Source organism: Pseudomonas mohnii, from assembly GCF_900105115.1.
GTDB classification, from domain to species: Bacteria; Pseudomonadota; Gammaproteobacteria; order Pseudomonadales; family Pseudomonadaceae; genus Aquipseudomonas; species Aquipseudomonas mohnii.
Genome location: NZ_FNRV01000001.1, coordinates 6,203,359 through 6,261,029, shown reverse-complemented (window position 1 = coordinate 6,261,029; position 57,671 = coordinate 6,203,359). Strand labels below are relative to the sequence as shown.

49 protein-coding genes and 1 pseudogene (2 of these 50 only partly in view) are annotated in these 57,671 nt (G+C 60.7%); 24 read left to right on the top strand and 26 right to left on the bottom strand.

All coding sequences use genetic code 11. The annotated features are described in order from the left end of the window. The 5 genes from pdxR to BLV61_RS31200 all read left to right on the top strand — a co-directional run. Positions 1–421, top strand: partial view of a MocR-like pyridoxine biosynthesis transcription factor PdxR gene (gene pdxR, locus BLV61_RS29180; protein ID WP_090469319.1) — the 3' portion only. The gene continues 1,013 nt to the left of window position 1, outside the view; 421 of the gene's 1,434 nt are visible here — the last part of the coding sequence; its start codon lies off the left edge, out of view; the stop codon is at positions 419–421. Between the two features lie 123 nt (positions 422–544). After that, positions 545–838, top strand: coding sequence for an antibiotic biosynthesis monooxygenase family protein (locus BLV61_RS29175; protein WP_047528434.1), 294 nt, complete (start codon positions 545–547; stop codon positions 836–838). 197 nt (positions 839–1,035) lie between these two features. Next, positions 1,036–1,455 (top strand): cupin domain-containing protein, encoded by a 420-nt coding sequence (locus BLV61_RS29170; protein ID WP_047528432.1) that lies wholly within the window; start codon positions 1,036–1,038, stop codon positions 1,453–1,455. A 227-nt stretch (positions 1,456–1,682) separates the two neighbouring features. Next, complete coding sequence (locus BLV61_RS29165; RefSeq protein WP_090469316.1) at positions 1,683–2,393, top strand: ATPase; 711 nt, start codon at positions 1,683–1,685, stop codon at positions 2,391–2,393. A 148-nt stretch (positions 2,394–2,541) separates the two neighbouring features. After that, positions 2,542–3,117: a hypothetical protein gene (locus BLV61_RS31200; RefSeq protein ID WP_139213664.1), complete on the top strand. Its 576-nt coding sequence runs from the start codon at positions 2,542–2,544 to the stop codon at positions 3,115–3,117. A gap of 89 nt (positions 3,118–3,206) precedes the next feature. On the opposite strand, the gene BLV61_RS29155 is transcribed toward BLV61_RS31200, so the two are convergent. Further along, complete coding sequence (locus tag BLV61_RS29155) at positions 3,207–8,102, bottom strand: NAD-glutamate dehydrogenase (RefSeq protein ID WP_090469310.1); 4,896 nt, start codon at positions 8,100–8,102, stop codon at positions 3,207–3,209. Positions 8,103–8,609: 507 nt separating this feature from the next. On the opposite strand from BLV61_RS29155, the gene BLV61_RS29150 reads away from it, so the two are divergent. The 10 genes from BLV61_RS29150 (at position 8,610) to BLV61_RS29105 (ending at position 21,847) form a co-directional block, all read left to right on the top strand. Next, positions 8,610–8,963, top strand: coding sequence for a hypothetical protein (locus tag BLV61_RS29150; RefSeq protein WP_090469307.1), 354 nt, complete (start codon positions 8,610–8,612; stop codon positions 8,961–8,963). Between the two features lie 290 nt (positions 8,964–9,253). Continuing rightward, positions 9,254–10,213: an AAA family ATPase gene (locus BLV61_RS29145; protein ID WP_003218556.1), complete on the top strand. Its 960-nt coding sequence runs from the start codon at positions 9,254–9,256 to the stop codon at positions 10,211–10,213. A gap of 5 nt (positions 10,214–10,218) precedes the next feature. Beyond that, positions 10,219–11,163 (top strand): DUF58 domain-containing protein, encoded by a 945-nt coding sequence (locus BLV61_RS29140; protein WP_090469304.1) that lies wholly within the window; start codon positions 10,219–10,221, stop codon positions 11,161–11,163. Beyond that, positions 11,160–11,654, top strand: a complete 495-nt coding sequence (locus BLV61_RS29135; protein WP_090469301.1) for a DUF4381 domain-containing protein — start codon at positions 11,160–11,162, stop codon at positions 11,652–11,654. Before BLV61_RS29140 ends, BLV61_RS29135 begins: the two co-directional genes overlap by 4 nt. After that, positions 11,647–12,726, top strand: coding sequence for a vWA domain-containing protein (locus BLV61_RS29130; protein ID WP_090469298.1), 1,080 nt, complete (start codon positions 11,647–11,649; stop codon positions 12,724–12,726). The genes BLV61_RS29135 and BLV61_RS29130 overlap by 8 nt, the downstream gene beginning before the upstream one ends. Continuing rightward, entirely contained in the window at positions 12,723–14,462 is a 1,740-nt protein-coding gene (locus BLV61_RS29125; RefSeq protein ID WP_090469295.1) for a tetratricopeptide repeat protein, read from the top strand. The genes BLV61_RS29130 and BLV61_RS29125 overlap by 4 nt, the downstream gene beginning before the upstream one ends. After that, a complete protein-coding gene (locus BLV61_RS29120) occupies positions 14,459–16,111 on the top strand; it encodes a BatD family protein (protein ID WP_090469292.1) in 1,653 nt (550 codons plus the stop codon). The genes BLV61_RS29125 and BLV61_RS29120 overlap by 4 nt, the downstream gene beginning before the upstream one ends. 260 nt (positions 16,112–16,371) lie before the next feature. Next, entirely contained in the window at positions 16,372–17,616 is a 1,245-nt protein-coding gene (locus BLV61_RS29115; protein WP_090469289.1) for an exonuclease SbcCD subunit D C-terminal domain-containing protein, read from the top strand. Beyond that, the gene (locus BLV61_RS29110) at positions 17,613–21,254 is read left to right on the top strand and encodes an AAA family ATPase (protein ID WP_090469286.1); all 3,642 of its coding nucleotides are present in this window, start codon (positions 17,613–17,615) and stop codon (positions 21,252–21,254) included. The genes BLV61_RS29115 and BLV61_RS29110 overlap by 4 nt, the downstream gene beginning before the upstream one ends. Next, positions 21,251–21,847 carry a glutathione S-transferase gene (locus BLV61_RS29105; RefSeq protein WP_090469282.1) on the top strand — a complete coding sequence of 199 codons (597 nt, stop codon included), beginning with the start codon at positions 21,251–21,253 and terminating at the stop codon, positions 21,845–21,847. Before BLV61_RS29110 ends, BLV61_RS29105 begins: the two co-directional genes overlap by 4 nt. Before the next feature lie 11 nt (positions 21,848–21,858). On the opposite strand, the pseudogene BLV61_RS31745 reads toward BLV61_RS29105, so the two are convergent. From BLV61_RS31745 to BLV61_RS29060, 10 genes and pseudogenes are all read right to left on the bottom strand, one after another. Then, positions 21,859–21,936, bottom strand: a pseudogene (locus BLV61_RS31745) (outer membrane lipoprotein carrier protein LolA); the annotation flags it as partial. A 44-nt stretch (positions 21,937–21,980) separates the two neighbouring features. Next, positions 21,981–22,238 (bottom strand): hypothetical protein, encoded by a 258-nt coding sequence (locus BLV61_RS29095; RefSeq protein WP_047528375.1) that lies wholly within the window; start codon positions 22,236–22,238, stop codon positions 21,981–21,983. Then, complete coding sequence (locus BLV61_RS29090; protein WP_047528372.1) at positions 22,235–22,447, bottom strand: hypothetical protein; 213 nt, start codon at positions 22,445–22,447, stop codon at positions 22,235–22,237. Before BLV61_RS29090 ends, BLV61_RS29095 begins: the two co-directional genes overlap by 4 nt. Before the next feature lie 115 nt (positions 22,448–22,562). Continuing rightward, the gene (locus BLV61_RS31920; RefSeq protein ID WP_269082042.1) at positions 22,563–22,688 is read right to left on the bottom strand and encodes a hypothetical protein; all 126 of its coding nucleotides are present in this window, start codon (positions 22,686–22,688) and stop codon (positions 22,563–22,565) included. A 208-nt stretch (positions 22,689–22,896) separates the two neighbouring features. Further along, on the bottom strand, positions 22,897–23,076 hold the full coding sequence (locus BLV61_RS29085; RefSeq protein WP_090320901.1) for a hypothetical protein: 180 nt from the start codon (positions 23,074–23,076) through the stop codon (positions 22,897–22,899). Positions 23,077–23,232: 156 nt separating this feature from the next. Next, complete coding sequence (locus BLV61_RS29080; RefSeq protein WP_090469275.1) at positions 23,233–24,402, bottom strand: lactonase family protein; 1,170 nt, start codon at positions 24,400–24,402, stop codon at positions 23,233–23,235. Then, entirely contained in the window at positions 24,395–24,703 is a 309-nt protein-coding gene (locus BLV61_RS29075; RefSeq protein ID WP_090469272.1) for a DUF5629 family protein, read from the bottom strand. Before BLV61_RS29075 ends, BLV61_RS29080 begins: the two co-directional genes overlap by 8 nt. A 175-nt stretch (positions 24,704–24,878) precedes the next feature. Further along, on the bottom strand, positions 24,879–26,459 hold the full coding sequence (locus tag BLV61_RS29070) for an aldehyde dehydrogenase (NADP(+)) (protein ID WP_090469268.1): 1,581 nt from the start codon (positions 26,457–26,459) through the stop codon (positions 24,879–24,881). A 10-nt stretch (positions 26,460–26,469) separates the two neighbouring features. Then, positions 26,470–27,462: an AraD1 family protein gene (araD1, locus tag BLV61_RS29065; protein ID WP_047528362.1), complete on the bottom strand. Its 993-nt coding sequence runs from the start codon at positions 27,460–27,462 to the stop codon at positions 26,470–26,472. Between the two features lie 160 nt (positions 27,463–27,622). Then, complete coding sequence (locus BLV61_RS29060) at positions 27,623–28,945, bottom strand: MFS transporter (protein WP_090469265.1); 1,323 nt, start codon at positions 28,943–28,945, stop codon at positions 27,623–27,625. A 193-nt stretch (positions 28,946–29,138) separates the two neighbouring features. Here BLV61_RS29060 and BLV61_RS29055 point away from each other — a divergent pair, with 193 nt between their 5' ends. Together BLV61_RS29055 and BLV61_RS29050 are read left to right on the top strand one after the other, a co-directional pair. Further along, the gene (locus BLV61_RS29055; protein ID WP_011334608.1) at positions 29,139–30,875 is read left to right on the top strand and encodes an IlvD/Edd family dehydratase; all 1,737 of its coding nucleotides are present in this window, start codon (positions 29,139–29,141) and stop codon (positions 30,873–30,875) included. A 197-nt stretch (positions 30,876–31,072) separates the two neighbouring features. Further along, positions 31,073–31,792 (top strand): FadR/GntR family transcriptional regulator, encoded by a 720-nt coding sequence (locus BLV61_RS29050; protein WP_047528355.1) that lies wholly within the window; start codon positions 31,073–31,075, stop codon positions 31,790–31,792. A gap of 86 nt (positions 31,793–31,878) precedes the next feature. On the opposite strand, the gene BLV61_RS29045 is transcribed toward BLV61_RS29050, so the two are convergent. The 8 genes from BLV61_RS29045 to BLV61_RS29010 form a co-directional block, all read right to left on the bottom strand. Then, positions 31,879–34,263, bottom strand: coding sequence for an efflux RND transporter permease subunit (locus BLV61_RS29045; protein ID WP_047528353.1), 2,385 nt, complete (start codon positions 34,261–34,263; stop codon positions 31,879–31,881). Positions 34,264–34,291: 28 nt separating this feature from the next. Beyond that, positions 34,292–35,344 carry a WD40/YVTN/BNR-like repeat-containing protein gene (locus tag BLV61_RS29040; protein WP_047528352.1) on the bottom strand — a complete coding sequence of 351 codons (1,053 nt, stop codon included), beginning with the start codon at positions 35,342–35,344 and terminating at the stop codon, positions 34,292–34,294. A 606-nt stretch (positions 35,345–35,950) separates the two neighbouring features. Next, complete coding sequence (gene pepN / locus BLV61_RS29035; RefSeq protein ID WP_090469262.1) at positions 35,951–38,608, bottom strand: aminopeptidase N; 2,658 nt, start codon at positions 38,606–38,608, stop codon at positions 35,951–35,953. Positions 38,609–38,618: 10 nt separating this feature from the next. Continuing rightward, positions 38,619–39,449: a DUF2797 domain-containing protein gene (locus BLV61_RS29030; RefSeq protein WP_090469259.1), complete on the bottom strand. Its 831-nt coding sequence runs from the start codon at positions 39,447–39,449 to the stop codon at positions 38,619–38,621. After that, on the bottom strand, positions 39,446–39,706 hold the full coding sequence (locus BLV61_RS29025) for a YeaC family protein (protein WP_020799300.1): 261 nt from the start codon (positions 39,704–39,706) through the stop codon (positions 39,446–39,448). The genes BLV61_RS29030 and BLV61_RS29025 overlap by 4 nt, the downstream gene beginning before the upstream one ends. Before the next feature lie 33 nt (positions 39,707–39,739). Further along, positions 39,740–40,609 (bottom strand): rhomboid family intramembrane serine protease, encoded by an 870-nt coding sequence (locus tag BLV61_RS29020; RefSeq protein WP_090469256.1) that lies wholly within the window; start codon positions 40,607–40,609, stop codon positions 39,740–39,742. Next, positions 40,606–41,577: a metallophosphoesterase gene (locus BLV61_RS29015; protein ID WP_047528345.1), complete on the bottom strand. Its 972-nt coding sequence runs from the start codon at positions 41,575–41,577 to the stop codon at positions 40,606–40,608. The genes BLV61_RS29020 and BLV61_RS29015 overlap by 4 nt, the downstream gene beginning before the upstream one ends. Continuing rightward, positions 41,577–42,467: an NAD(+) kinase gene (locus tag BLV61_RS29010; RefSeq protein ID WP_047528343.1), complete on the bottom strand. Its 891-nt coding sequence runs from the start codon at positions 42,465–42,467 to the stop codon at positions 41,577–41,579. Before BLV61_RS29010 ends, BLV61_RS29015 begins: the two co-directional genes overlap by 1 nt. Positions 42,468–42,582: 115 nt before the next feature. Here BLV61_RS29010 and BLV61_RS29005 point away from each other — a divergent pair, with 115 nt between their 5' ends. Next, the gene (locus tag BLV61_RS29005; RefSeq protein ID WP_090469252.1) at positions 42,583–43,533 is read left to right on the top strand and encodes a DUF1853 family protein; all 951 of its coding nucleotides are present in this window, start codon (positions 42,583–42,585) and stop codon (positions 43,531–43,533) included. A 64-nt stretch (positions 43,534–43,597) separates the two neighbouring features. Here the strand turns inward: BLV61_RS29005 and BLV61_RS29000 are convergent, their stop codons facing one another. Then, positions 43,598–44,881, bottom strand: coding sequence for an arsenic transporter (locus tag BLV61_RS29000; RefSeq protein WP_090469249.1), 1,284 nt, complete (start codon positions 44,879–44,881; stop codon positions 43,598–43,600). Positions 44,882–45,056: 175 nt separating this feature from the next. Then, the gene (locus tag BLV61_RS28995) at positions 45,057–45,617 is read right to left on the bottom strand and encodes an NADPH-dependent FMN reductase (RefSeq protein ID WP_047528337.1); all 561 of its coding nucleotides are present in this window, start codon (positions 45,615–45,617) and stop codon (positions 45,057–45,059) included. A gap of 182 nt (positions 45,618–45,799) precedes the next feature. Between BLV61_RS28995 and BLV61_RS28990 the strand changes: the two genes are divergently transcribed. Both BLV61_RS28990 and BLV61_RS28985 read left to right on the top strand, forming a co-directional pair. Further along, positions 45,800–46,036, top strand: a complete 237-nt coding sequence (locus BLV61_RS28990) for a hypothetical protein (protein WP_047528335.1) — start codon at positions 45,800–45,802, stop codon at positions 46,034–46,036. 89 nt (positions 46,037–46,125) lie between these two features. Next, the gene (locus tag BLV61_RS28985; RefSeq protein ID WP_090469246.1) at positions 46,126–47,019 is read left to right on the top strand and encodes a LysR substrate-binding domain-containing protein; all 894 of its coding nucleotides are present in this window, start codon (positions 46,126–46,128) and stop codon (positions 47,017–47,019) included. Here BLV61_RS28985 and BLV61_RS28980 read toward each other — a convergent pair. The 5 genes from BLV61_RS28980 to BLV61_RS28960 form a co-directional block, all read right to left on the bottom strand. Next, a complete protein-coding gene (locus BLV61_RS28980; RefSeq protein WP_047528331.1) occupies positions 46,985–47,599 on the bottom strand; it encodes a GNAT family N-acetyltransferase in 615 nt (204 codons plus the stop codon). The genes BLV61_RS28985 and BLV61_RS28980 overlap by 35 nt on opposite strands. A 14-nt stretch (positions 47,600–47,613) precedes the next feature. Beyond that, positions 47,614–49,869, bottom strand: coding sequence for an Orn/Lys/Arg family decarboxylase (locus BLV61_RS28975; RefSeq protein ID WP_090469243.1), 2,256 nt, complete (start codon positions 49,867–49,869; stop codon positions 47,614–47,616). Between the two features lie 117 nt (positions 49,870–49,986). After that, positions 49,987–50,745: a DNA polymerase III subunit epsilon gene (dnaQ, locus tag BLV61_RS28970; protein ID WP_047528327.1), complete on the bottom strand. Its 759-nt coding sequence runs from the start codon at positions 50,743–50,745 to the stop codon at positions 49,987–49,989. A gap of 147 nt (positions 50,746–50,892) precedes the next feature. Further along, the gene (rnhA, locus tag BLV61_RS28965; protein ID WP_047528325.1) at positions 50,893–51,345 is read right to left on the bottom strand and encodes a ribonuclease HI; all 453 of its coding nucleotides are present in this window, start codon (positions 51,343–51,345) and stop codon (positions 50,893–50,895) included. A 92-nt stretch (positions 51,346–51,437) separates the two neighbouring features. After that, positions 51,438–52,196, bottom strand: coding sequence for a class I SAM-dependent methyltransferase (locus BLV61_RS28960; RefSeq protein WP_047528323.1), 759 nt, complete (start codon positions 52,194–52,196; stop codon positions 51,438–51,440). Positions 52,197–52,261: 65 nt separating this feature from the next. On the opposite strand from BLV61_RS28960, the gene gloB reads away from it, so the two are divergent. The 4 genes from gloB to BLV61_RS28940 all read left to right on the top strand — a co-directional run. Further along, positions 52,262–53,029 carry a hydroxyacylglutathione hydrolase gene (gene gloB / locus BLV61_RS28955; protein WP_047528321.1) on the top strand — a complete coding sequence of 256 codons (768 nt, stop codon included), beginning with the start codon at positions 52,262–52,264 and terminating at the stop codon, positions 53,027–53,029. A 99-nt stretch (positions 53,030–53,128) separates the two neighbouring features. Next, positions 53,129–54,577: a transglycosylase SLT domain-containing protein gene (locus tag BLV61_RS28950; protein WP_090469239.1), complete on the top strand. Its 1,449-nt coding sequence runs from the start codon at positions 53,129–53,131 to the stop codon at positions 54,575–54,577. Between the two features lie 248 nt (positions 54,578–54,825). Further along, positions 54,826–56,658, top strand: a complete 1,833-nt coding sequence (locus BLV61_RS28945; protein WP_047528318.1) for an extracellular solute-binding protein — start codon at positions 54,826–54,828, stop codon at positions 56,656–56,658. After that, positions 56,655–57,671: the 5' portion of an extracellular solute-binding protein gene (locus BLV61_RS28940; protein ID WP_047528316.1), read on the top strand. It continues 825 nt past the right edge of the window; only the first 1,017 of its 1,842 coding nucleotides appear in the window; its start codon is at positions 56,655–56,657; its stop codon lies off the right edge, out of view. Before BLV61_RS28945 ends, BLV61_RS28940 begins: the two co-directional genes overlap by 4 nt.

The window sequence follows — 57,671 nt, the reverse complement described above, 5'->3', positions numbered from 1 at the left end:
CGATGCGGTGGTACGCGCCAAGCAACTGACTGACCTTCACACCTCTACCCTGCCGCAATGGGCGCTGGCCAAGTTCATCGCCGAAGGCTGCCTGCTCAAGCACATTCGCCGTTGTCACAGCATCTACGCCGGTCGACGGGAACGGATACTGGCGCGCATCGCCACTGACCTCTCGCCATGGCTGGAAGCGGTGCCGACCACGGCCGGTTTCCACATGGTGGTGTTGTGCAAAGTACCGATCGATGTGCCACTGGTGATCGAACTGGCGAAAAAAGTCGAAGTCGGGCTCTACCCCATCAACAGTTTTTTCTACCAGCAAGCGCCGCTGGCCGGGCTTTTCCTCGGCTTTGGCGCCATTGATACCCTGGACATCGACACCGCTCTGGATCGCCTGCGCGACATCTTGCAGCAAGTCACCTGACGGATTGGTCTGCGACTTTATCCGGCGATTGGCTATTGGTGGTCCGGGGGTGCGGGCCTATCCTGCATAGGCGTTATCTCTCAATGAGCAGGATTCGTCCGGCCTGATTCAGGAGCGTGAGCAATGCCCAACCAAATGATCAATACCCTCAAGGTGAAAGCCGTCTCCGGCCGCTCGGACGAGCTGGGTAAGCAACTGCAAAAGATTGTCGAGACGCTGCGCGATCTACCGGGCTGTGAGTCCTATATGGTCGACCGTTGCCCCGACGACAGTAATCGCTGGACCGTCAGCTCCCATTGGCAATCCGAAGCGGCCATGCAATCGCATTTCAACAGCCCTCAAGTGCAGGGATTTATCGACCTGATCGATTGCCAACTGGCCAACGCCGTCGACTTCAACAGCTTTCCGATTCGTTAAGAACGCGATTAAAGATCGCAGCTTTCGCCAGTTCCTGCAGGGCATGGGTACCTCTGTAGAAGCTGCCGGAGGCTGCGATCTTTTTTGTCCGCACACTGACATTGGTCCCCTGGACTTCCCGAATATTGGCTGTTTGTTTGTTATGGGTGGCGGACTAGATTGGTTCCGGACAACTCACCCATTACAGGTAATGAACCATGAACGTTTTGCGCTTCTGTACTGCCCCTTTTGTTGCCCTGGCCCTGGTCGTTTCCGCCTCGGCGTTCGCCCATGAAGCCGGTGGTCCTTCGGAAAAGGTCACGGTGTTGCAAGATCAAATGCTGCAAAACGCGCCTGGCAAAAAAGCCATGATGATCGAAGTCGACTACAAGCCAGGGCAATCCTCCATTGCACACAAACATGAGGGCACTGCCATGGCCTACGTGTTATCCGGGGCCGTCACTTCTCAGGTGAAGGGCGAAAAAGAGCGGACCTATAAGGCCGGTGAGTATTGGTACGAACCGGCCGGTTCCGAGCACCTTGTGTCGAAAAACGCCAGCAAAACGAAGCCTGCAAAGCTATTGGTGTTCATGGTGCTCTCACCGGACGAGAAAGTGCTGATCCCGTTGGAAAACTGATGACTGAACGTACAGCCATAAACAAAAAGGCCCGAATCATTGATTTGGGCTTTTTTATATCTGCCGGCAATTAACCGAAAAGTTTTAAATCAAACAAAACTATTAGCCGGCGGATAACTACGGATATTGGCTACTGCATGGGAGTCAAGCGGTTTAGTCTGGAATGACGGCCGCTTAAAACCGGCCATTTAACTTTCCGACTGATGTTGTTTCACTGGAGAAACACCATGAAACTCGCGCTTGTCAGTACCTTGACAATGACCGTCCTAATAGCCGGCTGCTCCATACCCACCGCTCCTTCGGCGGTTTCTTCTCTGGACGGCATATTCACGCAGCCGGTCGGACGCAGCAATGCCACGAGCATTCCCAACGCCCACAATGTTTCGCTGGGCATCGTCTACAGCCGCAACACCCAGGCCAACCGCGCCTACCTGCAGGATTACCAGGCCAATGCCGGTACCGGTTTCGGCCAGAGCCTGCTGGTGCAGCCGATTCACGATGCCTACGTAGCCACCTCCCAACCCGACCTGGCCGTGGATTGGGTCAAGGCCTCGTTGCAACGCCAGTTCGGCTCGGTCACGGTGTACCCGGACATGCAAAGCCTGAAGGCGGCCAAACCGGACGTGGTCGGCATCGTCGACAGCCGCAGCCAGTTGATGACATCGCGCAGCTCGGACATCGAGGCGAAAGTCAGTGTGGACTTCTACGACAAAAACCTGGGCTACATCGGTACGGCGCAAGGGCATGACGCCAAGGCGATGAGTCCAGTGTGGGCGGACTACAAGCGCAGTGAAGAAATCGTCGCGGATATTAACGAACAGCAAAACGTGCAAGTAAGAGCGCTGCAAAAGTTTGACCAGTCGCTCAGTAATTTATTGTCCAATCCGACAAGTAATGTCTCGATGATCGACAAAACGACAGAGCAAATACTGTATTAAGGCTGCGACAACCATGGCGAGCAAACCTCGACTGGGAGAGGAAGGGTTTGCTCACATTTAATCAACGCCGTGACTTTTAAATAGCGATATATTCAGTTCCGCGCGACAGCGTCAACTACCACCATCTTCTACAGACAAGGACGTCTTCATGACTAAAGACCAGGAAAGATCCTTCATCGCCCGCATCACTTGCGCTGGAATCAACATGACATTTTTTGACGAGTTGTTGAGCCCGGGGCATTTCCAATTCAACGGACGCAGTTCTCCAATACCTCCAAATGTAGTGTCGACATTTGAAGCCTACGATCCAGTCACCCAAACAATGCGCCGTGTAGGCCGTAGAAAAATGAAGACCATGGTCGTCCACTTCAAGTGCTATGACGACTACTACAACATTCAGATTGTGAGCGAAGCCTACTATCAGAAATATTTCAGCAAGGGCGAGCAAGGCGTGCTGGGTGCCTATCCGGCCGCCGGGGGTGATACCACCTCCTTCAATTTACTGAACGGCAATCATCAAATCATCACTCTGGATGATTTGAAGAGCTCCCAACCGGCCCTTCACTTGAAAGCGCGTAACGCCGGCATCATCAAAAAGGAAATCTGGCGCGACCCGGCGTACAGCACTTGTTTCACCGATAAATCCGGAGACATCGCCACGTTCGAGCCGGATATTCTGGAAAGGCACGTCTCTACACCCGAACGCTCTACCCCCTACACCTGAGGGATCGATCCCTGGGCCGACGTGTTGTCCGCCCTCAAACAAAAAAGCCCCGCATCTTTCGATGCGGGGCTTTTTCATTCAACGCCTGATCAGACCGCCGGTTCCAGCTCGGCGACCGCAGCGGCAGGAACTGCCGCTTGACCGCTCAATGCCAGGTCCAGCAGTTCGCGGTTAGCCACCGCGTACATGGCATAGTCAGTGCCGCTGGCGGCACGGATTTCCACCAGCATGGCGCGCCAGCGCTCGATCATGCCCTCGTTCTGCTGCATCCACAGCTCCAGACGTGTTTCCACGTCCAGGGTGCCGTCACCCTGCTGCAGGACCGAGATGGTGATCGCACGTTGCTGCCAGTCGACGTCATCGCGGAACGCTTCACGGGCCAGGGCCTGCCAGTTGTTTTCAACCGGCAGAGCGCTGATCTGTTGCAGGTACCAGGTAATGTCCAGCGCACTGCCCACGGCGAAGTAGGCCTTGGCCACCTCGGCCGGATCCTGGCCAGTCACGTCGGAAGCCTCGATGATCGGCAGCAGGGTGTACAGGTGCGAAGTACCAGCCACCATACGCGCCAGCAACTCCGGCACACCGGCTTCGACATACGCCTGATAACGGGTTTGCCAGGTTTCGCGGATCTCGCCACTGAGCAACTCGTCCAGCTTGAGACCCAACTCCTTCAGGTGGGGACCGAAGTGTGCGACGTCACGGGCAGCGTTCTGCTCGTTGCGTCGGGCGCGCAGGAACCAGCGCGTGGCGCGACGGCCCAGGCGCATCAGCTCGTCCATCAGTTCCAGTTGTACGTCGGCGGAGACCTGGTAGTCCAGGGCTTCGATCTGACGGAACCAGTGCGGGAGGTGGAAAATATCGCGCACGATCACATAAGCGCCCGCCACGTTCGCCGGGCTCATGCCAGTCGACTCTTTGAGTCGTTGAACGAAGGTAATGCCCATGTGGTTGACCAGATCGTTGGCGATCTGGGTGCTGACGATTTCGCGCTTGAGGCGGTGACGGCGCATGGCTTCGGAGAACTTGCTCACCAGGGTCGGCGGGAAAGCGGTTTCCATGTCGCGGGTCAGGTAGTCATCGTCCGGCACCAGGGAGCCCAGCAACTGCTCCTTGAGGTCGATCTTGCTGTAGGAAATCAGTACCGACAGCTCGGCACGGGTCAGGCCATGGCCTGCCGCGATGCGTTCGTTGAGCTGGTCTTCCGACGGCAGGAACTCGATGGCGCGATCGAGTTTGCCGCGACCTTCCAGATCGTTCATCAGGCGCTTGTACTCGGCAATCCGCGGCAAGGCGCGACGGGCCGCCAGGGACAAGGCCTGGGTCTGCTTGTAGTTGTTGCCCAGCACCAGACCACCGACTTCGTCGGTCATGCTCGCCAGCAACTGATTACGTTGCTTGTCGGTCATGTCGCCGGCCTGAACCACTTCGTTCAGCAGGATCTTGATGTTCACTTCGTGGTCGGAGCAGTCCACGCCACCGGCGTTGTCGATGAAGTCGGTGTTGGAGCCGCCGCCATTGAGGCCGAATTCCACACGACCCAGTTGGGTCATGCCCAGGTTACCGCCCTCGCCCACCACTTTGCAGCGCAGTTCGTTGCCGTTCACGCGCAGCGCATCGTTGGCCTTGTCGCCGACATCGGCGTGGCTTTCGCTGCTGGCTTTGACGTACGTACCGATACCGCCGTTCCACAACAGGTCCACCGGCGCCTTGAGCAAGGCATTGAGCAGTTCGGTCGGGGTCAGCTTGTCAGCCTTGATGTCGAAGCGTTCCTGCATCTGCGGGGAAATCGCGATGCTTTTCGCGCTGCGCGAGAAGATCCCGCCGCCTTCGGACATGAGGCTGGTGTCGTAATCCGACCAGGCCGAACGCGGCAGGTCGAACAGGCGCTGACGCTCGACGAAGCTGGTGGCCGGATTCGGATTCGGGTCGATGAAGATGTGCAGGTGGTTGAACGCAGCGACCAGTTGCAGCTTGTCGGACATCAACAAGCCGTTACCGAACACGTCACCGGCCATGTCGCCGACACCGACCACGGTGATGCTGTCTTTCTGGACGTTGATGCCGCGCTCGCGGAAGTGGCGTTGTACGCCGACCCACGCGCCCTTGGCGGTGATGCCCATTTTCTTGTGGTCGTAACCGGCCGAACCACCGGACGCAAACGCGTCGCCCAGCCAGAAGCCGTAGTCGATGGCGATGCCGTTGGCGATGTCGGAGAAGGTTGCAGTGCCCTTGTCCGCCGCCACGACCAGGTACGGGTCATCGTCGTCATGACGCACGACGTTGGCCGGCGGCACCAGAGCGCCGTCTTTCAGGTTGTCGGTGATGTCCAACAGGCCCGAAATGAAGATGCGGTAGCAGGCGATACCCTCGGCCGCGATCTCGTCACGGCTGCCGCCCAATGGCAGGCGACGCGGCAGGAAGCCACCCTTCGCACCCACCGGCACGATCACCGAGTTCTTCACTTGCTGGGCTTTTACCAGGCCCAGGACTTCGGTGCGGAAGTCTTCTTCACGGTCGGACCAGCGCAGACCACCGCGAGCGACGTTGCCGAAGCGCAGGTGCACGCCTTCGACGCGCGGCGAGTAAACGAAGATTTCGAACTTCGGTACTGGCTTTGGCAGCTCTGGAATCAGGTGCGGGTTGAACTTGAAGCTGAAGTAGGACTTGTTATGACCGGTGGCGTCGGTCTGGTAGAAGTTGGTGCGCAGGGTCGCCTTGATCAGGTCCAGGTAGCGACGCAGGATGCGGTCTTCGTTCAACACCTGAACGTCATCCAGTGCGCTCAGGATCGCTTGTTCCAGACGTTGCTGCTTGTCTTCCAGGTCATCGCTGGTGAGCTTGCGCGCCAGGTAGAAACGGGTTTTGAACAACCGGGTCAACTCGCGAGCGATGTCAGTGTGGTTGTTCAGGGTGCTGGCGATGTAACCCAGATCGAAGCCCAGGCGGATCTGCTTCAGGTAACGGGCGTAGGCACGCAGCAGCGCCACGTCACGCCATGGCAGGCCGGCGGTCAGCACCAGACGGTTGAACGCATCGTTCTCGGCATCGCCGCGCACGATGTGGACGAACGCGTCCTGCAGGGTGTCATTGAGTTGCTGGATGTCCAGCTCCAGGCCTTCAGCGGCGGTGAACGCGAAGTCGTGAATCCAGAACTCGCGGCCATTGGTGTGACGCAGGCGATACGGGAACTCACCCAGCACGCGCAGACCGAGGTTTTCCAGGATCGGCAGCACGTCGGACAGCGCCAGCGGGGTATCGGCGTGGTACAGCTTGCAATGCAGCTCACGCTGGCCGGAGACCTGGCCCAGCGGCTGATAGAAGCTCATCACCAGCGGATTTTTTTCGCTCAGGCTCAGCAGGTGTTGCATGTCGACCACCGCCGAATGGGCGGCGAAACGCTCGCGGTAACCGGCCGGGAAACCTTTCGGGAAATCAGCCAGCACGTTGGTGCCATGGGCTTCGCCGAAGCTTTCGACCACCAGGCTGGCGTAGTCGTCCTGCCAGCTGCGGCAGGCCTGCACCACTTCTTTTTCCAGCAACAGCGGGTCGATGTCGATGCGGTTTTTCGGGTCGACGCGCAGGATCAGTTGCACGCGGGCCAGCACGGACTCGGAGAAGAAGGTCCAGAACTCGCAATCGGAGGCTTTCAGGCGATCCATCAGCACTTGCTGGATCTTCTGGCGCACTTCGGTGGAGTAGATATCACGCGGCACGTAGGCCAGGCAGTAGCAGAAGCGGCCGTACGGGTCTTTGCGCAGGAACACGCGAATCTTGTTGCGTTCCTGGATCTGCACGATCGACATCACGGTGCTGAACAGCTCGTCCACCGGGGTCTGGAACAGATCGTCGCGCGGCAGCACTTCAACCACCTGCGCCAGTTCCTTGCCCAGGTGAGCCTTGGCCTGGAAGCCGGAACGGCGTTCGATTTCCTCGACCTTGCGACGGATGTACGGGATGACCCGCACGCTCTCGCCATACACCGACGAGGTGTACAGGCCCATGAAGCGGCATTCCTTGATGACGTTGCCGTTGGCGTCGATTTCACGGATAGACACGTAATCCGGGTAAGCCGGACGGTGTACGCGGCTCGGGTGCGCGGCCTTGGCGAACGACAACAGGGTCGGTTCGCGCAGGTAGTTCACCGCGTAGTCCTCGATGCGCAGGTCATCGTAGGTCAGGCCGGTACGCAGCAATTTGGTCAGGCCGAGGAAGGAATTCTGGTCGTAGACGATGTGACCGCCATCGGCCTCATCGCGCACCACGAACTCTTCATAGCCCAGGAACGTGAAGTGATTGCCCACCAGCCATTCCAGAAAGCTCTTGATCTCGGCCTTTTCGCCGGCATCGACCGCGAACTGGCTGTTGTCCAGGCCGGTAAGGATTTCCTGGACCTTGGCTTTCATCGGTTCGAAGTCAGCCACCGCAACGCGTACTTCACCGAGCACTTGCTCCAGCTCTTTGGCCAGTACGTTCAATTCGGCGGTGTTGGCGCAACGGTCGATTTCCAGGTACATCAACGACTCTTGCAGGATGCCGTCGCCCTGGGTGCCTTTCGGCAGGATTTCCAGCAACTCGCCCTTGCTGCCGCGACGCACGCTCAGCACGGTGGTTTGCAGGGTATGGATGCTGTAGCCGCGACGGTTCAGCTCGGTACGCACCGAGTCCACCAGGAACGGCAGGTCATGGTGCAACACTTCGACCGCGGTGTGGGTCGACTGCCAGCCATGACGCTCGTAATCAGGGTTGTAGACGCGCACTTGCGGTTGCGCGTGATCGAAGCGCTCAAGCAGGCGCCACGCAGAAAGGGTACAGCCAGCGAGGTCGGACAACCGACGCTGGGTCAGTTCATCCAGGGAAATGATGCCGAAGAATTGTTCAGCAAACAGCGCCACTTGTGGCAGTGCCTGTTCACTGATGTGCTGCGCCAGTGCCGCTTGCAGTTGGTGCTGGAAGTCGGCTTTGCTGGCTGCGGTGAAGAACGCCATCTGTGGTACTCCGCTTGGGCTTGTTATTGATGGAAGCGTCGCGTGCAAAACCCCTGTTCGGGGCAATCCGTCACCCTGTTCCTGATTCTCGGGCAGAGGAAACAGGACGACAGGTGGGTGAAGCTGGACGAGACACTCAGGTCACATTCACCTTCCATGAATGGGCATCTGCAAAAACGACTGGGCTGCGTGCAGCTCAATGCCTTTACAGGTGCTCATCCGTTGCGCAGCTTAACGAGTGCGGCAAGGCCCGTGCTTGCGGTGCTGCGACATATTCGGTCAACGGTACGCTGCTTGGTGGCGACGCCATCGAACAACACTAGCAGCCGTATGGGATTTTGGGCGTTTTATGCCCGGATTGACGGCACATCCGTACCAGAAATGACCAGCAACACTTCGGTCGTTCACGACTCACTCGCTGACACTTGAACGAGCATAAACAGGCGAGGACTGGCAGAATCGTCCTTTGTTCGCCTTCACAACGCTCGCCGAGCCAGGAATCCCCCCATGCAAATGACCACCGCCCTCTTGATCGTCAACCCTTGCGATGAAGAAGAAGAGAACATGGCCATGCTCTGCTGCCACAGCGACGAGGGCGAAATGTTCCTGATGAGTCGCTACCCGGACGAGGACGAGCTTGAGATCACTCTCGATGGCGAACCCTCGACCCTGGACGGGGTGAAAGTCACCCTGAGCCCTACCCTGCTGAAAATCGAAATTGCTGCAACGGATGCCGATGCGTTGAATGGGGATGATGTGCTGGAGATCACTCACAGCACTGATGCGAGTGATCTGGCGGAAGTTGAGGAAACCTTGAAGAACATTCTCGAGGGGACCGGGACTTACATCAGCAACATTTGACGGTGCCTGAGCAGGCTTCATCGCGGGCAAGCCCGCTCCCACAAGGTCTGGATGTGCAGCACAGATAGTGAGCACACCGCAGATAACTGTGGGAGCGGGCTTGCCCGCGATAGCGTCGTGAAGCCCCAACCTGCCTCCCTGCCTGTCTAGGTTACGGCGCCTCTCCAATCATTTCCCCCACTTTGCGCAAAATGCCGTTAGTCGCCGCCCCCCGCGATGGATTAAAGTAACGCCCCCAGCCCTGGCGTTATTCGAACGTCTTCGGTCACCCTTTCCAGGAACAGTCATCGATGGAACATCGTGAAGCGCTGCTAGCGCTGCGAACCTTTCTTTCAACGCAGATTCTCGGCCAGGAAAAACTCATCGAGCGCTTGCTCATCGCCCTGCTTGCCGACGGCCACATGCTGGTCGAAGGCGCTCCTGGCCTGGCCAAAACCAAGGCCATCAAAGAACTGGCAGAAGGCATCGAAGCCCAGTTCCATCGCATTCAGTTCACCCCCGACCTGTTGCCCGCCGACATCACCGGCACGGAAATCTATCGCCCGGAAACCGGCAGCTTCGTGTTCCAGCAAGGTCCGATCTTCCACAACCTGGTGCTGGCGGACGAAATCAACCGGGCCCCGGCCAAGGTTCAGTCGGCCTTGCTCGAAGCCATGGCCGAGCGCCAGGTCAGTGTCGGGCGCAGCACTTATGAGCTGTCTCCGCTGTTTTTGGTGATGGCCACGCAAAACCCCATCGAGCAGGAAGGCACCTACCCGCTGCCCGAGGCCCAGCTCGACCGTTTCCTGATGCACGTGAAAATCGGTTTCCCCGATGCCGCCGTCGAACGGCGGATCCTGCAGCAGGCTCGCGGCGAAGCACTGAACGGCGAGACCAAGCCCGAGCGCCGGGTCAGCCAGCAGGCCATCTTTGCCGCGCGCAAGGAAATCCTCGGCTTATACATGGCCGACGCCGTGGAGGAATACCTGGTGCAACTGGTCATGGCTACGCGGACACCGGCCAAATTCGACCCGGAGATGGCCGAATGGATTGCGTACGGCGCCAGTCCTCGCGGTTCGATTGCCCTCGACCGTTGCGCCCGCGCCCACGCCTGGCTCGCCGGACGCGACTTCGTCAGCCCGGAAGACATCCAGGCCGTGTTGTTCGATGTGCTGCGCCACCGCATCATTCTCTCCTTTGAAGCCGAAGCCGCAGGGATCGACCAGGATCGGGTGGTCCAGCGGATTCTCGACGTCGTAGCCGTCGCTTGACCCCGATGAACGTCCCCCTGCCGTCCCAACCGGGTATCCGCGTCACGCTCGCCGAGCTGATCGAGATGCGCCATCGCGTACGTGAAGTGCAGTTATTCTCCACGCCGAGCCAGCGCAGCCCGCTGATCGGCCTGCACCACTCCAAGCTGCGCGGACGGGGCGTGGATTTCGATCAGGTGCGGGTCTACCAGGCCGGTGACGACGTACGCACCATCGACTGGCGCGTCACCGCGCGAACTCAAGAACCGCACACCAAGCTGTTCCATGAAGAGCGCGAGCGGCCGATCTTCATCATGGTCGAGCAAAGCCGGCGGCTGTTTTTCGGCTCCGGGCTGATGTTCAAGTCGGTGCTCGCCGCCCAGGCCGCGAGCCTGATCGGTTGGGCGGCGCTGGGTCATAACGATCGGGTCGGCGGGCTGGTGTTCGGCGACAACGAGCATTACGAAATCAAACCCCGGCGCAGCAAGCAGAGCCTGCTGCAATTGCTCAACCGACTGGTGCGCGTCAACCAGTCCCTGAACACCGAAAGCGAGCCGTCCCGCGATGCCTTCGGCATTGCCTTGCGCCGCGCCCGGGAAGTGTTGCGCCCGGGCAGCCTGGTGATCGTGATCTGCGACGAGCGGGCCCTGTCCGAAAGCGCCGAACAGCAGTTGAGTTTGTTGTCGCGCCATTGCGACCTGTTGCTGCTGCCACTGTCCGACCCGCTGGATCATGCCCTGCCCGCCGCCGGGCTGTTGCGCTTTGCCGAACGTGGCGCACAACTCGAACTCGACACGCTGAACTTCGATCTGCGCCAGACCTACCGTGCCCAGGCCGAAGTGCGCATTGCCCGCTGGGAGTTGCTCGCGCAAAAGCTGCGCGTGTTGTTGATGCCGTTGAGCACCCAAAGCGAGATGGTCGAACAATTGCGCGAATACCTGAACCCACAGAAACCGGGGAAAGGTCGATGAACGGTCTCGATCAACTGCAACCGCTGATTACCCCGCCGGCCATCGGGTTCTGGCCACCGGCGCCGGGCTGGTGGTCACTGCTGTTACTGCTGCCTTTGATCGGTTTCGGCCTGTGGAAGCTGCGACGCTTGATTCCCGACAAACGCCCGATCGTGCGCGCCGAACAACCGCTGGACCCGGTGCGCCTCGCCGCACTGGCGGAACTGGCGATGATGCCCAAGCCCTACGACGGCGCACCGGCAGGCGCCTGGCTGCAACAGCTCAACGGCCTGCTCAAGCGCCTGTGCCGCAACCACTATCCCTACAGCCAGAGCCACACCCTCAACGGGCGCAAATGGCTGGCATTTCTGGACAACCGCTGCCCGGCGGCCGGCCTGACCCGCTGGATGGTGCTGGTCGAAGGGGCCTACAAGCCCGAATGCAAACTCGACGACAAGGCCATCGCCGGCCTGACCCAAGCCGTCGAAATCTGGATTCGCAAACATGTTTGAGTTCGCCTGGCCATGGATCTTCGTCCTGCTGCCGCTGCCGTGGCTGATGCGCATCCTGTTGCCGGTGGCCGACAGCGGCGAGCCGGCGCTCAAAGTCAGCTTCCTCAGTGACCTCGAAGGGCTGGCTCGCCGCCGTGCTCGCGCGAACCTGCCGGCCTGGCGCCAACAGGCACCGTTCATGCTGCTGTGGTTGATGCTGCTGATCGCCGCCGCGCGTCCGCAATGGCTGGGCGAGCCGCTGCCGATTGCCGCCAGCGGCCGTGATCTGCTGGTGGCGGTGGACGTGTCCGGCTCCATGGACTTCCCCGACATGCAATGGGAGGACGATGACGTCAGCCGCCTTGCGCTGGTCCAGCATCTGCTCGGCGACTTCCTCGAAAGCCGCGAAGGTGATCGGGTCGGCTTGATCCTGTTTGGCAGCCAGGCGTACCTGCAAGCGCCACTGACGTTCGACCGCCATACCGTGCGTATCTGGCTCGACGAGGCGCGCATCGGCATCGCCGGCAAGAACACCGCCATCGGCGACGCCATTGGTCTGGCCATCAAGCGCTTGCGCCAGCGTCCGGCGCAAAGTCGCGTATTGATACTGGTGACGGACGGCGCCAATAACGGCGGCCAGATCGACCCGCTGACCGCTGCGCGTCTGGCGGCCAAGGAAGGGGTGAAAATCTACCCGATCGGCATCGGCGCCGACCCGGAGCAAAGTGGCACCCTGGGATTCCTCGGGATCAACCCGAGCCTGGACCTGGACGAACCCTCCCTCAAAGCCATCGCCGAAACCACGGGCGGCCAGTACTTCCGGGCCCGTGACGGCAAGGAACTGCAAGCGATCAAGGACACCCTCGACCAACTGGAGCCGGTGGCACAGCAACCGACCCAGGCCCGCCCGGCCGAGACCCTGTATCAGTGGCCTTTGGCGCTGGCACTGTTGTTGAGCATGCTGTTGGTGGCCCGCGAGCTCTGGCCGGATAACCCGCTGCACCGTTTGTTTACCAAGGATCTGTTTTTGCAAACGCAACTGCCCGACTGGCGAGAGCGGCTCAAGCGCCTGCGCCTGCGGAGGCGTCGATGAGCGCACTCTGGCCCTACTGGTTCCGCCCCTGGTGGCTGTTATTGCTGCCACTGCTTGGCTGGCTGCTCTGGCAACTCTGGCATCGGCAGAAGCGTGCCGGGCGCTGGCAGATGATTCTGCCCCCGGCCTTCCATGCGGCATTGCTCAGTGGCGGTAACGGACGCGACAGCAAACTGCCATGGATAGCCCTCGGCGTGGCCTGGCTACTGACCGTATTCGCACTGTTGGGACCGAGCTGGGAACGTGTCGAGCAACTGAGCCAGAAACCCGCCGACCCGTTGGTGGTGCTTCTGGAGTTGACCCCGGAGATGCTCGCCACCGACGTTCAGCCCAACCGGCTGGAACAGGCCCGGCGCAAGCTCTTCGACCTGCTGCAAAATCGCAGTGATGCGCAGACGGCCATCGTCGTATACGCCGGCAGTGCCCATACCCTGGTGCCCCTGTCGGACGATTTGGCCACCAGCCGCAATCTGCTCGATGCACTCAAGCCGTCGCTGATGCCCGAAGCCGGCCATCGCGCCGACCTCGCGGTGGTCAAGGCACTGACGTTGCTGCAACAGGCCGCGCTCGGCGATGGCCGGATCCTGTTGATCGGCTCGTCCCTCACGGAACAGGAACGCCTGGAGATTCGCCGTGCGCTGAGCGGCAAGTCAACGCAGTTTCTGATGCTCGGCATCGGCACCGCCGAAGGGGCGCCGATCACTCAGGACGATGGCAGTTTTCTCAAGGACGAACAGGGCGCGATTCTGGTGCCGCGTCTGGACGACGCCGGCCTCAAAGCCTTCGCCAGTGACCTGGATGGACATTATCGCCACGCGCGCCTTGACGATGCCGATCTGCGTGAGCTCGGCCTGCTCGACGGCCCGCGAAACCTGCGCAACGACGGCCAGACCCTGCGCCTGGACACCTGGGCCGATCAGGGTTACTGGTTGCTGCTGCCCTTGTTGCTGCTGGCGGCCTGCGCCGGCCGTCGCGGCTGGCTGTTCTGCCTGCCGCTGTTGCTGGCGCTGCCACAACCGAGCTATGCCTTCGACTTCCAGGACCTGTGGCTGCGCCCCGACCAACAGGGTCAACACTTGCTCAAGCAGAAACGCCCGGCAGAAGCGGCACAGCATTTCGAAGATCACCAATGGCAAGGCGTGGCCCTTTACGAGGCTGGCGACTACACCGGCGCCGCCCAGCGGTTCGCCGAAGGCAATGACGCCCACGCCCACTACAATCGTGGCAATGCCCTGGCCAAGAGTGGTGAACTGGAAGCGGCGCTGGATGCTTACGACCAGGCACTGGAACGCCAACCGGACTTGCGCCCGGCCCTGACCAACAAGGCGCTGGTGGAAAACCTGCTCAAGCAAAAGCAGACCCCGCCTGCCGCCGAGCCGGACAAGGCCTCCAGTGAAGAGCCGCAGACGCCTCCACAAGAATCACCGTCCAGCGCCACGACGCAACCGTCGAACACTGGCGAAGCGAAAACCGAGGGCGAAGACGAAAAAACCACCGCCGAACAACCGCCCTCTACCCCCCCGCGCCCCGGCAGCAATGAAGTACCGGGCAGCGAACTGGGGGATGAACAGCACACCACGCCACCCATGCGTCCGGCCAACGACAGCATCGAGGGCGAACAACAGCAGGCGCTGGAGCAATGGCTTCGGCAGATCCCGGATGACCCCGGCGAATTGCTCAGACGCAAATTCTGGTACGAACAGCAACAACATCAGGATCAGGGAAAAACTCGATGACCCGCTTCACCGCCTACATGCTCGCCTCGATGCCGGCCTTGCTGATCTGCACCGTTCAGACCCAGGCAGCCGAGCTGGTCGCCAGCGTCGATCGCACGCGTCTGAGCTCCGGAGAGACGATCGAACTGACCCTGGAGTCCTCCGACGTGACGCAGTTCGGCAAGCCGGACCTGGCGCCGCTGGAGCCGCTGTTCGACGTGCGCGGCACACGCCAGGTCAACCAGTTGAACACCCTCAGTGGCGACAACCGCGCCACGACCCGCTGGATCGTCACGCTGCTGCCGAAACAAACGGGCAGCGTGGTGATTCCGCCGCTGAAACTGGGTGAGGTCGAGAGCCAGCCGATCACCGTACAAGTGGTAGAAAGCGAAACCCAGGACAACCCGAACAAACAGGCCCCGGTCTTCATCGACGCCAGCCTCGATCAGAGCAGCGTGTACGTGCAGGCTCAGGCGATCCTGACGTTGCGCATCTACCACTCGGTGTCGCTGTACGACGACAGCAGCCTGCCGCCGTTGCAGATTCCCGATGCACGCATCGAGCAGCTCGGCGAGTCGCGCACCTACGAGAAAGACATCAACGGCGTGCGCCACGGCGTGATCGAAATGCGCTATGCGATCTACCCGCAGCACAGTGGCGAATTGATCATCCCGGCGCAGATCTTCAATGCCGCCCTGGTGGATGCACAACCCGCCCCGGACGCCACGCCGCAGTCGCCGAAATCCGGCAAACTGATGCGCGTCAGCTCCAGTGAACGGCTGCTGACGGTCAAGGCCAAACCCATCACCTACCCCGCCGACCTGCCTTGGCTGCCGGCACGTAGCCTGACCCTGAGCGAGAACTGGAACCCGGAGCCCGATCATGTCCAGGTCGGTGATTCGCTGACCCGCAGCCTGATCGTCAAGGCCGAAGGCCTTGGCAGTTCGCAACTTCCACCGCTGCCCGGCACCGAGGCCAGCGGTCTGCGTCGTTATCCGGATCAACCGGTGCTCGGCAACCAGAACAGCGACCGTGGCCTGGTCGGCAGTCGCGAAGACCGCGAGGCGCTGGTGCCGGCCCGTAGCGGCCCGATCGAATTGCCGTCGGTCGAAGTGGTCTGGTGGAACACCTTTGAAGACCATCTGGAACACAGCAGCCTGCCTGCCAGAACCCTGCAGGTCTCGGTCAATCCGAGCCTGATGGTCGACACGCCGGCCGGCAATTCTCCGACCAACGCCACGGTCGACAGCGAGACCCTGTGGCGCTGGAAACTCAGCACCCTGATCCTCGCTTGCACCACTTTGCTGGGCTTCGGCCTGTGGTGGCGCGCGCGCTGGCAACCGGCGATCGCGCGAGCCGCACAAACCGGCCCGAGCCCGCGTACCGTGCTCGACGACCTCAAGCGCGCCTGCCAGGCCAACGACCCCCACGCCACGCGCCAGGCCCTCGACGCCTGGGCCCGGCAGCAACCGGAAACCCTGGCCGACATGGCCGCCCGCTTCGTCCCCCTGTCCGACGCCCTCGACGGCCTCAACGGCGCGCTCTACAGCGAAACCGGCCAACACTGGCAAGGCGAAGAGCTGTGGCGGGCGATCCGCACCATCCCGATTGCCGAGCGGGTCCAGGACCCGGTGGGTGACAGTGGTTTGCCGCCGCTGTATCCCAAATAAACAACTGCATTGATTGCAAAGACCTTTTGTGGCGAGGGCACTCGCTCCCGCTCGGTTGCGAAGCAATCGTAAACAGCTTGACGCGTTATCATTGAAAACCGTGGGCGTGCGAATTTTGGGCCGCTTCGCAGCCCAGCGGGAGCGAGCTCCTTCGCCACAGGTTCGCGGTGCGATCGTGCTTTTTTGCCAGTAAACTCTCTCCCCTTTCGCCGCTGTCATTTGTCCCTGCGGCCATCACCTTTTATCTAGCGGAGTTGCCCTTGCGTCTGTTCCACACCTCCGACTGGCACCTCGGGCAGAACCTGCACGGCCAGGATCGCGATTTCGAGCACGGTTGTTTTCTCGACTGGCTGCTGCGTCAGCTCAAGCTGGATCAGCCCGATGTGCTGCTGATCGCCGGCGACATCTTCGACACGGTCAATCCGCCGGTCAAAGCCCAGGAGCGCCTCTACGACTTCATTGTCAGCGCCCACGAGCAGCAGCCGTTGCTGACCATCGTGATGATTGCCGGCAACCACGATTCCGGGTCGCGGATCGAACTGCCGGCGCCGTTGATGCGTCGCTTGCGCACCCATGCCCTGGGGCGCGTGCTGTGGCTGGATGATGGGCAACTGGACGCCGAACGCCTGCTGTTGCCATTGCCGGACGCCAACGGCGACATCGCCGGCTGGTGCCTGGCGCTGCCGTTTCTGCGCCCGGCGGAAGTGACCGGCGCGCATCTGGGCGACAACTACTTGCGCGGTATTGGCCAGGTCCATGAATGGCTGATCGAAGCGGCCAATGCCAAACGCCAGCCGGGCCAGGCGCTGATCGCCATCAGCCATGCGCACATGGCCGGTGGTTCGGTGTCGGAAGACTCCGAGCGCAGCCTGATCATCGGCAACGCCGAAGCCCTGCCCGCCAGCCTGTTCGGGCCGAGCATCAGCTACGTGGCCCTCGGTCACTTGCACAAGCCGCAGAAGGTCAACGGCGAGGAGCGCATTCGCTACAGCGGCTCGCCGATTCCGTTGTCGTTCTCCGAAATCGGCTACCAGCATCAGATTCTCGACATCACCCTCGACGGCGAAACCCTGGTCAGCGTCGAACCCAAGCTCATCCCCCGCGCGGTGAACCTGCAGCGCCTCGGCCCGGCGCCGCTGGCGGAGATCCTGTTGCAATTGGCCGACCTGCCAAACATCGACCTGCTCGCCGACTTGCAGCGTCAGCCCTGGCTGGAAGTCCGCGTACGCCTTGACGAACCGCAACCTGACTTGCGCCATCAGGTGGAAAGCGCCCTGCAAGGCAAGGCTGTGCGCCTGGTGCGCATCGCCGCCGAGTACGCCGGCAATGGCAGTCGTGACGGCGCCGAGGACGGTGCGGCGTTGATCGAACTGGACCAGCTCACGCCTCAGGAACTGTTCAGTCGTGCCTGGCAGGACAACTACGGCAGCGAAGTCGACGAGCAAACCCTCAAGGACTTTGCCGAGCTGCTGCAAGACGTGCAGATGGAGAGCGAACAGCCATGAAGATCCTCGCGATCCGCCTGAAAAACCTCGCCTCCCTGGCGGGGCCGTTTGAAATCGACTTCACCGCCGAACCCTTGGCCAGTGCCGGGCTGTTCGCCATCACCGGCCCGACCGGCGCCGGCAAAAGCACGTTGCTTGATGCCCTGTGTCTGGCGCTGTTCGGCGCGGTTCCACGCCTGAACAACACCGGCCGCGACGCCAAGGTGCCGGACGCCGATGGCGAAATCGGCACCGGTGACCCGCGCACCCTGCTGCGTCGCGGCACCGGTGAAGGCTATGCCGAAGTGGATTTCGTCGGCGTCGACGGCCGCCGCTATCGCGCACGCTGGGAAGCCAACCGCGCCCGGGAAAAGGCCAGTGGCAAGTTGCAAGCCAGTCGCCAGAGCCTGCGTGACATCGATCAGGATCAACTGCTGGCCAGCCAGAAAGGCGAATACAAGACCCAACTCGAAGCCGCCCTGGGCCTGAATTTCGAACAGTTCACCCGCGCCGTGCTGCTGGCCCAAAGCGAGTTCAGCGCCTTTCTCAAGGCCGATGACAACGACCGCAGCGAACTGCTGGAAAAACTCACCGACACCGCGCTCTACACCCGCCTCGGCCGTCGCGCCTTCGACAAGACCAAAGAGGCACGCGAAGCGCACAAACTGCTGCAGGACCAGGCCAGCGGTGTCACCCCGTTGTCGCCCGAAGCCCGTGCGGAGCTGGATGAACGCTTCAACGAAGCGCAGCAACAGCTGAAGTTGCAGCAGGCGCAACTCAAGCAGCTTGAGCAGCAACACACCTGGCTCAAGGATCTTCGTCAGTTGCAGGACGCGCAGCACGCAGCGACCGAGCAACTGCACAGCGCCCAACAGCAGTGGGAAGGTTTGGCCGACGAGCGCCTGAAGCTGACCCGGCTGGAACATCTCGCTCCACAGCGGCACCAGTTCGCCCGCAAAACCGAACTCGATGCACTGTTGACGCCACTGGCCGCGCAGATTGCTGCCCATAGCCGGCAACAGCATGAGCTGACTGAGCGTCAGACGGTGCTGGAGCACAATCTCACGGCCACGCAAACCGCCCTGAGCGAAGCCCAACAACGGCAAACCGAAAGTGCTCCACGACTGCGTCAGGCCTTCGAAGAGCAAAGCACCCTCGCCCGCCTGGCCAAGGAAGCCGCCCTCAGCGCCGACGCGAAGCACACTGCAGAACAGGCCTGTCTCCAAGGCCAAAGCGCCATTCAAAGCTTGCTGGAAAAGCAGACCCAGGTTGCCGAGCGTTTGCAGCGCATCGCCACCGAGCTGGAACGCAGCGGCCATCTGGCATCGCTTGGCGATGCCTGGAATGCTTATAGAGACCGCCTGCAACAGTTGATGCTGATCGGCAACCGTCTAAACAAAGGCCAGGCCGAACTCGCGACCCTCGAACACAACGCCACCCGCAGCGCCGAGGAGTTCGCTACACAAAAGCAGCAACTTGAAGTGCTGTTTAAAGAGGCCGGTGCCGAGCCGGACGCGGTGGCCGAGCAGATCGGCATCCTCGGCAACCTGTTGCAGGACAACCGGAAACAGCTGCGCACCGTCGAAGACCTGATGCGACTGTGGGCCAGCCAGCAGGAACTGGACAGGCGCGGCACCGAACTGCAACAACGCCAGCACGCCGCGCAACAGGAACGTGACCGGCTGACTCAGGACGGGGTAAAAACCAAGGCCGAACTGACGGTGGCCGAACAAACCTTCAACGTCACCCGAGAACTGCTGGAGCGCCAGCGTCTGGCCCGCAGCGCCAGTGTCGAAGAGTTGCGCGCGCAGTTGCAGGACGACCAGCCGTGCCCGGTCTGCGGCAGTCAAGAGCATCCTTACCATCAGCCCGAAGCACTGTTGCAAAGCCTCGGTCGCCACGACGAAAGCGAACAGGCCAGCGCGCAACAAACCGTCGACCAGCTCAAGGAAAAGCTCACCGAATTGCGCGCCGAGGTGGTGGGCGTCATCGCCCAGCAAAAGGAATTGCTGCAACAACAGGAGCAACTGAACGCCCAGCAACAAGCCTTGGCCCCAAGCCTCAGCGCCCACCCTCTGGCCGCACAACTGCTGGATCAGGACGCCGCACAGCGAGACGCCTGGCTGACCCGCCACAACGATCAGTTGAACCAGAGCATCGCTCAGGACGAACAGCGTCAGCGCGCCCTGCTCACCTTGCAGCAAGACGCCGCGCGTTTGACCCAGCAATTGCGCCAAGCCGAAACAGCGTACCAACAAGCGGCCCAGCACCTGAGTAACCAGCAGCGCGAATTGAGCAGTGACCGTCAACGACTCGACGAGGAACTCACCGCGTTCGGCAGTCTGTTGCCGGCCGAAACCCTCGAAGCGCTACGGATGGAACCTGCTGCGACGTTCATGCAGCTGGATCGGCAGATCACCGAACGGCTCGCACAACTCGATCAGCAGAAAGAAGAGCTGGCCGAGCAGCAACAGCGTCAACAGACGCTTGAGAAAGAACAAGATCGCCAGCAAACCCGCGTGCAACAACTGCAAACCGCCGAGCAGCAGTTCAGTGCGCTGGCCGAGCAGCAACAGGCTTGCCAGCTCCAGCTTGCGCACTTGCTGGGCGAGCACAGCAGCGCCGAGCAGTTTCAGCAAGGGCTGGAAAACGCCGTAGAGCAAGCACGCAGTGCCGAAACAACAACGGCGCAGGAACTGCAAAACGTCCGTACGCAACGCGTGCAGATCGCCGCCGAACTCAAGGCGCAGCAAGAGCGTCTGCAGGCGCTGGACATCGAAGATCGCGATCTCACCGACAAAATCGCCGACTGGCGCGGCCGTCATCCCGAGCTGGATGACGGCGGTCTCGAAGACCTGCTGCGGGTCGATGACACGCACGTGAGCGAGCTTCGCCAGCGTTTGCAGAACAGCGAAAAGGCCATCGAACAGGCCAAAGTGCTGCTGCAAGAGCGCGACCAGCGCCTGCTCGCTCATCAGGCGCAGCACAACGGTAACCTCGACGCCGAGCAACTCGCCACAGCGCTGGCAGAACTGCAAAACCAGTTCAGCGTCAGCGAACAGCGCTGCGCCGAATTGCGTGCCGAGCAGGCAGAAGATCAGCGCCGGCAAAACGCCAATCAGGCCCTGGCGCAACAGATTGCCGATGCTTATGCCGAATTCCAGCGCTGGGCGCGTTTGAATGCGTTGATCGGCTCGGCCACCGGCGACACCTTCCGCAAGATCGCCCAGGCCTACAACCTCGACTTGCTGGTCCATCACGCCAACGTACAATTGCGCCAATTGGTGCGCCGCTATCGCCTCAAGCGCGGTGGCAGCATGCTGGGGTTGCTGGTGATGGACACCGAGATGGGCGACGAACTGCGCTCGGTGCATTCGTTGTCGGGTGGCGAGACCTTCCTGGTATCGCTGGCGCTGGCATTGGGCCTGGCATCGATGGCGTCGAGCACGCTGAAAATCGAATCGCTGTTCATCGACGAAGGCTTCGGCAGCCTCGATCCGGAATCCCTGCAACTGGCCATGGACGCCCTCGACGGCCTGCAGGCCCAGGGCCGCAAGGTCGCGGTCATTTCCCATGTGCAGGAAATGCATGAACGGATCCCGGTGCAGATTCAGGTCCGCCGCCAGGGTAATGGCCTCAGCACCCTGGAGGTGAAATGACCACGCTCTATTCCTTTCGCCGCTGCCCGTACGCCATGCGAGCGCGCATGGCCCTGCGCTACTCAGGGGTTGAATTGAGCATTGTCGAAGTCAGTCTGAAGGCCAAACCCGCCGAAATGCTCGCGCTGTCGAGCAAAGGCACGGTGCCGGTGCTGAACGTGGACGGCCGGGTCATCGATGAAAGCCTGGAGATCATGCGCTGGGCGTTGGCGCAGAACGATCCGCAGGATTGGTTGCTCAAGGATGATCCGCAGGGACAGCTGACGATTGCCGCGCTGATCGAGGCAAACGACCAGTCGTTCAAGGTGCATCTCAATCGCTACAAATACGCCGAACGTTACCCCGAACACGCGATGGCGTTTTACCGCGCCGAGGGTGAGGTGTTCTTGCGCAAGCTCGACGAGATGCTCGACGGTCACGCCTGCTTGCTGGCCGATCATCCCACCCTCGCCGATGTAGCGCTGATGCCGTTCATACGGCAGTTCGCCCATGTCGATCGTGAGTGGTTCGCGCAGACGCCTTATCGGCGGTTACAGGCCTGGTTGCAGCGGTTTATCGAGTCGCAGTTGTTTACGTCGATCATGGCGAAGTAAACGCGATTCCCTGTAGGAGCGAGCCTGCTCGCGAAAAACCTGAGAGCGCCGCGCGGTGCCAGGTTCTCAGCGTCATCGTTCACGACCATCGCGAGCAGGCTCGCTCCCACAGGGAGCGTGGTGATTCAGTGATTCAGGCCAGTACTTCGCACATGCCGATGGCCGAGCAATCAACCTGGAACGGCCCGAAAAAACCGCTTTCAGGCTTGATCGGCGGGTTGCCGGCCAGCAGGCCCAATGCCTTGGCGGTTTCGATGTTACGGGCGATGTTGTGGTTGGCCTCTATGGACCGGGCCACCGAGCCCGCCGAGCCCTGGCCGATCCCCAACAGCGACGCGCCATTGGTCATGAACGCCAGGAAGGCAATGACCCAAAGTCTGTGACCTTTCATGCGCCGCCGACTCCAGCAAGATCCGCCTGGTCGACCATCGCGTTGTGCGCGCGGTGCTCAAACTGGATGCCAGGATGTGCGACTTGAATAGGCGCTTCGAAGGATCGTTGCGACTGCGGCGAAAGGCTGACAACCAACACCATGACCAGGTAAAGACCGATAGCCACATAGGCGCCATGTTTGGCAGAAGTAATGATTGCGCGGGCCATGATGTTCTCCGTGGACATGTTTCAGAGTCCACAGAATCGATCAAAAAAGCGCGGATAACCAACGAGTACCGTCTATAGCAACTATCAGCTTCGTTGATCATTGAAGCGGACTATGTCAGTCCTCGATAAAACTCATCAAGCGTTCGCGGGCAGCGTCAGGCTCGCCAGAAAGAGGCTCTGCGGCGGATAAAATCGGAGTGGAATAGAGGAATAGCAGCACCACAGCCAGACGCATCGCCATCTTGTCGATCCTTTTCTTGAGAAGGAGTCAAAAAATCAGCGTCAAATTTAAACGCATGGCTGAATGATATCAAGCAGAAGATTAGTGGCTATTTGATGCTGTCGTAAATGCGTTATGCAGGAGCGACCTCACTTCAGCGCCTTTCGATCGGTGACCGGTCGATTGGCAAGTGACTTCGCTCCTGCATAAAGGGTGCAGGGAGGCGCTTTCAGTGTTGGGCTTTGTGGTCCAGCGCAGCGTAGAAGTTGGCGCTCTGTTGCAGGTATTTCTGGGTGTAGCTCTGGGTGTGGGATTTTTTCTCGCTGATTTCAACGTTGGCACTGGCTGGCAGGGCAACGGAAGCAGAGATGGCGGAAGCGGCGATTACGGAGAAGAGATTGAAGTTCATGGCGGTATTCCTCGAAGTCAGTTGGCTTGCTTGCCCGGTGGGGCCGTGAAGCAAACTTAACCTTCAAGGGTCGATGCCTTGAAATGCTTTGCAGAAGTACCAGATATCAGCGTCATTGATAGAACGACGCAGGCCCCCTGGACCGGGGCCTGCGGCCTATTGTCGCAGCAAAAACTTGAGATCGCTCGGGGCGTCCATCGGCAACTTCTGCACGGTTTTGCCCAGCAAACCGGTCTTGGCATCGCGCTCGACGACGACAATCCCGTTGCTTTTCTGGTTGGCGATCAACACAAATTTGCCACTGGGATCGAGGCTGAACTCACGCGGGTGGTCACCCTCTACGGAGCGACGCTGCAGTTCCTTGAGGTGGCCGGTTGCAGGGTCGATGGCGAATACAAGCAATTGATTGGCCGTGCCACGGTTGCTGACGTAAAGGAATTTGCCGTCCGCCGAGGCATGCAGCGCGGCGGCAGCCTTGTCCGACACCGGTTGGCCGGCCGCCAGATCGACAATCTGCGTCTGCTCAAGCGAGCCGTCCCGGTAATCGAACACCGCCACCTGCGCACTCATCTCCATGGTCAGCCACGCGTGTTTGCCATCGGCGCTGAACAGCAGATGCCGTGGCCCGCTGCCGGCAGGCAACTGGACGAATGCAGGGTTGGCCGGGGTCAAGGGCAGGTCGGGGTTGGCCTTGGGATCGAAGCGATAGGCAAAGACCCTGTCCGCGCCCAGGTCATTGGAGAACACGTAACGGCTGTCCGGCGACGAGGCCGTCGAATGCACATGCGACGACATTTGCCGCTCGGGATTGACCCGACTGGCCGGATGACTGCTCATCTGCACCACCGGCTTGAGCGCACCGTCAGCACTGACTGGCAACACCGCCAGGGTGCCACCCGGATCTTCGGCCACCGAGTAATTGCTGACAAACAGATGGCTGGCGTCAGCGCTGAGACTCGAATGCGTCGGCTCGTTGCCCAGGCTCTGCACCTGATTGATCAGGCTCAGCTCATGGGTCTTGGGGTCGATCGCGTAGCTGCTGACACGCCCCACCGGATCGCTCTGGCCGGGGCCGTTTTCGTTGACCGCAAACAAATAGCGCTGATCCTTTGACAGAGTCAGCCAGGAGGGATTGTCGCTCTTGATCACTTGCAGGGGTTTGGCGTCGATCTGTCCGGTGGCGCTGTCGAAGTTCAGGCGATAAATGCCCTGGCTCTGGCCAGCGGTGTAGGAGCCTACAAGCAGTTGATACTCGTCGGCAATGGCCGCCTGAACGCCCATCGCGCCCAGGCTGCCGGCCATTAACAAGGGCCAGAAGTTACGCATCCTCATTTTCATCGTCTTCGTCATCGTCGTCGTTGTCACCGCCGAAGACGTCACCGAGGCATACCAAGCGATGTTCGCCAGAATCACCGGTGATCAGCCAGCTTTGCAATGTGCTGTCGAAGGTCGCGGCCTGGATTTGCGCCGGGGTGAACGCCCAGTGCTTGGCCGCTCGACCGTCCATGCATTCGATATGCAGGTTGTCGTCTTCATCGAGGGAGAATTCAAAGGCGTGCAGCCCGTCGATTTCCACCATACCGCAGTGCAAGAGGGTATTGAGCAGGGTGTCGGTTACGGCAGTCATGGCAATCAATCTTTGGAAGGGAAAGACGCAATGATAGCTTATGCATTTGATGACTGTTGCACACAAACCGTGGGGGCGGGCTTGCCCGCGATGGCGTCGTCACAGTCAACATTTCAGTCAACTGACACAGCGCAATCGCGGGCAAGCCCGCTCCCACAGAGACTGTAACCAGCGGTTAGATTGCGTCCCGTGACGGCTTGCCATCCACCAGCCGTTGAATGCCCAGCGGATTGGCGTTTTTCAACGCGTCCGGCAGCAGGCTGTCCGGGTAATTCTGGAAGCACACCGGACGCAAGAAGCGGTCGATGGCCAGGGTCCCGACCGACGTGCCGCGAGCGTCCGAAGTCGCCGGATACGGCCCGCCATGCACCATCGATTCACACACCTCGACACCGGTCGGATAGCCGTTGAGCAGGATTCGTCCGACCTTCTGCTCCAGCAAGTCCGTGAGCTCACCGAACTGCTCAAAGTCCGCCTGTTCGCCCATGATGGTCGCGGTCAACTGACCGTGCAGCCCATTCAAGGCCGCGTGCAGTTGTGCCTGATCAGCCACTTCCACCACCACAGTGGTCGGGCCAAACACTTCCTCTTGCAGCACCTCGTCGCCATTGATCAGCAAGCTGACATCGGCCTTGAACAATTGCGGCTGCGCCTGGCGTCCTTGCTGCGCACTCCCCGCCAGATGCTCGATGCCCGGATGACCTAAAAGCTTCTGCAGGCCCTTGCCGTAGCTGCCCAGGGTTCCGGCGTTGAGCATGGTTTGCGCCGGTTGATCGGCCATCAAGTCCGTCAGCAATTGCAGGAACACCGTGAACTGCGGCGAACGAATGCCAATCACCAGGCCCGGGTTGGTGCAGAACTGGCCGCAACCCTGCACCACCGAAGACGTCAGGCCACGGGCGATGGCTTCCGTGCGCACGTGCAACGCCTGTGGCAGCACGATCACCGGGTTGATGCTCGACATTTCAGCGAACACCGGTATCGGTTGTGGACGCGCCGCCGCCATGTCGCACAGCGCCCTGCCCCCCTTGAGCGAACCGGTGAAGCCCACCGCCTGAATCGCCGGATGCTTGACCAGTGCCTCGCCGACGCCACCGCCATAGATCATGTTGAACACACCGGCCGGCATCGCGGTTTTTTCCGCCGCGCGGATGATTGCATCGGCCACCTGCTCGGCCGTGGCCATGTGTCCACTGTGGGCCTTGAACACCACCGGACAACCGGCGGCCAGTGCCGAGGCGGTATCGCCACCAGCCGTGGAAAACGCCAGGGGAAAATTGCTGGCACCGAACACCGCCACCGGCCCCAGGCCGATACGGTACTGGCGCAGATCAGGGCGCGGCAACGGCTGGCGTTCAGGCAGCGCCTGGTCGATGCGCGCACCGTAGAAGTCGCCGCGCCGCAGCACCTTGGCGAACAATCGCATCTGGCCGCTGGTGCGGCCACGCTCGCCGATAATCCGTGCTGCTGGCAGCGCGGTTTCACGGCAAACCACCGTCACGAACTCGTCACCCAGGGCATCGAGCTCATCGGCGATGGCCTCGAGAAACTGTGCGCGACGCTCGGCGCTCAAGCGGCGATAAGCCGGGTATGCCGCTGCCGCCGCCTTGGCGGCAGCCTCGACTTCTGCCGGTGTGGCCTGGAAGAAATCGTGGGGCAATGCCTCGCCCGTTTCGGCATCGACACTCTGCAGTTTGACGGTGCCCAACGCGCTGCGCTGGCCGCCGATGTAGTTGTGGCCAAGAATCCGGGTCATGGGTAACTCCTCACAATGTGCCGACGGAGCCGGGTTCGAATGCCGCTTCGACCGGCGTGATGCCATTGATCAATGGCGCGCCGAATTCGGCCTGACTGATTTCGAACACATCACCGGGACGGGTGCGCACGCCATCGGCGAACGACAGGGTCGCGGTGCCGAAAAAGTGAATGTGCACGTCCCCCGGGCGCAGGAACTGGCTGTACTTGAAATGGTGGAACTCCAGGTTGGCCAGGCTGTGGCACATGTTCGCCTCGCCACTGAGGAACTCGTTCTGCCACAGCACTTCACCGTCGCGCAGGATGCGGCTGGTGCCAGCCAGATGCTGCGGCAGATCGCCGACTCGCAGTTCCGGCCCGTAACTGCAACTGCGCAATTTCGAGTGGGCCAGGTACAGGTAGTTCTTGCGCTCCATCACGTGGTCGGAGAACTCGTTGCCCACGGCAAAACCAAGGCGATAGGGTTTGCCATCGTGACCGATGACGTACAGGCCGCTGATTTCAGGTTCTTCACCGGCATCTTCGGCGAACGGCGGCAACGGGAACGGCTGGCCCGGACGCACGACGATGCTGCCGTCGCCCTTGTAGAACCATTCAGGCTGTACGCCGGCCTGACCCGCCGCGGGCTGACCGCCCTCCACGCCCCATTTGAAGATGCGCATGGTGTCGGTCATCGACGCTTCGTCACCGGCTTGCTGGTGCATTTTGTCCCGGGCCGAAGCGCTGCCCAGGTGCGTCAGACCGGTGCCGCTGACCAGCATGTGCGCCGGGTCCGGATGATCCAGCGGCGGCAGGATACGCAATTGTGCCAGCAGTTCGGCGTAGTCATGGCTGATCCCCAGCCCGAGGCTTTTCACTTGCTGCTCAAGGTTGACCCCGGCTTCGATCGCCGCCAGTGCCAGGTCACGAACCGTGTGCGCATCCTGCACCTCGTGTACCAGCCCTTGTTCGACCACGCCAACCCGGCGCTCGCCGTTTCTCAATTCGAATTGAACCAAACGCATGAACTTTCTCCTGTAAACACAGAACTTGGGCACACCTGACTCCCTGTGGGAGCGGGCTTGCCCGCGATGACGGCAGCACATTCAATATTCATGTGCCAGATAGATTGCTATCGCGGGCAAGCCCGCTCCCACAGGGATAGTGGTGATTTGCATTTATGGGTCAGGTGCGGGTTGCCCCACGCGCACTGGCGGCAAATTCGTCGGCCGGCAGTACATGCTTGCGTTCCAGCAGGCGATAGACCACGCCGGTCAGCACCAGGCCGAACAGCATGACGCCGGACAGGAAGTACAAACCCGAGGCCAGGTTGCCGGTGTATTCCTTGAGCGCCCCGATCACGAACGGGCCGATGTAGCCGCCGAGGTTGCCCACCGAGTTGATCAAGGCAATCCCCGCCGCCGCGCTGGCACCGGCAAAGAAACGGCCCGGCAAGGTCCAGAAAATCGCCGTGCAGGAAAACAGCGCAAATGCCACCAGGCAAAGCGCCGCCAACTGCAACACCGGTACCGACAGCCAGGCGCTGAAGAACAAGCCGATGGCACCCAATACGTAAAGCACCGCGAGGTGGCCGTAGCGATCGTTCAGACGGTCGGAACTGCGCGGGATGATCAGCAAGCCGATGATCCCGAAGATGTAGGGCACCGAGGACACGAAACCGGTCACCAGGTCACTGCCGCCAAACTGCTTGATCAGCGTCGGCAGCCACAGGCCCAGGCCATAAATGCTCAGCGTTACCGGCAGGTAGAACAGCGCCAGCAGCAACACGCGCTTGTCCTTGAGGGCGTGCAACGGGTTGCCATGGCGGGTCTGGCCGTACTGTTCCAGGTCTTTTTCCAGCTCGCCGGTCAGCCAGGCCTTCTCGGCCGGGTCCATCCATTTCACCTGTTGCGGGCCGTCAGGCAGATAACGCAGCACCGGCCAAGTCAGCAGGATCGCCGGGGTGCCAATGACGATGAACAGCCATTGCCAGCCATGCAGTCCGAGCACGCCGTCCATGCCGAGCAAACCGCCGGACACCGGGCCGGTGATCATCATCGCGATGGGTTGGGACAGGATGAACAGCCCGAGGATCTTGCCGCGATGGCGAACCGGGAACCACTGGGTGATGTAGTAGAGAACGCCCGGAAAGAACCCGGCTTCGGCCGCACCGAGCAGGAAACGCATCACATAGAAGCTGTTCGGCCCCTGGACGAAGGCCATGCCGATGGTGATGGCGCCCCAAGTGATCATGATCCGCGCGAACCAGCGCCGAGCACCGAAGCGGTCGAGCATCAGGTTGCTGGGGATTTCCAGCAGGAAGTAACCAATGAAGAACAGCCCGGCGCCCATTCCGTAAGCCGCATCGCCAAGGCCGATGTCGGCGCCCATGTGCAATTTGGCGAAGCCCACGGCAGAGCGATCCACATAGGCGATCAGGTACAGCAGGATCAGGAAGGGAATCAGTTTCAGCGTGATGCGGCGAATAAGCCGCAGTTCCTGGCTCATGAGATCGGTCTCCGATTGTTGTTTTTATAGAAACTCGGGAGACGCCTCTCACGGAAAACCGTCAGGGCCATCCCTCCGTTGAAATCGACTATATAGTAATACTATTTACTCAACAACACTTCCAAACACGGCAATTTGAGCTTATGTTAGGCACAAGCTTGAACAATATAGTCATACAATAAGAGAATCGATCATGTCTGATAAGAAACCCACCCTGCGCTCCGCCCAATGGTTTGGCACGGCCGACAAGAACGGCTTCATGTACCGCAGCTGGATGAAGAATCAGGGCATCGCCGACCACCAGTTCCATGGCAAGCCGATCATCGGCATCTGCAACACCTGGTCGGAACTGACTCCTTGTAACGCGCATTTCCGCCAGATTGCCGAGCACGTCAAACGCGGAGTGATCGAGGCCGGTGGCTTCCCCGTGGAATTCCCGGTGTTCTCCAACGGCGAATCGAACCTGCGCCCAACCGCCATGCTCACCCGCAACCTGGCGAGCATGGACGTGGAAGAAGCCATTCGTGGCAACCCGATTGACGGCGTGGTGCTGCTGACCGGCTGCGACAAAACCACCCCGGCGCTGTTGATGGGCGCGGCCAGTTGCGACGTGCCGGCCATCGTCGTCACGGGCGGGCCGATGCTCAACGGCAAGCACAAGGGCAAAGACATTGGCTCGGGCACCGTGGTCTGGCAGCTCAGCGAACAGGTCAAGGCCGGCACCATCACCATCGACGATTTCCTCGCGGCCGAGGGTGGCATGTCCCGCTCGGCCGGCACCTGCAACACCATGGGCACCGCCTCGACCATGGCCTGCATGGCGGAAGCACTCGGCACTTCCCTGCCCCACAACGCGGCGATTCCAGCGGTGGATGCGCGTCGTTATGTCCTGGCACACATGTCCGGCATGCGCGCCGTGGAAATGGTCCGCGAAGACCTGAAACTGTCGAAAATCCTGACCAAGGAAGCCTTCGAAAACGCCATTCGCGTCAACGCCGCCATTGGCGGTTCGACCAACGCCGTGATTCACCTCAAAGCCATTGCCGGCCGCATCGGCGTGGAACTGGATCTCGACGACTGGACCCGCATCGGGCGCGGCATGCCGACCATCGTTGACCTGCAGCCCTCCGGGCGCTTCCTGATGGAAGAGTTCTACTACGCCGGTGGTTTGCCGGCGGTGCTGCGCCGTCTCGGCGAGGCCAATCTGATCCCGAACCCGAATGCCTTGACCGTCAACGGCAAGTCCATCGGCGAGAACACCAAGGACGCGCCGATCTACGGTGAAGATGAGGTGATCCGCACCCTCGACAACCCGATTCGGGCCGACGGCGGCATCTGCGTGTTGCGCGGCAATCTGGCGCCCCTCGGCGCGGTCCTCAAGCCTTCTGCGGCCACACCGGAATTGATGCAACATCGCGGACGCGCGGTGGTGTTCGAGAACTTCGACATGTACAAGGCGCGGATCAACGACCCGGAGCTGGACGTCGACGCCAACTCGATCCTGGTCATGAAAAACTGCGGCCCCAAGGGTTATCCAGGCATGGCCGAAGTCGGCAACATGGGCCTGCCGGCCAAACTGCTGGCCCAGGGCGTGACCGATATGGTGCGTATTTCCGATGCACGCATGAGCGGCACCGCGTATGGCACCGTTGTCCTGCACGTAGCGCCGGAAGCGGCTGCGGGCGGCCCCCTGGCGGCGGTGAAGGAAGGCGACTGGATCGAACTCGATTGCGCCAGCGGCCGCCTGCACCTGGACATTCCGGACGCCGAACTGGCGGCGCGCATGGCGGATCTGCAACCGCCGCAGCAACTGTTGGTGGGTGGTTATCGCCAGCTGTACATCGACCATGTCTTGCAGGCGGATCAGGGTTGCGACTTCGATTTCCTGGTCGGCTGCCGTGGGGCTGAAGTGCCACGTCACTCCCACTAACCCCGCCCCCTGCAGGAGCGAGCCTGCTCGCGATGAACTGGAAGGCGACGCGTGCTTTCAGACAGCACGCGTGATCGTTCACGTCCATCGCGAGCAGGCTCGCTCCTACAGTCGCTATACGCCACTCTAGCGACCGTCACCCACCGCGCCTGCTATCATGCCCGGCATCTCCATCGCACAGGACCGCGCCGTTCCCCATGGACTACCGCAAACCCTCCGACCGCAAAAGCATGCATTCGCGCATCGTCCAGGAACTGGGCATGCAGATCGTCTCCGGACGCTTCAAGCCCGATGACAAACTGCCCGCCGAAGCTCTGTTGTGTGAGGAATATGCCGTCAGCCGGCCGGTGTTGCGCGAAGCCACTCGGGTGCTGGTCGCCAAAGGCCTGGTGTATTCCCGTCCACGGGTCGGCACCGTGGTCAAACCGCGCAAAGACTGGCACATGCTTGATCCGGACGTGCTGCATTGGCTGATGCAAAGCAGTCCACAGAACCAGTTCTTCGATCTGCTGACCAGCGTGCGCAGCATCATCGAACCGGCCGCCGCCGCACTGGCCGCGCAATTCGCCACGGAGGCCGATATCGCGTCCATCGGTGAGGCCTACCAACGCATGGAAGCCGCGCCGACGCCGGAAGCGCTGTTGCAACCGGACCTGGACTTCCACAGCCGCATCGCCGACGCAACCCACAACGACTTGCTGGCCAACCTGTGCAACATGCTCTCGGTGGCCATTGCCGAAGCGCTGAAGCACTCGAACCAGCGGCCCAACCTGCATGAACTGGCGCTGCCACGGCACAAGGCGATTTTGACCGCCATCGAAAATCGCGATGCGCTGGGTGCACGACATGCGACCCTGGTACAACTCGACGATGCGCGTAACGCATTGAATGTGGTGCTGGGCAGCGATCCTGCCTGATCACCGAAGAACCCTGTGGGGGCTGGTGTGAATGTGAGAAATAAAAAAGCCGCAACCAGGGTTGCGGCTTTTTCATTTCAACTGGATCAGTGAGCAAACAGCGAATTGCCCTTCTGCCCCGCCAGTTTCTCAGGCTTGATCAGGAAGCGTGCCAGCGCTGGCAGCAGCCAGAGTGCACCGAACATGTTCCAGAGCAGCATGAAGGTCAGCATCAGCCCCATGTCGGCCTGGAACTTGATGGCCGAGAAGATCCAGGTGCACACGCCGATGGCCAGGCACAGACCGGTGAACAGTACGGCCTTACCGGTGGACTTTAGCGTCTGGTAGTACGCCTCTTGCAGCGGCAGGCCGGCACGCAGGAAGCTTTCCAGGCGACTGTAGATGTAGATGCCGTAGTCCACGCCAATCCCCACCCCGAGCGCCACGACCGGCAGGGTCGCGACTTTCACGCCGATGCCCATGAAGGCCATCAGGGCGTTACCAAGCACCGATGTCAGCACCAGCGGCAGCACGATACACAAGGTCGCCGCCCAGGAACGGAAGGTGATCATGCACATGGTCGCCACGCAGATGTAGACCAGGATCAGGATGGTCAGCTCGGATTCCTTGATCACCTCGTTGGTGGCCGCCTCGATACCGGCGTTACCGGCGGCGAGGATGAATTCCAGACCCTCCTTGTTGTTTGCCTTGGCGAACTCCTGCACCGCATGCACGGCGCGATTCAGGGTTTCGGCCTTGTGATCGTTGAGGAACACCAGTACCGGCGCCAGGGAACAACTGTTGTTGTACAGACCATCGGCCCGGGCAATGGAGTTGTTCAGCACGTCCGGGTTACGCGACAGGGTTTCCCACTTCAGGTTGCCCTCGTTCATGCCCTTGATCATTTGCTTGGACACAGTCACCAGGGAAATCGCCGACTGCACGCCCTCGGTGTTCTGCATCTTCCACATCAGTTCGTCGATCGGTGCCATGGCTTCGTAGCGCGAGCAGCCTTCGGCCTTGGTCTTGACCATCACCACCAACACATCGGAGCTGGTGGAGTAGTTGCTGATGATGAAGTTGTTGTCCTTGTTGTAACGCGAGTCCGGACGCAGCTCCGGCGCCCCTTGGTCGAGGTCACCGATTTTCAGGTTCTGGCTGTACCAGAGGCCGCCACCGAAGGCGATCAGTGCCAGCAGGACGGACACCGGCGCGACTTTGGCGCTGGCAAAATTGGCCAGCAGACGCCAGAACGGGTGTTCGCGGTGAGCATCCTTCTTGCTGCGTTCCACGGCGCGCTTGCTGATGCCGACGTAGGAGATCGCCACCGGCAGCAGGATCAGGTTGGTGAACACGATCACCGCCACGCCGATCGACGCGCCAATGGCCAGCTCGCGGATCACGCCGATGTCGATGATCAGCAACGTGATGAACCCCACCGCATCCGCGAGGATCGCGATCATCCCCGGCAGGAACAGTTGGCGGAAGGTGCGGCGCGCAGCAGTCAGGGCGTTGTCCGCATCGCTGGATTGCAGGGCAATGCCGTTGATCTTCTGTACGCCATGGGAAATACCAATGGCGAAGATCAGGAACGGCACCAGCATCGAGTAGGGATCAAGCCCGAAGCCGAAGAAGTGCATCAACCCGAGCTGCCAGACCACCGCCACCAGCGTCGTACTCAACACGGCCACCGTACTGCGCATGCAGTTGGTGAACCAGTACAGCAGGATCAGCGTGATGACGAAGGCGATGCCGAAGAACATCACCACCATCACCAGGCCATCGATCAGGTCGCCCACTTTCTTGGCGAAGCCGACGATGTGGATCTTGATGTTGGGGTTCTGCGCCTCGAACTTGTTACGGATCTTGTCTTCGAGTTCGTGGGAAAACTTGCGGTAGTCCAGCGCCAGCAACTTGCCCTGGTCCTGCGGGTCCGGGTAGGCCTCCAGCAGCGGGATGTCGACGATGCTCGACTTGAAATCGTTGGACACCAGGCGCCCGACCTGTCCGGACTTGAGCACGTTGTTGCGCAGCAAGTCGAGGCTGGCCTGGGAGCCGTTATAACTCTGCGGAATCACCTCACCACCGGCGAAGCCCTCCTCGGTCACTTCGGTCCAGCGCACGCTCGGGCTCCACAGCGACTTCAGGCCGGAACGGTCGACGCCGGAGATGTAGAACACCTCGTCGTTGATCTGACGCAGGGTCTCCATGTATTCCTTGGAGAAGATGTCACCGTCGGTGGCTTCCACGGAAATCCGCACGGTGTTGCCCAGGTTCGCCAGATCGTTGCGGTGCTCCATCATCTTTTGAATGAACGGATGCTCGAGCGGGATCATTTTCTCGAAGCTGGTGGATGGCCGGATCAGCGTCGCCTGCCAGAACAGGAAGATGCTGACCAGCAGGCAGATCGTGATCACTGCCGGGCGGTTGTTGAAGATCAGGCGCTCAAGAAACGTCGCCTTGTCCTGATGATGAGTGCTCAAGGAAGTCATAGCCCCGCCTTCTTATTATTAACCCGGCTCATTTGCCCAGCTCGGCGCCGTTTGGCGAAGTGGCGTGAACGCCGCCCTGTCCGGTCAGAATCAGATTGCCATTCCCGGCGGCAGCGACCGACGAGAGGGAAATGCGATCCCGACGATTGAATACGCTGAAAGTCTCGCCGTTGTCGCTGCTGCTGATCACCGAACCGCCGTTGCCGACGATCACGATCGAACCGTCATCGAGCAGCGTGCCGCCGGACAGACCGAATTCCAGGTCTCCGCGTTCAGCCTTGAGTTCGATTTGCTGCCAGGTGCTGCCGAAATCGGTGGAGCGATAGAGATTGCCGCGCAGCCCGTAAGCCAGCAGCGTATTGGCCTGTGCGGTGCCGAGCACTCCAAACAGCGAGCCCTGGTACGGGCCTTCGAGTTTTTCCCAGGTCTGGCCCCCATCGGCGGAGCGGAACATGCTGCCCTGCTCGCCAACGATGAACAGCCCGGCATCCTTGACCGCCGTGATGGCGTTGAGATGGTACTGGTCTTCGTTGTCCAGGCGATCGCTGGCGTCTTCCCAGTGTTTGCCGCCGTCGGTGGTTTCCATCAACGCCCCATAGGCGCCCACAGCAAAGCCACTGTTGACGTCCTTGAACCAGACATCGAGCAGCGGCGATTCGCGTTTGAGATCTTCGAATTGCTTGGTCCAGGTGACGCCACCGTCCTCGCTGGCGAGGATCTGCGCGTCATGACCGACGGCCCAACCGTGCTTGTCATCGACAAAAAACACCGATGTCAGCAGTTGCCGGGTGGGCACCTTGGCCTGAAGCCAGGTCGTACCTTTGTCGTCGGAATACAGGATGTGCCCGCGATCCCCGACCGCCACCAGGCGCGGGCCGGCGTGCACGACATCGAGTATCAGGCTTTTACTGGCCTTGGCCGATTCAACGGAATAAACAACGTCGGATGCCGGCGCGTCTGCGGCCAGCACGGGTGCCGACGCCACGGCACAGCCAAACAGCGAGAGCGCTGTGGCCAGCAACGCGAATTTGCGTAATGCCGGCGGGCGGCAAATACCCACACCCATGACAGGCTCACTCATAGACCATCCCCCATTATTATTGTTAGGTCATTCAACCTTTCAGGGCGCCGACAGGGTGCTCGTTGTGATTGGCTATTTCGGAGCATAGTCCCGAAACCCGCAATCCAGAGCCCCTTCGGAAGCTGGCTTATCCTATCGGTGTTTTTGAAGGGCTGACAATCGACGGCACGTTATGTTTTGTTAACTGCAGGGCTAACGGGTGCAGGTGAATGAGGGGGTATCAGGAAGGATGATGATGCCTGGGCCGACATCATCGCGAGCTGCATCCTGCAGGGTGATGTGACGCCATACCTGTAGGAGCGAGGCTTCTCGTGATGGACTCAAGTGCGCCGCGTTTATCCAGGTTACACGCGTTATCGTTGACGACCATCGCCAGCAGGCTGGCTCCTACAGGGGGATGTAACGCCATACCTGTAGAGCGAGCCGGCTCCGGGCGGCGTTCCGACGATGGACTCAAGTGCGTCGCGTTTATCCAGGCCGCAGGCGTTATCGTTGACGACCATCGCCAGCAGGCTGGCTCCCACAAGGATCAGGCTGAACCCTGTGGAAGCGAGCTTGCTGGCAATCAAGGCATCGCGGAGTACATGGCACTCCGCGCAAAAGGCATCACGCCAGGCTTTTGCTGACCACTTCAAACACATCGCTGGACAGTTGACCCGAAGCACGGATGCGCTCCAGTTCGCCTTTCATCAACGCCTGACGGGCGCTGTCGTATTTGCGCCAGCGGGTCAACGGTGCCAGTTGGCGAGACGCGATCTGCGGATTGAAGCCGTTCAACTCGATCACCAGGTCTGCCAGGAAGCGATACCCGGAACCGTCGGCCGCATGGAAGTTGATGAGGTTTTGCCCCGCGAATGCGCCCACCAGTGCCCGCACCTTGTTCGGGTTCTTGATGTTGAACGCCGGATGCTGCATCAACGCCTTGACCCGCGCCAGGCCGCCCGGCAACACACTGCCGGCCTGGACACTGAACCACTGATCCATGACCAGCGGGTTGTCCTTGAAGTGCTCGGCAAAACTGGCCAGTGCCTTGGCCTTCTGCTCTTCGAACGGCGAGTTGACCAACACCGCGAGTGCGGTCAGGCGCTCGGTCATGTTGTCGCAGGTGTCGAACTGCTCCAGGGTCGCCGCCAGGACTTCAGGCTTGCCGCTGAGCATCAGGTACGACAACGCAATGTTTTGCAGCGCACGGCGAGCGAAATGCTCGGCTTCGGCCACATACGGGGTTTGCTTCGACAGCTCGCGGTTAGCCTGATAACGCAGCCACAGGCCTTCGAACAACGCTTCGGCCAGTTGCTTGCGGGCAAACTCGCGGGCGATGTGAATGGCCTCGACGTCGGCCACTTCACTGATTTCGGTCAGGTAGGCTTCGCTTGGCAGCGAGAGCATTTCCGCGACCATCGCTTGATCCAGTGACTCGTCGGACAGCACGGTGCGCAAGGCCGAAACCAGACGCTGATCGAGCACCAGCGCTTCGCCCTTCTGCTGCTGGGCAATCAGTTCCTGCAGCACTTGTACCGACAATTGCTGGCCGGCATCCCAACGATTGAACCCGTCGCTGTCGTGCTGCATCAGGAACATCAACTGGTCGCGGTTGTACGGGAAGCTCAGCTTCACCGGCGCCGAGAAGCCACGCAGCAGCGAAGGCAGCGGCTGTTCTGCGATGTCGACGAAGGTGAAGGTCTGCTCGGCTTCGGTCACGGAAAGGACACGGGTAGCGCCCTGGGCGCTGGCTTCGCCCTGTAGGCGCAAGGCCATTTCGTTGCCCTGGCTGTCCAGCAGGCCCAGTTCGACCGGGATCACGAACGGCAGCTTCTCGACCTTGTCCGGGGTTTCCGGGCAGCTCTGGCGGAAGGTCAGGCTGTAGGTCCGGGCCGCTGCGTCGTAGGACTCGCTCACCGCCAGACGTGGGGTGCCCGCCTGGCTGTACCAGCGCTTGAACTGGGTCAGGTCGACGCCGTTGGCATCTTCCATGGCCTTGATGAAGTCGTCGCAGGTCACGGCCTGACCGTCGTGGCGTTCGAAGTACAGGTCGCTGCCTTTACGGAAACCTTCGGCACCGAGCAAGGTATGGATCATCCCGACCACTTCCGAACCCTTTTCGTACACGGTCAGGGTGTAGAAGTTGGAAATCTCGATGAAGCTGTCCGGGCGCACCGCGTGGGCCATGGGGCCGGCGTCTTCGGCGAACTGGTGCGTGCGCAGGTACGCCACGTCCTGGATGCGCTTGACCGTGGCCGAGTTCATGTCGGCGGAGAAATGCGAATCGCGGAAAACCGTGAAACCTTCCTTGAGCGACAACTGGAACCAGTCGCGGCAGGTCACGCGGTTGCCCGACCAGTTGTGGAAGTATTCGTGCGCAACGATCGCCTCGACCCGCTGGTGCGCGGCGTCGGTGGCGGTTTCGGCCCGGGCCAGCACGGCGCTGGAGTTGAAGATATTGAGGCCCTTGTTCTCCATGGCGCCCATGTTGAAGTCGTTCACGGCGACGATCATGAAGATGTCCAGATCGTATTCGCGACCGTAGACCTCTTCATCCCAACGCATGGATTTCTTCAGGCTGTTCATGGCGTGCTGGCATTTGTCGATGTTTTCCGGCTCGACGTAAATGCGCAGCGCCACGTTGCGCTTGGTCATGGTGGTGAAGGTGTCTTCGACACACCACAGATCACCGGCCACCAGCGCAAACAGGTACGCCGGTTTCTTGAACGGGTCCTCCCAGGTCGCCCAGTGCCGGCCATCTTCGCCGGGCCCCGAGGCAATCGGGTTGCCGTTGGACAGCAGCACCGGATAGCTGTGCTGCTCGGCGACCACGGTGGTGGTGAACGTGCTCATGACGTCCGGACGGTCGAGGTAATAGGTGATCTTGCGGAAACCTTCGGCCTCGCACTGGGTGCAGAACATCGTGCCGGATTTGTACAGGCCTTCCAGCGCGGTGTTGGTTTCCGGGTGGATCCTGACGCTGGTATCGACCGTGAAGGTGGTACTGGTCGGGTGCAGGGTCAGATGATTCTCGGTCAACTGGTAATCGGCGATGCCCAGCTCGCGATCGGCCAGCGTCACCGACAGCAGTTCCAGTTGTTGACCGTCCAGCACCAACGGCGGCAGGCCCGGACCACGCTCGGGGTTACGGCGCATCACCAGTTGCGCATGGACCAGGCTGTGGTCCTCGAACAACTCGAAGGTCAGGTGCGTTTCGTCGATCAGGTACTCGGGAGCCTGATAGTCCTTGAGGTAGATCATCTTCGGTTGTTCGGTGCGCATGCTGGAGTCCTTACTGATGCACGGCGAGCTGATAAGCCGTGTATTTACGAATGTTGATCACGCCGGTGTCGAAGATCAGGTACTGGCCCTTGATCCCCATCAGCGTGCCTTCGGCAATGGGCTGCTTGTCCAGGTTGAAGCTGACGATCTTGGCCGGATACTGCTCGACCGGGTAGCGGATTTCGAGCGGTTCGACATCGGCGACGGTCTGAATCGCCTGCAGGCCGAACCGTTGCTGCAAGCCTTGCAGCCCCTCGGCGCAGCTGTCGAACAACTGGTCGCGAACTTCTGCCAGGTTCACCGGCACCGCATCACCCTTGAGCAGCGCGCGCCAGTTGGTCTTGTCCGCCACCTGACTGCGGAACAGGTCCTCGACAAAGCCTGATTGCTGGCGGGTCGACACGCGCATGATCGGCAAGGCCTGGCTGGCGCCCTGGTCGATCCAGCGGGTCGGCAGCTGGGTGGCACGGGTGATCCCGACTTTCACTCCGGAAGAGTTCGACAGGTAGACGATGTGATCGGTCATGCAGAACTGCTCGCCCCACTGCGGCTCACGGCAAGTGCCGGCGTCGTAATGGCAGCGCTCCGGGCTCATGATGCACACGTCACACTGGGCCAGCTTGGTCATGCAGGGGTAGCAGTAGCCCTGGCTGAAACTGGTTTTGGTCTTGCGTCCGCAATGGGTGCAGTGGATCGCCCCCAGGTATTCCAGGCGAACCGTGGTGCCAATCAAGGGGTTGACCGGTACCTCGACGTCGCCCAGACGAAATGCGTATTGCACGTTCGGCCCGTCCAGGCGCGCCGACATTTTACTGATTGCACCGCGGCCAATCTCGATCAATGGATGGCATCCGACTTGAACAGGATATTGGGCACTTGAATCGATTTGGAGCTGCACTCCTGCGGCCCCATGTAGCCAGTACGCTCTTCTTCGGGCAGGTTCTTGATTTCCCAGGCGATCATCGCTTGCAGCGACAGCTCGCGCTGCTCGGCGGTGAGCTTGCCACCGTCGGACCATTTACCGATTTCCACCGCCAGTTTCAGGCTCTGGTAGATGTCCGGGGTGATGTTTTTGATCATTTCGTTAAAAGAGGACATTGGGTCTCCGCGCTCTCTATGTACATAACTGTTTCAGGCGGCCAGTTTACGGCGGTTGTACAAACCACCCAACAAACCGGTCAGGCATCCGACGAGCAACCCGCCGACGTGGGCCGCGTTGGCGATTTCACCGAAGCCGATCATCGAGACCAGCCCGGACAGGCACAGCAGCAGCCACACCAGCATCATCACCAGTACCCCACGGGGCAGGCGATAAGCGGCGTTCGGCGACAATATCTGGAAAATCCAGCAATGCCCGAGCAGGCCGTACAGCACCCCGGACAAGCCGCCAAACAGGGTCGGGCCGCCGAATACGAACTGGGAAAAATTGGACACGAGGCTGAACAGCAAGGTCAGCCCGATCAAATTGACAGTGCCCTGACGCGATTCGATGCGCCGCCCCAGCTCCCAGTACCACATGCCATTCATGGCCAGGTGCAGGATGCCGAAATGGATCAGCATCGGCGTCACCAGGCGCCACCACTGCCCCGCCGCCAGGCTGTCGGCCAATGGCACGAAGTGGATGTACTCACCGACGACGTGATAATCGAGGAAGGTCAGCCAGCGCATGGTGGCAAGGTTATCGCCCAGCAAGGTCACGACACCGACGAGCAGGCTGAGCAGCAGTATCAGCGCCGTGCCTTTTGCATGCCGAAGCTGCGAGGCGAAGCTCGGCCGGCGAACCGTTCGGGCCACCGGGATGGCCAGTTGCTCATCGGGGTCACCCGCCGGATAGCGTTCGTACAACACCCGGACGTCTTCACTGATGTTCGCCGGCACCCACAACACCTGCTCGCCCGACTCCTCACTGACCCGATGCGGTACCTGCATGCGTTGCAGCAACTTGACGAACCCGCTCAAATCCACCGCCAGCGGCAGTCGCAATACAGCGACATTCGTCATTGCAGTACCTCCGGGCGCTCGACGTCGACCCAGACGAACTTATGCGGATCGAGGCGAGTTTCCTGGTCCAGGCGATAGGCGACGAGTTTGCCGTAGAGCACGGCGCTGTAATCCAGGCACGCGAGGTTCGGACGAATCGGTGCCGGTTTGCCGCTGCGCCAGTAATGACCGACGAACAGCAACGGTTCGTCGATGCCATAGCGCAGCAAGTTGTTTTTCTCGGTTGACGTCAGTGGCGTGCGGGCCACCGGGTCGGGCAAGGCGTCAGGCTGGAACACGATGTCTCCGTAGGTTTGCGGATCGTCTTCCCAGAACTTGGTACGGAAGAACGAGCGTGTCAGGCCATCGCCGCTGGTCATGGTCAGACCATGGGGCAAACGCATGTCGGTGCCGCGCAGCAATCGGTCGAACACGGTGCAGGCGAAGCTGCCCGGCATGGCCGACGCCTGAAGGAAGTGCTCATCGACGCAACCATTGGGGAACAGCGCCCGCAACGGTTCGATCAAACTCGCATCCCAACAGGCATGCACCACCCGGAAACGCCCGGCATCGACGAACAACGGCAGTTCATAGAACCATTGCTGAAAGTCATGCCAGTCCGCCGGATGATGCTCGAACTGGGTCAGGGTTTCCTGGAGCAACCGGGCATGGCGCGGGGTGTGTTCGCGCACGAACTGCTTGCCGCTGCCAGGGAGTGCCGGCGTGCACCAGCCCAACGCGTTGAACTCGTGGTTGCCCATGATGCACAGCGCCTGGCCGGCCTCGACCATGTCGTGGACGATGTGCAGCGCCTCGCGAATCCGCGGGCCGCGGTCGATGATGTCACCGACGAACACCGCCATGCGCGAAGCGTGGCGCCAGACGCCGGCTTGTTTGTGATAACCCAGTCGGTCGAGCAAGTGCTCCAGGGTCAGAGTGCAACCATGCACGTCACCGATCAGGTCGTAGCTACGCGCGGGATCGAGCATCAGTCGCCTCCACCCCCCAACTTGCTGCCCCAGCCGAGTTTGGTTCGGCAGACTTCATAATAGTTGTGGTCGAGCGGGTGAATCAGCCGCAGCTTCTGGGCTTTCTTGCTGACGGTGATGGTGTCGCCGGGCGCACAGGTAAAGTGGTTCTGCCCGTCGCACGAGACTTGCGGGTAAATCTGCATATCCTTGGACACGACGATTTTCAGCTCACTGTTGCCATCGACCACGATTGGCCTGCCTGACAGGGTATGGGGGTACATCGGCACAATCACTATAGCGTCGAGCTTGGGATGCATGATCGGGCCACCCGCGGAAAGCGCATAGGCCGTCGACCCCGTCGGCGTCGCGACGATCAGGCCGTCGGCCTTCTGGCTGCAGACGAACTGGCCATCGATGTACAGCTCGAATTCGATCATCCGTGTGGATTTGCCGGGGTGCAGCACCACGTCATTGAGCGCGTCGCCCTGACCGATGGCCTCGGCGTGGCGCCGGACTTCGGCTTGTAACAGAAAGCGGTTTTCCACCAGATAGTGGCCGTCGAGCACTTCGGCGACCTTGATTTCCAGCTCATCGGGGCGAATGTCAGTCAGGAAACCCAGGCTGCCCCGGTTGATGCCCAGTACCGGAATATTGTGCCTGGCCAGCGCACGGGCCGCGCCCAGCAGGCTGCCATCCCCACCCACCACAATCACCATGTCACAGACTTCGCCGAGCATCTTGCGCGACGAGGTCTGCAGGCCATGGCCCGGCAGGACTTCGGCGATGGTGTCTTCGAGAATCACGTGCAGGTGACGATCGAGCAGAAAGCGTTTCAGTCGGCGGACGGTATCCAGCACCTGAGAACTGCCCAGGCGACCGATGATGCCGATATTGCGAAATTGCTCCATGGGGCTCCTAAGGAAGGGCAGCGACGGCGAAAAGCACGATTATGGGCGAAAGCCGCGGATAGACAAAATCCTTTCAGCCTCAAGGTAGCTTCCGGTTTCGGGCTATGCTCGCAAGATGATCCTATTTCCAGATTTATTGCAGTTACCCCATCAGTTGCGCCACCCCGAAGTGCGCGACCTGGCGTGGGTCATCCTGGCACCGCCGATGCTCAGCGACACCCCGTGGCCGCAGCGCCACCCGCTGGCCGGCAGTGACTGGGTACAGGCGCCGGAACGCCTGCAACACTGGCTGCGACAACTGGACCGGGACAGTTATGACTTGCTGCATTGGCTGGCCCAGGCTCGCACCCGGCGCCTGGGCCTGTACTACGAGCGTCTCTGGCAATATGCCGTGCAGCACGCGCCCGGCATCGAGTTGATTGCCGCCAACATGCCGATTCGTCGCGAAGGCCACACCCTCGGCGAGCTGGACATGCTGCTGCGTGATCGCGACGGCGTGCATCACCTGGAGCTGGCAATCAAGCTGTACCTGGGGCCGCAAAACGGCGACGGCCACGATGCCGCGCAATGGCTCGGCCCCGGCTGCCATGATCGACTGGACCGCAAACTGGCGCACCTTTGCCAGCATCAGTTGCCGATTTCCGCGCGCCCGGAAAGCCGCGAAGTGCTGGAGGCGCTGGATATCCGCGAGTTCAGCGCTCATTTGTGGCTGGGCGGTTATTTGCTTTATCCCTGGCCAGGGAAAGCCACACCCCCCAGGGGTGCGCATCCGCAGCATTTGCGTGGTCGCTGGCTGCACCAAAAGGACTGGGCCGAATTCGCGGCCCAGAGCCCGCCTGGCCGCTGGCAACCCCTGCCCCGCCATGCATGGCTGGCGCCTGCGCACTACCCGGCCGAGCAGACGTGGAGCGCCGAGCAGTTGGACGCGTGGCTGAGCGATCTGGAGCCGCTGGCCCCGGCGCAGTTGCTGGTGCGACTGGTGGAAAATGCCCAAGGCGACTGGGAGGAAGCCGAACGATTGTTTCTGGTGGCGGATCTTTGGCCAGATGTGCCGGGACAGGGTTGATCCGGATTTTATGACAAATGTAGTGGCCCTATCGCGAGCAAGCTCGCGATTGCGGCGACGCGATTTAAACGGACAACCGCACCGCCAGCGCCGCCAAGGTCACCAGCAACACCGGCACGGTCAACACGATCCCGACCTTGAAGTAATACCCCCAGCCAATCCGGATGTTCTTGCGCTCCAGCACATGCAACCACAAAAGTGTCGCCAGACTGCCAATCGGGGTGATTTTCGGGCCCAGATCGCTGCCAATGACGTTGGCGTAGATCATCGCTTCTTTCACCACCCCCGTCGCCTGACTCGCATCAATGGACAGCAGGCCAATCAACACCGTCGGCAGGTTATTCATGATCGATGACAACAACGCCGTCAGCACCCCCGTGCCCAGCGCCGCGCCCCAGACGCCGTATCCGGCGAAAACGTCCAGCCAGCCCGCCAGATACCCGGTCAGCCCGGCGTTACGCAGGCCATAGACCACCAAATACATGCCCAGCGAAAAAATCACGATGTGCCACGGGGCTTCCTTCATGACCTTGCGCGTGGAGATCTTGTGCCCACGGGCAGCGATGGCCAGCAGCAAGGCCGCGCACACCGCCGAGATCGCACTGATCGGAATGCCCAGCGGTTCCAGTGCAAAACAACCGAGCAACAGAATCACCAGCACCGCCCAACCGGCGTAGAACGTTGCCTTGTCGTGAATGGCAGATGCCGGGTGCTCCAGTTGCTCGGGGTCGTAATCCCGGGGAATGTCGCGCCGGAAAAACCACATCAGCACCGCCAGCGTCGCGGCGACGCTGACCAGGTTGACCGGAATCATCACCGCCGCATAGCGGTTGAAACCAATCTTGAAGAAGTCCGCTGAAACGATGTTCACCAGGTTCGACACCACCAATGGCAGGCTCGCGGTATCGGCAATGAAACCGGCCCCCATGACAAACGCCAGGGTTGCCGTCGGCGAAAAGCGCAACGCCAGCAACATGGAAATCACGATGGGCGTCAGTATCAGCGCCGCACCGTCATTGGCGAACAGCGCCGAAACCAGTGCCCCGAGCAGCACCATGTAGGCAAACAACTTTCGTCCATTGCCCCGTCCCCAACGGGCTACATGCAACGCCGCCCAGGCAAACAGCCCGGCTTCGTCCAGCAACAGGCTGATGATGATCAGCGCGACAAAGGTACCAGTGGCGTTCCAGATGATCTGCCACACCAGCGGAATGTCACTCAGGTGCACCACGCCGAAAATCAGCGCCAGCACGGCACCCAGCACCGCGCTCCAGCCGACACCAAGGCCTTTGGGCTGCCAGATCACCAGGGTAATGGTCAGGAGAAAAATCAATGAAGCGGCGAGCATGCGAAACAGCCTTGAGCGAGGGGGCGGACCGGCAGGGATTCTGAAGTAGAGCCGCCGTGCATGGCAACGGCGACGATAGACTCAATACTGTTGTGCCTGCGTGACAGGGAACATGCCTGTCAAGTGAAGCCTGCCCCCTCTGCCACAGAAAAACTCCCTCAGGACACGAACGACCTCAGACTTTCTTGTGCTGCTCCACCCACTGACCATAGGCATTGATGAAGCTCTGCAGGAACGGCTTGACCGACTCCGACAGTTTGCCCGCCTCGTCGAACGCCGAACCGGCACCGCCCAGGTAGGCTTCCGGCTGCTGCATCAACGGCACGTTGAGAAACACCATGGACTGACGCAAGTGATGGTTGGCGCCGAATCCGCCGATCGCACCCGGTGAAACACTGATCACGGCCCCCGGCTTACCGCTCCAGGCACTCTTGCCATAGGGACGCGAACCGACATCGATTGCATTCTTCATCGGTGCCGGCACCGAACGGTTGTATTCCGGCGTGACGAACAGCACTGCGTCGGATGAACTCACTTGTTGTCGGAAACTACTGTAGGCTGCCGGCGGTGTAGCACCATCGATGTCTTCGTTGTAGAGCGGCAGGTCACCGATTTCGACAATGTTCAGCTTGAGATTGGCCGGCGCCAGGTCCGCCAGTGCGAGGGCGACCTTGCGGTTGATCGATTCTTTTCGCAGGCTGCCGACCACTACGGCGACGGTATAGACATTGCTCATGGAAGACTCTCGCTTATCGGTGGGAGGAACCTGAAGTTATAGTTGATCAGATGACGATTCAACCAGTGAACACAGGTATATCTGCGTTCTGATTATTTTTTATACGCAGGAAAACTTACCGTGTTCAGTGACGGTCTACTCCACCGCACATTGAGTGATTTATCTCCAGAGGTTCTAAGCAGATGGCAGCAGTACTCGTCGGTCAGTTCCATGCAAGAGACGCGGAAGGCCGCATTTATTCCGTACATGAGTTCCAGGAATCCACCCCGCCGGCAGACGGCCTGGCAAGCGCGACGCCTGTCACCACGTACAAACTGGCTATTGGCGATCGCGTGAACAAGCTGGATGAAAATGAATTTCTATTGGTGCAGTCGGGCGTCACCATTACCCGCGAGCCGGTAACCAGCACCGCTTCATAACTCGACGTTATGAGCAGGAGTCATAGGCGCAGACTTGGGTTAGGATTCAGTCACTGGCTTCCTCACCCTGCTGAACATGGACTTCACGCATGCGCTTACGCCATATCGAAGTGATCCAGGCGCTCCTGCAGACCGGTCACCTGGGCACCGCCGCCGAATGGCTGCAGTTGCCGGTGACCGAAGTCGAGCGCATATTGCGCGACGCCGAGGATCAACTGGGCTTCATGCTGTTCTCCAGTGTACGCGGGCGCCTGCAAGCCACTCGGGAGGCGCGGGAGCTTCAAGTCGAAATGGCCCGCGTCTACGATGCGCTTGAACCGGTCCAACGCCTGGCCAATAGCCTCAGGCAATACCAGGCCCCGCCCTTACGTATCATTTGTACGCCTCCCCTGGCCCAGCAATTGCTGCCCCAAAGCATTGCGGCTTTGCGCCGACACCTGCCTGACGCGCCCTGCACCCTGCTCAGCCAACCGACCCGCGACATCGTCCGAAGCCTGCTGCTGCGCGAAAGCGATCTGGGCTTGAGCCTGCATGATCCCGATCGCGCCGAGATTGAATGCCAGGTGATTGCCCAGGGCAAACTGCAACTGCTCGCCCCCCACGGCTGGCTGCAACCCAGGCAGAAGTACATTTCCCTGCAGGATCTGGCGGGTCAGGCAATGGTCGGCCTCGAAGGGCATGACCCGCTCAGCCCGGCGCTGGAAAACAAACTGCATGCGCTGCGCCCGGCTCCGGTGATCCACACGCGGGTACAGACTCACCAGATGATGCGCAGCATGGTCGAGGCCGGTGAAGGCCTGGCCATCGTCGACCCCTTCACCGCCCTCGGCGCCAAATCGGCCGGGCTCGATGTCTGTCCGCTGGCGCCTGCGGTGCCGGTCAGTCTCTACGCCTTGAGCTTGAAAAACGGCGAGCCTTCCACCGCCGTTCAGGCCCTGTTGGCGATCATCACGGAACAAGCCGCGGCGATGTTGGCGAACTGATCGGATTTTCCAGCGGATTATCGAACAATCGATACCAGAACAGCGCCACCTCGGCGGTATTGGGGTCGATGCCCCGATAGCGCAGGTGATCGATGCCGCCGATCACATAACCGCAGCGCTCATAAAGACGACAGGCCCCCAGATTGTTGTTCTGGGTTTCCAGCATGATGCCTGGCAGCTTCTTCTTGCGACTCCAGAACTGCGCCACATCCAGCAGTGCCTTGGCCACACCATGGCGCCGGGCGGGCGCATGCACCGCCAGTTCGTCGATATGGGCAAAGCCATTCCAGTTAGTGCTGACCACGATATGGCCGACCGGCTCGTCATCCAGATACGCCATGAAAATCGCACTGTCGACGGCGTCGCGATAACTGCTGAACTCCTCGGGGTCAATGCCATAGCACTTGCGATAGGGCGTGATCGGCGTGATCGCCCATTGCTCCACTGGCTGGCCTATTTCGGGGGTGCCATAGGCGGTGACTTCAAAACTGAAATCACTGCCCCAGATATAGGCGGCAAAAGCTTCGTCGGCGACTCGCACCGACAGCCCTGGGTAAATCGGGTTTATGACCGGTTGCATACTGGGAAAGGTCCTCATTCCTTGATGCAATCGACGGTGTAGTGCCGTCCATTGCCCTCATCTTCGTGTTGCAAGCCGTGCACATCGGCGACAAACCCGGGAAAGCTGCTGTCGAACGTGCGAGCAAACTTCAGGTAGTCGATGATCGAGCGGGTCGACTCGGTAAATCGCTCGCCGGGCATGATCAACGGAATCCCCGGCGGGTATGGCACCAACATCACGGCAGCGATACGCCCGTCCAGAGCATCGATCGACACCGCTTCAACTTCGCCACGCACCAATTGATCATAGGCGTCAGCCGGCTTCACGGCGATTTCCGGCAATACCGTGTACATGCGCTTGAGATGCCTGGCCGTGGCATTGCTGCGATAACAGGCGTGCAATTGATCGCACAGATCACGCAGGCCCATGCCCTGATAACGCGCAACATTCTCCTGCGCCACGCACGGCAGGCAGTGGGCCAGACTGACGTTGGCGTCGTAGCTGCGCTTGAACTCCAGTAACTCGGTGAGCAGCGTGCTCCACTTGCCCTTGGTGATGCCCATGGAAAACAACACCAGGAACGAATACAGCCCGGTCTTCTCCACCACCAGCCCGCGCTCCCAAAGGAACTTGCTGACCACCGCCGCCGGAATCCCGCGCTCACTGAGGGCGCCGCCTGCGGTCAAACCCGGCATCACCAGGGTGACCTTGATCGGATCGAGCAACACGTAATCGTCGGTCACGCCGCCAAAGCCGTGCCAGTCGTCCTCCGGTTGCAGCAGCCAGTCTTGCGTGACAACCCGGTCGATACCTTCCACCGAAGGCGGCTGCCAGATGGAAAACCACCAGTCATCGGCGGCGATATGCTGGCGCAGATTGGCCAGCGCCCGGCGAAAACTCAGGGCCTCGTCGAACATCTCCTGCAACAGCGAACGTCCGGCAGGCCCTTCCATCATGGCCGAAGCGACGTCCAGCGAAGCGATGATGCCGTACTGCGGCGACGTCGAGATGTGCATCATGAACGCTTCGTTGAAGCGATCGCGATCGAGCTGCCGCGCGCCACCGTCTTGCACATGAATCATCGATGCCTGGCTGAACGCTGCCAGCAGCTTGTGGGTGGAATGGGTGGTGAATACCAACGGGCCGTTTTCACTGCGTGAGGTGCCCATGCCGTAACGCCCGGCGAAAAACTCGTGGAAGGCCGCATAGGCGTACCAGGCCTCATCGAAATGCAGCACCTCGACGCTGGTGCCCAACTGCTGTTTGATCAGCTCCGCGTTGTAGCACAGGCCGTCATAGGTTGAATTGGTGACCACCGCGAGTTTGACCTTGGGCGCCCGCCCCTTGGTCAATGGACTGGCATCGATCTTCGCCTGGATCGATTCGCGACTGAATTCACTCAACGGAATCGGACCGATGATCCCCAGCTCATTGCGCTCCGGGCACAGGTACAGCGGGATTGCGCCCGTCATGATGATCGAATGCAGGACCGACTTGTGACAGTTGCGATCGACCAGCACCAGGTCATCGCGCGCGACCATGGAGTGCCAGACGATCTTGTTCGCGGTCGATGTCCCGTTGATGACGAAAAAAGTGTGATCGGCGCCGAAGTTGCGCGCCGCCCGGGCTTCTGCTTCTGCCAGCGGCCCGGTGTGATCCAGCAGCGACCCCAGCTCCGGCACCGACACCGACAAATCCGAACGCAAGGTATTTTCCCCGAAAAACTGGTGAAAGGCCTGCCCCACGGGACTCTTGTGGTAGGCCACGCCACCACCATGCCCAGGCGTGTGCCAGGAATAGTTGGAGTCTGCCGTGTGCTGCACCAGCGCCTTGAAAAAGGGCGGCAGCAAGCCATCGAGGTATTTGCGCGCAGCCCGCGCCACCTGACGGGCGAGAAAAGGCACGGTGTCTTCGAACAGATAAAGAATCCCGCGCAATTGATTGAGCTCGGCCATGGCGTCGGCGGGGGCGTTTTCCAGGGTGACTTGCTCGCCCAGGGCGAAGATCGGCAGGTCCGGCGCGCGCACCCGCGCCAGCCCGATCAACTCGGCCATATTCTGTAACAAATGCGAACGAGCGCTGGCGTCTTCGGCGGCGATCAACATGCACGAGAGACCGTGATGAGTCGAAGCCACCAAACGCCCTTCGGTGTAGTCCACGGCCGAGACAATGCTGAAGCCTTCCTGCTCCAGCTCCCGGGCAATGCCCCGCACGCGGTCACCGGCAACGGTGTCGGCCTTGATGTCGCGGTGGACGATCAATACCGGGAATTTCAAATCTTTATACATGGGACTCAATGTCCTGAGGCGGCAGACCAGAGCCTGCCAATAACCTCAGGTTAGAGGGTTGCAACGGATGTAGCGAGCGCGACGCCCCAAAACGGGTCACCGGCATAAAGAAACGACCTAGGCCTGAGCTTCAGCCTCGGCCAACTGCACCCACAGCGCCGGCGCACCTGCCGACTTGGCAATGGCTTCCATGCGTGCCACGTGCCGGGCCATATCGTCTTCGCTGGCGCGAATGATACGTGTCGGCTGGCGATCGGCGGGCAGACGGCGGATTTCAGTGGCGGAGTTGTCCGCGCCTTCGCCGGAGCCATTGCCATCGGACGCATTGCCGGCCAGCGACAGGCTGGTCTGGCCGCCGGTCATGGTCAGGTAAACGTCGGCGAGAATCTCGGAGTCGAGCAAGGCGCCGTGCAGTTCACGGCCGGAGTTGTCGACGCCGTAGCGTTTGCACAAGGCATCGAGGCTGTTGCGCTGCCCCGGGTGACGCTCCCGAGCCATGAGCAGGGTGTCGAGGATCGAGCAGTGCTGCGTGATGTCCGCACGGTCGTGCTGGCCCATCAGGGCGAATTCGTTGTTGATGAAGCCAACGTCGAACGCCGCGTTATGGATGATCAGCTGCGCGCCCTTGATGAATTCGAAGAATTCTTCGGCCACTTCGGCGAAACGCGGCTTGCCCACCAGAAACTCGTTGGTGATGCCGTGGACGCCGATGGCGCCTTCATCACTTTCGCGATCCGGTTGCAGGTAGACGTGGAAATGCCGACCGGTCAGGCGACGACCGATCAACTCGACACAACCGATTTCGATAATCCGGTGGCCGTCGGTCACCGGCATGCCGGTGGTTTCGGTATCGAGTACAACGGATCTGGTGGCCATCTAATGCTCAGCTCTCAATCGGTCAATCGTGCAAAAACGGCGATGGTAACACGCTCGCGAACCCGGAAAAGCATCGCGAGCAGGCTCTCTCCCCCCAAGACTTCCTGCGGGAGCGTGCCTGCTCGCAATTGGCGAAGACTCGATGGATCAGGCCTGCTTGAACCCGCGCACTTCATCCACGCCACGGTTGGCCAGTTGGTCGGCCCGCTCATTGCCATGGTGGCCGATGTGCCCGCGGACCCATTTCCAGGTGACGTTGTGACGGTTGACCTGCTCGTCGAGCATTTTCCATAGATCAGCGTTCTTGACCGGTTCTTTCGCCGCGGTTTTCCAGCCGCGTTTTTTCCAGTTGGCCATCCACTCGTTGATGCCCTTCATCACGTACTGCGAGTCGGTCACCAGCAGCACATCACAAGGACGCTTGAGCTCTTCGAGGCCACGGATCGCGCCCATCAGCTCCATGCGGTTGTTGGTGGTGTTGGTTTCGCCGCCCCAGAGTTCCTTTTCAACACCCTTGCACACCAGTAATGCGCCCCAGCCGCCAGGGCCAGGGTTGCCTTTACAGGCGCCGTCAGTGAAGAGTTCTACGCTATCGCTCATGCCAATCTATCCAGAAAATGCGGTGGCTCGCCGATCGTTGATCGACAACGCCCGAGACCGGGGGCAACCCCGGCCAGGAAATACAAGGTGAATTACGGTTCGATATGACGACGGTTGACCTTGGCCATGGGCAATGGAATCAACTTGCCCATCGGTTCGCGGCGCTCCTGACGCAAGGGTCGCAGGCCGACCACTATCTTGCGCGCCACCAATAAATAGAAGCCACCGCCAGACAACTGCCAGCGACCGGCCATGCGCTCCCAGCCGGCCAGACGGGTCTGCCAGGCGGGTGACGCGAGCGGCGGACGATAGCACCCGAAGCGGCGTTTCTCCAGCGCGAAGCCCAGCAGATTCAGCCAGTCGGCGACCCGAGACGGGGAAATGCAGCGGGCCTTGCGCAACGCATCATGAGCGAACACATGACGCAGTCCCCAACTGCTCCAGGGATTGATCCCGATGATCAACAGGTGCCCGCCAGGCCGCACGCTGCTCGCCGCTTCGCGCAGCAGTCCGTGGGGCGACAGGCAAAAGTCCAGGCCATGCTGCATGACCACCACGTCGGCGGCATGTTCGCTCAACGGCCACGCTTGCTCTTCGCAGACAATCTCAACCCCTGGCAACGGCGCGCCCAGACGGACATTGCGCTGCACCTGCGGTGCCGACGGTGGTGTCTGGGCGGATGGGCCGTAATGCACCAGATAACCGCCGAAAAAGCGACCCAGCTCTTCTTCGAGCATGCGCCGTTCTTCATCCAGCAAAAACTGCCCGATGGGGCCGGACAGCCAGTCACGGGCCGCGCTGATCAACGCCAGCCAGTCAGGATCAGCCTGAGCGAACGCTTTATCCGTCATTGCATTCTCCAACGCGCCAGGAAGTTCTAAGATGCGCCATTGCTTTCCAATTGGCGAATCCGACGATGATACAGATCACTGCCCTGCCCGCCTTTACCGACAACTACATCTGGTTGTTACAAGATCCCGACACCCGGCGCTGCGCGGTGGTCGACCCCGGCGATGCCGCCCCCGTGCAGGCCTGGCTTGCAGCCAATCCGCAATGGGTGTTGAGCGATATTCTGATCACTCATCACCATCATGACCATGTCGGCGGCGTCGAACAGCTGAAAAAAACGACGGACGCCACAGTCTACGGCCCGGCCAGTGAAAACATTCCGGCGCGGGACGTGGCCCTCAAGGACAACGACCGCATCAATGTACTGGGCCATGACTTCGACGTCATCGCCGTGCCCGGCCATACCCTGGGGCACATTGCCTATTATCATCGCGGCCTGCTGTTTTGCGGAGATACCCTGTTTGCGGCCGGTTGCGGACGCCTGTTCGAGGGGACGCCCCTGCAAATGTACACCTCGCTGTCGCGCCTCGCGGCCCTTCCCGAAAATACGCTGGTGTACTGCACTCACGAATATACGCTGAGCAACCTGCGTTTCGCCGCGGCGGTCGAGCCCGGCAACCCCGATACGCTGGAACGCCTCGCCACCGTTACCCGCCAACGGGAAGCCGGCGTCATCACACTGCCTTCCACGGTGGCCCTGGAAAAACGTACAAACCCGTTTTTGCGTACCGCCGTAACATCCGTTAAAGAAAAAGTGGACGAACGGACCGGCACCGATAACTCTGCGCCCGATATGGTTTTTGCTGCGCTAAGAAGTTGGAAAGACACGTTCTGAGCCGCCTGTACGATGGTGCAAAAACCATGAGTGGTTGACCGTTGGAGGTGCGCTTTCTAGAATCCCCCGACATTTTTGCCCGGAACTTACTTCCAGCCAATGTCGTCATCTATTCGCAAAGCCATCAATTCGGACGCATTGACCCGCCTGGCTCAAGCCATCGCGGTGGCTGTGTCAGCGACCTTGGCCGGCTGTTCCAGCCATGTGCCGCAAACCGATGCGGCACACACTCCGAATATTGCCGCGCGCGCCAAGCAGAAGCCCGTCTGGCTCAGCGAAAAGCCGAGCCCGCAGATTCCGCAGGACGTCTGGGAGCGCATGCGCCAGGGCTTCCAGTTGCAGGATGGCCTGGGCGTCAACCCGCGCATCGAGCAGCAACGCCTGTGGTTCGCCAGCAACCCGTCTTTTCTCGAAAATGCCGGCGAACGCGGCAGCCTCTACATTCACTACATCATCGAACGTCTTGAAGAGCGCAACATGCCGCTGGAGCTGGCGCTGTTGCCGGTGATCGAAAGCGCCTACAACCCGATGGCCTACTCCCGGTCCGACGCGGTGGGCCTTTGGCAATTCATCCCTTCCACCGGGCGTTACTACAACCTGCGTCAAACCCGCTTTTATGATGGCCGTCGCGACATCACCGCCTCGACCACCGCCGCGATGGATTACCTGACTCGCCTGCACGACATGTTCAACGGTGACTGGCTGCTGGCCCTTGCCGCGTACAACGCAGGCGAAGGCACGGTCAGCCGGGCCATCGAGCGCAATGAAAGACTCGGCCTGCCTACCGACTACTGGAACCTGCCACTGCCTGCCGAGACCCAGGCGTATGTGCCGAAACTGCTGGCCCTCTCGCAAGTGGTGCTGGCGCCAGAGGCCTACGGCGTGAACCTTAACCCGATCGCCAACGAACCCTATTTCAAAGTCGTCGAAATCAACCAGCGCATGGACCTGTCCAAGGTCGCCGAAGTCGCCAACATCGACGAAGACGAACTCTTCCAGCTCAATCCGGCGTTCAAGCAGCGCACCACCCTCGACGGCCCCCAGCATCTGTTGGTGCCGACCTCCAAGGCGCAGCTGCTGACCACCAGCCTGCAGACCATGCGTCCTGAAGAGTTGATCAGCAAGAAATCGCGCAAACCGGTTTTCGAGGGTGCTGATGACATCCAGGTGGCGAGTGCCAAACGCAACTACCGGGTCAAGCGTGGCGATAACCTGGGCTCCATCGCCAAGGCCAACAACGTCGACACCAAGGACCTGCAGCGCTGGAACAAGCTGAGTGGCAAGAACCTCAAACCGGGCCAGACCCTGGTTCTTCAGGACACCAGCAAACGCGGTTCCGGACGCATCAACACCGTGGTCGCGGCCAATGCCAAGACCAAGGGCGAGACCAGGAAGCCACAATCCCAATACAAGGTTCAGCAAGGCGACTCGCTGTACATGGTGGCCAAGCGCTTCAATGTTGAAATGCAACACCTCAAGCGCTGGAACCCGCGCGTCGGCCAGGCGTTGAAACCGGGTCAGATGCTGACCGTTGCCAATCCGCATTAAAAACGAGCCCCTGAATTCAGGGGCTTTTTTTGCCCGCGAATTTTTTACCCCGCAGGAGCGAGCCCGCTCGCGTAAAACCAGAGAGCGCCGCCGCGCTTCCCGTTTTACGCGTAATCTCCCGAACCATCGCGAGCAAGCCGGCTCCTGCAACGGAACAGATCTGCTTTAAACCCCTGTCTTTTTCCTGTCCATACAAGCTGTTACTGTACGATCCACAAAGCCCAAGCCGCCCGGATCGGATTCCCTATTTGAAGCATCCCCTCCTCTCGCTCCTGATCTGCCTGGCCTTGAGCTCCACCGCAAGCGCGACGATCAGCGAAAGCCATGGTTATGCGCAGTTCGGCTCGCTCAAGTACCCGGCCAGATTTACCCACTTCGACTGGGTCAACCCGCAAGCGCCCAAGGGCGGTACGTTGCGGGTGATGGCGTTTGGCACCTTCGATACGCTCAACCCTTACACCTTCAAGGGCACCAGCCCGGTGACCACGCCGAATTTCCTGCAATACGGCATCAACGAACTCAATGAGCCGCTGATGGTCGGCACAGGTCAGTACGCACCGTCCGGCGACGAACCCGCCTCCAGTTACGGCCTGATTGCCCAGTCGGTGGAGTACAACGAGGACCGCAGCTGGGTGGTGTTCAACCTGCGCCCCGAGGCGCGTTTCCACGACGGCACCCCCATCACCGCCCATGACGTCGCGTTTTCCTACCGTTTACTGCTCAAGGAAGGCCATCCGCTTTACCGCACCAGCCTCCAGGAAGTGTTGAGGGTCGACATTCTCAATCCACGGCGCATACGGTTCGTCTTCAAACGCGCCGGCAATCCGCTGCTGATCTTGCGACTGGGCGAGTTGCCGGTACTGCCGCAGCACTACTGGAAGGGTCGGGACTTCAAGGCCACCACCTTCGAACCACCACTGGGCAGCGGACCGTACCGCATCACGTCGGTGACGCCGGGACGACAGATCGTTTTCGAGCGGGTCAAGGACTACTGGGGCAAGGATCTGGCAGTCAATCGCGGCAAATACAATGTCGACCGCATGGAGGTCGAGTTCTACCGGGACAGCGATGTCGCGTTCGAAGCGTTCAAGGCCGGCGAGTTCGACATTTACATCGAGCACCAGGCGAAGAACTGGGACACCGGCTACAACTTCCCGGCGATACGCCGCGGTGACGTGATCAAGGCGCAGATCCCGCACCAGATCCCGACCCAGAGCCAGGGTCTGTTCATGAACAGCCGCCGGCCGACGTTCTCCGACGTGAAGGTTCGTGAAGCGCTGGGGCTGATGTTCGACTTCGAGTGGACCAACCGCACGCTGTTCAGCGGCGCCTACATGCGCGCCATGAGTTACTACCCCAACAGCGAGTTCTCCGCCACCGGCCTGCCGGTCGGACATGAATGGCTGATGCTCAAACCCTGGCGCGAGCAGTTGCCCGCGAAGCTCTTCACCGAGCCCTTCAGCCTGCCGCAGACCCAAGGCGCCGGCATCCCCCGGGAAACCCTGCGCAAAGCCCTGGGGCTGCTCGCCGAAGCCGGCTGGAAGCTCAACGGCCAGCGCCTGCAAAACGCCGCCGGGCAACCCTTGCGCCTGGAGATCCTGCTGGTCAATCCGAACCTGGAGCGCATCCTCCAGCCTTACGTCGAGAACCTCGCCAGCATCGGCGTCGACGCCCGGCTGCGCACGGTCGATCGTGCGCAGTACAAACAGCGCCTCGACCAGTTCGATTTCGACATGATCCTGATGACGCTCAACCAGACCCTAAGCCCGGGCCTGGAGCAATGGCAGTACTTTCATTCCAGCCAGGTCGGGGTCAAGGGCAGCAAGAATTACGCCGGCATCGCCAACCCGGTGGTCGACCACCTGCTCGAACAACTGCTCGCAGCGAAGAGTCGCGATGAGCAAGTGGCCGCCGGCAGGGCCCTGGATCGGGTACTGCTCTGGCAGCACTACAGCATTCCCAACTGGTACCTCAATTATCACCGTCTGGCCTACCGCAACCGGTTGGCTTTCGTCACCACGCCGCCCTACACCCTGGGCCTGAGCGCGTGGTGGCTGAAATCTTCGGAGAAAGATCAATGAAGCCTGTAAGCGCCCTGCTCCTGCAGGCCAGCGCCCTGTTGTTCGCCGGGCTGGCCTGTGCCGCCCCGCAGCATGCCCTGACCCTGTACAACGAGCCGCCGAAATACCCGGCCGATTTCAAACACTTCGATTACGTCAACCCGGATGCCCCCAAGGGCGGAAAATTCCGCCAGGCCGGGTTTGGCGGCTTCGACAGCCTCAACCCGTTCATCAGCAAAGGGGTGGCCGCCGAAGACATCACGCTGATCTACGACACGCTGGCCAAACAGGGCCTGGATGAACCGTTCACCGAATACGGCCTGGTCGCCGGCAAAATCGAAAAAGCACCGGACAACACCTGGGTGCGCTTCTACCTGCGTCCGGAAGCGCGATTCCACGATGGTCATCCGATACGCGCCGAAGATGTGGTGTTCAGCTTCCAGACCCTGATCAAGGATGGCGCCCCGATGTACCGTGGCTATTACAGCGACGTTGACGAAGTGGTCGCCGAGGACCCGCTCACGGTGCTGTTCAAGTTCAAGCACAGCAACAACCGAGAACTGCCGCTGATCCTCGGCCAGTTGCCGGTACTGCCCAAGCATTGGTGGGCCACCCGCGATTTCAACAAGGGCAACCTGGAAATTCCCCTGGGCAGCGGCCCCTATCGGGTCAGCGAAGTGAAGGCCGGGCGTTCGGTGCGCTATGAGCGAGTCAAGGATTACTGGGGCAAGGATCTCCCGGTCAACCGTGGCTTCTACAATTTCGACGTGATGACCACCGATTACTATCGCGACAACACCGTCGCGCTGGAGGCGCTCAAGGCCGGGCAGTTCGATTACTGGCTGGAGATGACCGCCAAGAACTGGGCCAACGCCTACAACATCCCGGCGGTCACCGAGGGCCGCTTGATAAAGGAGCAAATCCCCAACGGCAACCCCACCGGCATGCAAGGCTTCGTGTTCAACCTGCGTCGCCCGATGTTCCAGGATGTGCGCGTGCGTCAGGCCCTGACACTGTTGCTGGATTTCGAATGG

Excerpts from the sequence above, each read along its gene's own strand:
- BLV61_RS29025 (WP_020799300.1), bottom strand. The coding sequence starts at position 39,706 with ATGTCCTCTTTTAACGAAATGATCAAAAACATCACCCCGGACATCTAC.
- BLV61_RS29020 (WP_090469256.1), bottom strand. The coding sequence starts at position 40,609 with ATGACGAATGTCGCTGTATTGCGACTGCCGCTGGCGGTGGATTTGAGC.
- BLV61_RS29175 (WP_047528434.1), top strand. The coding sequence starts at position 545 with ATGCCCAACCAAATGATCAATACCCTCAAGGTGAAAGCCGTCTCCGGC.
- BLV61_RS29075 (WP_090469272.1), bottom strand. The coding sequence starts at position 24,703 with ATGACTGCCGTAACCGACACCCTGCTCAATACCCTCTTGCACTGCGGT.
- BLV61_RS29010 (WP_047528343.1), bottom strand. The coding sequence starts at position 42,467 with ATGGAGCAATTTCGCAATATCGGCATCATCGGTCGCCTGGGCAGTTCT.
- BLV61_RS29165 (WP_090469316.1), top strand. The coding sequence starts at position 1,683 with ATGAAACTCGCGCTTGTCAGTACCTTGACAATGACCGTCCTAATAGCC.
- BLV61_RS28950 (WP_090469239.1), top strand. The coding sequence starts at position 53,129 with ATGTCGTCATCTATTCGCAAAGCCATCAATTCGGACGCATTGACCCGC.
- BLV61_RS29060 (WP_090469265.1), bottom strand. The coding sequence starts at position 28,945 with ATGAGCCAGGAACTGCGGCTTATTCGCCGCATCACGCTGAAACTGATT.
- BLV61_RS29050 (WP_047528355.1), top strand. The coding sequence starts at position 31,073 with ATGGACTACCGCAAACCCTCCGACCGCAAAAGCATGCATTCGCGCATC.
- rnhA (WP_047528325.1), bottom strand. The coding sequence starts at position 51,345 with ATGAGCGATAGCGTAGAACTCTTCACTGACGGCGCCTGTAAAGGCAAC.
- BLV61_RS29145 (WP_003218556.1), top strand. The coding sequence starts at position 9,254 with ATGGAACATCGTGAAGCGCTGCTAGCGCTGCGAACCTTTCTTTCAACG.
- BLV61_RS29015 (WP_047528345.1), bottom strand. The coding sequence starts at position 41,577 with ATGCTCGATCCCGCGCGTAGCTACGACCTGATCGGTGACGTGCATGGT.
- dnaQ (WP_047528327.1), bottom strand. The coding sequence starts at position 50,745 with ATGGCCACCAGATCCGTTGTACTCGATACCGAAACCACCGGCATGCCG.
- pepN (WP_090469262.1), bottom strand. The coding sequence starts at position 38,608 with ATGCGCACCGAACAACCGAAGATGATCTACCTCAAGGACTATCAGGCT.
- BLV61_RS29070 (WP_090469268.1), bottom strand. The coding sequence starts at position 26,459 with ATGACCCGGATTCTTGGCCACAACTACATCGGCGGCCAGCGCAGCGCG.
- BLV61_RS28980 (WP_047528331.1), bottom strand. The coding sequence starts at position 47,599 with ATGCAACCGGTCATAAACCCGATTTACCCAGGGCTGTCGGTGCGAGTC.
- BLV61_RS29150 (WP_090469307.1), top strand. The coding sequence starts at position 8,610 with ATGCAAATGACCACCGCCCTCTTGATCGTCAACCCTTGCGATGAAGAA.
- BLV61_RS29090 (WP_047528372.1), bottom strand. The coding sequence starts at position 22,447 with ATGGCCCGCGCAATCATTACTTCTGCCAAACATGGCGCCTATGTGGCT.
- BLV61_RS29110 (WP_090469286.1), top strand. The coding sequence starts at position 17,613 with ATGAAGATCCTCGCGATCCGCCTGAAAAACCTCGCCTCCCTGGCGGGG.
- BLV61_RS29045 (WP_047528353.1), bottom strand. The coding sequence starts at position 34,263 with ATGACTTCCTTGAGCACTCATCATCAGGACAAGGCGACGTTTCTTGAG.
- BLV61_RS28995 (WP_047528337.1), bottom strand. The coding sequence starts at position 45,617 with ATGAGCAATGTCTATACCGTCGCCGTAGTGGTCGGCAGCCTGCGAAAA.
- BLV61_RS29105 (WP_090469282.1), top strand. The coding sequence starts at position 21,251 with ATGACCACGCTCTATTCCTTTCGCCGCTGCCCGTACGCCATGCGAGCG.
- BLV61_RS29140 (WP_090469304.1), top strand. The coding sequence starts at position 10,219 with ATGAACGTCCCCCTGCCGTCCCAACCGGGTATCCGCGTCACGCTCGCC.
- BLV61_RS29040 (WP_047528352.1), bottom strand. The coding sequence starts at position 35,344 with ATGAGTGAGCCTGTCATGGGTGTGGGTATTTGCCGCCCGCCGGCATTA.
- BLV61_RS29080 (WP_090469275.1), bottom strand. The coding sequence starts at position 24,402 with ATGCGTAACTTCTGGCCCTTGTTAATGGCCGGCAGCCTGGGCGCGATG.
- BLV61_RS29170 (WP_047528432.1), top strand. The coding sequence starts at position 1,036 with ATGAACGTTTTGCGCTTCTGTACTGCCCCTTTTGTTGCCCTGGCCCTG.
- BLV61_RS29120 (WP_090469292.1), top strand. The coding sequence starts at position 14,459 with ATGACCCGCTTCACCGCCTACATGCTCGCCTCGATGCCGGCCTTGCTG.
- gloB (WP_047528321.1), top strand. The coding sequence starts at position 52,262 with ATGATACAGATCACTGCCCTGCCCGCCTTTACCGACAACTACATCTGG.
- BLV61_RS29095 (WP_047528375.1), bottom strand. The coding sequence starts at position 22,238 with ATGAAAGGTCACAGACTTTGGGTCATTGCCTTCCTGGCGTTCATGACC.
- BLV61_RS31200 (WP_139213664.1), top strand. The coding sequence starts at position 2,542 with ATGACTAAAGACCAGGAAAGATCCTTCATCGCCCGCATCACTTGCGCT.
- araD1 (WP_047528362.1), bottom strand. The coding sequence starts at position 27,462 with ATGCGTTTGGTTCAATTCGAATTGAGAAACGGCGAGCGCCGGGTTGGC.
- BLV61_RS29000 (WP_090469249.1), bottom strand. The coding sequence starts at position 44,881 with ATGCTCGCCGCTTCATTGATTTTTCTCCTGACCATTACCCTGGTGATC.
- BLV61_RS29055 (WP_011334608.1), top strand. The coding sequence starts at position 29,139 with ATGTCTGATAAGAAACCCACCCTGCGCTCCGCCCAATGGTTTGGCACG.
- BLV61_RS29005 (WP_090469252.1), top strand. The coding sequence starts at position 42,583 with ATGATCCTATTTCCAGATTTATTGCAGTTACCCCATCAGTTGCGCCAC.
- BLV61_RS29130 (WP_090469298.1), top strand. The coding sequence starts at position 11,647 with ATGTTTGAGTTCGCCTGGCCATGGATCTTCGTCCTGCTGCCGCTGCCG.
- BLV61_RS28990 (WP_047528335.1), top strand. The coding sequence starts at position 45,800 with ATGGCAGCAGTACTCGTCGGTCAGTTCCATGCAAGAGACGCGGAAGGC.
- BLV61_RS29125 (WP_090469295.1), top strand. The coding sequence starts at position 12,723 with ATGAGCGCACTCTGGCCCTACTGGTTCCGCCCCTGGTGGCTGTTATTG.
- BLV61_RS28985 (WP_090469246.1), top strand. The coding sequence starts at position 46,126 with ATGCGCTTACGCCATATCGAAGTGATCCAGGCGCTCCTGCAGACCGGT.
- BLV61_RS28960 (WP_047528323.1), bottom strand. The coding sequence starts at position 52,196 with ATGACGGATAAAGCGTTCGCTCAGGCTGATCCTGACTGGCTGGCGTTG.
- BLV61_RS28975 (WP_090469243.1), bottom strand. The coding sequence starts at position 49,869 with ATGTATAAAGATTTGAAATTCCCGGTATTGATCGTCCACCGCGACATC.
- BLV61_RS29155 (WP_090469310.1), bottom strand. The coding sequence starts at position 8,102 with ATGGCGTTCTTCACCGCAGCCAGCAAAGCCGACTTCCAGCACCAACTG.
- BLV61_RS31920 (WP_269082042.1), bottom strand. The coding sequence starts at position 22,688 with ATGGCGATGCGTCTGGCTGTGGTGCTGCTATTCCTCTATTCCACTCCG.
- BLV61_RS29135 (WP_090469301.1), top strand. The coding sequence starts at position 11,160 with ATGAACGGTCTCGATCAACTGCAACCGCTGATTACCCCGCCGGCCATC.
- BLV61_RS29085 (WP_090320901.1), bottom strand. The coding sequence starts at position 23,076 with ATGAACTTCAATCTCTTCTCCGTAATCGCCGCTTCCGCCATCTCTGCT.